Source organism: Yersinia pekkanenii, assembly GCF_001152565.1.
In the GTDB taxonomy this organism is placed as follows: domain Bacteria; phylum Pseudomonadota; class Gammaproteobacteria; order Enterobacterales; family Enterobacteriaceae; genus Yersinia; species Yersinia pekkanenii.
The window spans coordinates 1-50957 of sequence record NZ_CQAZ01000035.1 but is presented as its reverse complement, the minus strand read 5'-3'; the positions used below and the strand labels follow the sequence as shown (position 1 = coordinate 50957).

The following is a 50957-nucleotide window of genomic DNA, read 5'->3' as shown; positions in this document are numbered from 1 at the left end:
ACCGACTATGACGCCGGATATATGGTCGCAAACCGTATCGAACCAGTACTTGTAACACCCGGGGCGTCTATATATGGGTCAACTAAAATTGGCCACGGTAGTGACAGTTGTTAGCTGAAGTATTGCACATTCGGACTCAGTCATCCCCACTGGCACCCGGATACGCCAGAAAGCAAAACCCCACAAAAAGTGGGGTTCGTTATCCCCTGATATTAGACGATATTGACTTACTTTTTTTCTCTGTTAGCTACATTTTGGGCAGCTTATCAAACATGCTTTTCATCTCTTCCGGGAAGCCATTAGAAAGTGTATTGCGCAGGTCACTCATCGCTGTCTCAAAATCTTTCGGACGTTCTTCGCTCTGCATTTTTTGATGTGCATCGACATTATCCTGTAATCCAGCTAATACCTTATTCATATCATTCATCATGGTCTGACAGGATTGATTAACGGATTGCATAATCGTGCGTGCCGCATCAGCCCCTGACATTTCCATATTTTGCACGCCCTTTAGAAAGGGTTTTTGCAAATCAGATTGAGATTTCTGACCAAGATCAGCCGATGATTTCAATACATTTTGCATATTTTTAGGATCAAGCATGTGTATTTCCTTATTTAGCGGTTAGAGATTTTTAGGGCATGAGAACTGGGTCAATGCTTTTGACCACAGGGGGTAATCTTTCATGGTGGAACTCAGTTCAACGTTGAAAAAACCGCTGACATTATTCATTGCCATCGTCAATTCACGGCTATTCGGCCCCAATGGCACTGCGTTACTGGCGTCATACATGCGGAAAATAGCCCATGGACCATTGAAATTGACCGTTTCCACACTGCCATCGCGGGTTTTGAATGTCAGACGGATGTAGACGCCCCCTTTCGGCCCCGGCCATTCAAACCGCATTGGCTGGCTAGCGCCGTGGCTGTAGGTCAGTATCTGGCCATCGACATCAAGGACGACTTCCAGAATTGATGGCGTCAATGAAATTGGTCGTATAATCATCGACATCGCCATCTTGTCGGAGGTATCAAAGAAGGTGTCACGGATCCGGGCTGAGTTCTCAAACGCTCGCAACGTTTTTTCCGTCACTACCCCATCACTGTCTGGTTTAACCTTCCAACGACTGCCATTGGTATCGATATAAGGTGCAAGATTCTGATCGAAGAAACTTTGCATCGCACCGGTACGGCCAAACATCCGATTGAAATCGCCAATGCCTATTTCTTCTTTCGACGAGCGATTGAAGGGGTAGCGGCCATTAACCGTGGTGTTACATAAATCTGAAGCTATTGAAGAAACACCTTTACTGAGATTGGCCTTACTCTGCTGCAAGCTTTGTGTTTGGCCTACCGCCAACAGATCCATCATAACGCTACGTATCGGCTCTGGCTGACGGGCCATATCGATTTGTAAACGGTTAAAATCGTTGTTTTGTGGCAGGATCTGCCCTGCTCGTAGTGAAGCAGACAGCGTGATCAACTGGTTATAAATTTGCTCAAAGGTTTTGGCCAGTGGATCTGAATTGCTGGTGGAGGTACTTTGCAAGGCAAGACCCAAACGCCTTAACATCTCAAAGCGATCCTCTACCGCCTTTTCCGGGGTTAAACGAAAACGTGAACGCTCACCCGATATTTCGTCAATAATGCTACGGCGAGCATTAGTGATTTTATTGCGTTGAGTATCAAACCAGCCTGACGACATTCCTCCTTTGGTTGAACTTTCAATTCCCAAGGTTGTTTCACGTGACGCGAAACGCACCAGATTGGCCAAAGGAGATGATGGATCGGAGAACTGCCGTGCCAATAAGGCGGCATCATCAAGTCCATTGATCGGGCGAACCCGAATATCCTTAAGAAAAGCATCCCATTGGTTGGCATATTCCATCAGGTAATACTTACGGGCTTCATCAGACAATTTTTGGGCCGCAGCAAGTAAACTCACTTTACTGACCGATGATTTACCGTCACTCAGTACCCATTTTTCTTCATTGATCATCACTTCTGATGCTGCCTGAAGTTGTGAATTAACCACATCGTGATAGCTGGATCGAGTATAAAAAGCGGGGATCGCTATATCTGTCACTGTCTTGAGACTTTTACGCCTCAGCATGAGAGTGACACTGGATCCTGCTGCATCTGCCAGGGAGATATTCTCAATCCGTGGGGGTAGCGGTGCATCCTCAATACGATTAATCACCCGAATATGTATTGGGGTTTTCATCGCCTTAATACGAGACTCACGGATCAATTCGTCATTCAGCTTAGCGGCGGGGGCTGCTGTAGATGAGCCATTGAACAACTCACTCAAATGGTAACTGAACAGTTTCCGATCATCTTGTGTATAACCCTGCGGGGCAAAACCTTCCCAACGAGCCATAAACCATCGTACCAGAGCCTCCGGTGAGCGGTTATCACGCTGGCCTAGCATCAGGTAGACTTTTAACGTGTCATAGCTATCAACATCAAAAGACTGAGTATCTTTTTTAAGCTCGTTAGCCACGTAATTCTCGACAGCAGGCCAGAACACTTTATTCAGGTGACGGTGATAAGTTTCTAACATCGCCTGATTAAGTAAACGATGTTCAAAATAAGGTGTAAATAATGGAGGAGAGCTTTCCAGATAATGTGTGTTGATATATCCCAACTGTTCGTAAGCTGCGACTAAATTATCATTAACCTGGTTAGTGAGCGGAATATCGCGCACGATACGGCGAGTTTCATCAAAACGGGCAGTTGCGTAGCCAATATAGTCATATTCCCAAAAATAACGCATCGCTAATAACAGCAATATGATACCGAGCGCTAAAGTCACACCAACATATTTACCAAAAGCTAGCAGTCTATTGCGTAAAGGCATCGGCCCTGTCCCGTGTAAGACTCCCCGTTCGCTAATTGCCTGACTCAGTGCAGGAAAATACAGGGAGCCTGCAGGCCGATCTTCTACAGTATTCGTTGATGACGGGTAATATAAAGCCTCCCACGAGGTTAGATTCCGGGTGCTACCTAACCAGCATTGCCGCAGGCAACCGCTATAACCAATAGGTGTCGCCGGGAATATTTGTTCAAATAAGCCAAATAGCGGTTTTTGTATTGCCCCCAGACTTTCAGTAAACAGTAACAACTGATGGCGCATTTCCATATTGGGTGAGTCATGCATGATTTCCAACACATAGCGACTGATGCCTGACAGGAACTCACGGTAACGTTGCGCATCAGCGAGAAAATCATTCTGCCCCAGTTCGTTATGGACCATGCTGATCCCAAGTCCTTCAGCCAGGAGGTCATCGCTCATCAAAGAGAGGAAGGTTTCACCACCAGGTAACTTATCGATATTGTTGAGCAACATATACACGGCAATATCAGCCTGAAAGGTTGAGGCAACCTCCAGTACTCGCAGGCGCAATGTATCAGCCAGTGACTTACGTTCCGTCAGTGACGCCTGTAGTAATACGTCAACATCAAGACAAAGAATAATCCCATCAATCCCCGGATAGTGGCGATGCTTGCGGATCATCGAAAACAGTTTTTGCCGAGCGGTACCCGCCTCCTCACTCTGACCATGCAGTAAAATCCACTCCCCGGCCGTATCGATATAAACCGCCCGATCAGTCAGCCACCAATTACAGTCCTGGGTAGGGCCGATATCGGTGGTCTGTGCCAAGCCATATTGTTCTGACAGTAGGAATTTTTCACCGCTCTCATAAATGATCGACGTTTTACCGCATCCCTGTGGCCCCATCACCAAAAACCAGGGTTTCGCATCAATATATTGGCGTTTACGCTGTTGCCGCCAACGCTGCCAGCGGGTCTTATAATTAGATAAATCAGCATGTTTCAGCGTCAGCATCGCATCATGAAAACGCGCAGAAACACGATCAAGCTGAACCGTTTTTTTCTTGCGCCGAGGTATTGGTGCGCGGGCATAGCGGAAGATCCAACCAAAGAAAATGGCGACAAATGGCCACAATGCCCAGCATAAGATCAGAGCAATAATTGTCTGACGAACCCAAACATTCCCCAGAGGAAAATAAGGGCCAATCGCGATGAGCGGACCAACCCACCACACGACGTAGCACAATAACAGCGCAATAATTAAAATCAGCATTCTGCGTATCATAACAATTCCTATTGTTGAGTATCTGTTCCCTGAGCTTCTGTACGAGGCACTTCTAGGTATTGCTGCATAGCCTTATCGGCATCACGCTGACCAATCTTCCATAAGATATCCACACGACGGTTGCGACGGCGGCCTTCTTCCGTTGCATTGTCGGCCAGAGGCTCATTTTCACCTCGTCCGATAGCACTGATTTCCCGTTGATGGGTTTCATTAATTTGTGTGGATTCCCGCAGCTTTTCAGCGACGACTGTCGCTCTGGCGGCGGAGAGCTTGAGGTTATTGTTACCAGATGTACTGCGGAACGGCTTGTTATCCGTATGACCAATGACCTCCATATCCCCAGGCCACGGAGCCAATGCTTTTCCAAGACGCTCAATATTTTGTTTGTTGATAAACTCTTCAGAAAGCGTCGCTTCACCCGTGCGAAATGCCCCATCGGAGGTGAAAATCAACAGCCATCCACGCGGGTCCTTGCGCACCTCCAGCCAACCTTCATTCAGGATGTTGGACAATGGATTCGGCAAGGTTTCCATGATGTTTATTTTCCGGGGTTCAGGCAGCACCCATGTCAAAATATTGCTGCGAACTTGCTGAGATTGCTGATGTAAATACCACGCGGTAACACCATAGGCACACAAACAGAATGCGAAACCATAAATGAAGATTTTTCGTGCTTTAATATATTGGCGACGCGGAGAACCTTGAATCGCCTGCGCAATCGCCAGGGATTGGGTGTTTTCCTGACCATAAAGTTGTGTATGGAGACGGCTGCGTAAATCAATCAGCAATACCGAACCGTATTCTAGCATCTGATATTTACCTTCAAAACCCAGGCAGATAATCAAATCATAGAATTCCAACACTTCCCGGTACTCTTTGGGGGAATTCATATAGACACGTAAATGCTCGAAGCAGTCCTCGCCCCCCCAGGCATCACGGTGAAACTCAACCAACAAACTCTGGTTGTAGGATTCTGATGTCTGAAGCCCGTTGAAAATTCCATCAATATAAGTACAAAGTAAGTAAGAGAGATGACCTACATCCTCCTGCGGGCAATTCTTCTTTTGCAGGATCTGCTGGAAGAATTGCAATTCCCGAACAATCGGCGGCCTGACTTCGGCTGCGACACGACTCGGCCAACGGCGAATATTCTCCACCAGCAGTAATAAGGGCATTGCTGCTGCAATATAAGTGTTATCCCAAAGCCCTTGTAGTACCCCAGGACGCTCATAGAGTCCCCGAGAACTACCCTGAGATATTTGTGCTAGTTTTGCCGGATTAGTGTCATGAGCGAGTGGTAATGGCTGATTTGCCGCGAGCGCACTCTCATTTGCCTGATTAGCCAAGATATCGGCCACCGTCTTTTCCTGCTGCTCTGCCGAGGATGCATCTGATGGGCGGCCCCCTCTTGGGATAATGCCGCCCAAAGAGGCCACTGAGCTTTTGGCTTGCCACAAGGGATTGGTTAATGACTGTTCCGCATGTTTTGCGCCATTGCGTGCTGCAGAAATGGCTTCGCGGATCTGGCGTTCGAAATCGTTCATCCGAGTCTTCCTTGCCTCAGTCCCCAAACTTCAAAATGCAGTTCAGGGAAATCACCCACGATGCTGAGTGCGATAGCCGAACCTGACATCATTTCCTTATACATAGGGTCAGTATGGTCGACTTCAAAATAGACGCTGTTCGGGTAATAAGGGATATATCTTGGTGGTGAGGACATTGGGATCATCCTCGCCCCCGGTAATTGCAAGTCGATCAATTGTACAATTTTCTCCACGGGACCCAGTTTGGTTTGAGTCGGGAAGTACGAACGAATGGTTTCGGCAGGCAGCTTTGAACTGACCGTAAAAATCAGTTTTTCCAGACGCAGTTGTGCATCGTTCTGGCACAGGTAAATATTGTCGCCGCGTTCAACAAACTGCAAGGCGACCGCCGGCGCTTCAATCACCAGTGAAAGTGCGCGGCGTAGAGCAGCGAACAAGGCAAAATATCCCTTATGCGGTTCATGATGTGCATAGAGCAAATCCTGTCTTGCCCAAGGTTTATCACCGCCAGGGATCGTACTCAATTGCCCGAGCAGCCCCAGTAATAATTGAAAAAGCTGTTCAGGATGTACCTGTTTTTGCATCAGAACATGCGAGAGTTTGAGGTTGTACTCGCTGAGCGTTTGCAGTAATAACAGTTCCAATAACTCGGATAAACCACCAATTGAAAGGGGCACATCAGGCCGATAAACTGCCTCAAGTCGTTGAACGATTAAACCCAATAACTCGGTTACCGCATTGTCTAACCAGCCGATAGCGCGAAAATCCAACATCGGCGGCAAAAAATTATCATCCAAAATCAAACGCCCGTCACGGGTACGTTCTTTGATATAAGCAATAGGCAGCATTGATTCTGCATCACTGATACTGCCGCGCAAATTGAGCCTGGATTGTAATTGTCCCAACTGAAGCGTCGCGATCAACGGTGTTCCTTCTGCCGCAATACCATGATTGCGATCTTTCACTTCAGCATCCAGAGCAATGAAACGGCTACCGTGGCGGCTCTGTGTCAAATCAATATAGGTATTACCTGGAATATCCATCAGGATCGAGAGACACACGACACTCCCCTGACAATTTTCTCCTGGGTCAAAGGGCAAGGGTAAAGATTCGTTCTCACCCATGTTAAAAGGTGTGCCATCAGGAAAAATACCCCCAGCATGATTAAGAGCAATTTTGCCCTGATCCAGTAAGCCCTGATTAATGCCTAATGTGTGGAATCCCCATGCCAGCGCACTCAGACTCCGTGCACGCATCTCAGTAAGATGTTCTAAATAACGTTCCTGTTGTTGAAAATGCTGAGGTTCCATCAGCATCCCTTCTACCCAAGCAACTCGTTGTTTTGGCATCATATTATTTGTCCTTTAAAACTTTTTGCTCAGTTGTAGCTTCTAATGATAGATTCTTACCATCAACGAAAATCACTCGGCTGAAATCGCCACGGGCATCAGACTTGAAGGTTAGGAGGCCTTTACCGTTATTCATGTTCTGAAACTCAGCAGCGATTGCCCACCAACGCTCTTGTTCAAAAGGAACCTCTCGGAAATATCGACGTTCCTCTGACGGGGCAAGCATGTATTCCGTCACACTGACAACCTCTGCGCCGGTATTGATACCGCTGCAAAGTGCCCCTTGGTATAAACCAGGGGGAGACCACCCCTCGCTATTCAGTTCAACAATGCATAATTTTAAGGGCTGCGCTTGCCCGTTGGCCCCTGGATTGATATGGGGGGCAGTGACAATCCGCAGCTCAATTCGGCGTTGCTGTGGCGGTATTTCCGGAGCTGAAGAAAACCAGCTACAGCCACTTAGCAGTGCGCTACCCACCAGAATCAGCCAGGAAAAAAGTCTGAATATGCTACGCATTGATAAAATACTTCGTCTGACTAGGCGCAATTTGCGTCGAAGACGCATTGTTGTTATTGGTCATACTCATATCTCCTAAACGTGTTGCTGGACTTCCCTGAATGAAGTACTTACCTGACCCTTGCATCGGGTCCATCTTGGCCGAATGTGTGCCAGAAGCCGCTCCGGTGATCCCGCCGGCATCTATCGTGGACAGGCGGATAGTGTTGAGATTTTGTTCATTACCGCCGCAACAAAAGTAATTGCTAACATTAGGAATACCATTGGCGTTTGGCGCGATATTCGGGGCAGAGATTGGGACCATAGGGTCACAACCGGTAAAACTGATCCCACCTGCGCGGGTATTGGCTGCTGTCATCGTGATTACCCCATGTGAACCTGTCCGCCGTCGATTTTGAGGACGGAGGTGGCATTTAATGATCCAATCCGGCTATTAATAATTAAGCTTTGATCGGCCTGTTGATTAATATGACGAGCATGGATCTCGTCAGTATTCTCCACTTCTCTGCTCGCCTGTTTCGCTCTGACAAATAGCGAGTCAGCTACCTGATGCATGGTTGTCGCCACCCACAACGAGGTACGGGCCATCAATGAAAAATGTCCTGTATGGATCTCAATTCTCTCCGGGCTATGAATTTCCAGTGCGGTCGTAACAAGGTGCAAAGGAATATCACCACTGTTCATCACCAATGGAGAATCAGGAGTCGCGCGATATAAGATTGCGGTGATGTAAATCTTCTGCTGGTCGATAACAGCACTGACCTGATCACCTATTTCTGGCAGGAATAGGCAACTGGCCGCATTGGTTACCGGCAATGTTTCATATCCGTGCAGTAACACACTGCCGTTATCTATACTAGAAACCTTGGCAGTCATTATTTGCGGTTGACGTGATCCCACCGACAACGTTTTTTTCGATGAATGGACCTGATAGTCAGGTAAATAACGTTGAAATTTCAGTAAAGTGGCTAATTTAGACATAACGGCTAGCTCCTGAAGGTACAGAGGGAAATTGGGGGGTATCTTGTGGGCCTGGTTGATGACAGCGGTACCAGTTATCAATCTGGATCAGTAAGGGGTCTGGCATTTGTAAAAACGCGTCCAAAATCGGCACTTGTGCGCCGTGAAGACGTGTTTTATTGAGTTGACTGGCCTGTAATGACGAAGCATTCAGCACACAACTGCGCATATCAGCCTGAGCCAAATTGGCCTGAGTCAGGTTACATTGCGTCAAGTTTGCCCGTAACAAAGAGGCTTTGTGCAATTTGGCCGCTTCAAGGTTGCAGTCACTCAATGTGGCATCAGCAAACTGTGCTGCTGTGAGTTGTGCCATACTGAAATCGCAACCCTCTATATGCGCGTCATTGAACAGGACTGCCGTAAGATCGGCATTATTCAGCCAGCATTGTGTTAGCTGGGTTTTGTGGAAATTACTGTTTGCCAGCGGCTGGTATCGGAAATCAACCTGCTCAAGTTGACACTGACTCCATACCAAAATGTCACTGCGTATCGACTGATATTTGCAGTCTTTTAAAATACAACGGCTCATCACTTGCCGGATAAGCTCGCAGTCTTTCCATACCGACTGCTGAATAACACATCCATGCAAGTTGGCATCTTGCATTTTACTGTTGCTTATCGTCAGGCGGTTTATTGGGGTATCTTGTACGGTCCAATAATGTAATTGGATATTCTGTAAGTGAATATCATCGAGCTGACAGAGAGTTAATAACCAGCGTTCAATTAAGCAGTCCGTGAAATGGCCTCCCTGCCATTGAACTTCAATCCATGAAGCATTAATTAATGACACGCCCTGTATTGAAATATCATCGAACTTACAGTAGCGAAACGTACTGTTTTCTACCTTCCCGCCATTCAGGCACAGGTGGGTAAAATGGCAATGTTCAAAATGAATATTGCACACCTCTATATCCGTCAGCGTAATATCCGTGAAGGTGCATTGCATAAAGTGAACATCAGACAGTGCTAACGGCTGTAACTGACGCTGTGTAAAATGCTGCCCCACTATCTGACGTGGGCCGTCAGGGGGAAGCATTGGGCCATCGAAAGGTATCATTCCATATTCCTTTTAAACCGGGCGTTTATGCTGAAGCCTTGTAACGACGCGGTATCCAGTGGGTCTTTTCCGTCAGACAATGTTCAAAACAAGTGGTTAGATTTTGGTTGGTCATCGCTAAATTGGCACCTGCCAGATTGCAACGCACGAAACTGGCACCGCGCAGATCGGCGTTGTAAAGCAAGCTTTGCTGTAAACTGGTGCTCTGCCAGTGACTGTGCGCCAGTTTGGCGTCTTTCAAGCGCACAGAGGCAATATCACAGGCAATCAGTGTCGCCTGCGATAAATCTGCTTTATCGCAGCAACTCTCCAACATCGAACAATAAATAAAAGTACTGGATTGCAAATTAGCGCTGAGAAAGCCCATTTTATTCAGACTACAATGCTCAAAATGGGTATCGGGAAAATGGGTATTGAGCCCAGTCGTCACACTATTGAAATAACAGTAGCTAAAGCGTACAGAGGCCCAATGGCTAGTGATAATCGAGGTTTTCTCTATAGTGCTTTCAGTAAAGCGGGCCAAAGTTGCATCACATTTATCGAATACGCACGACAGGATGTTGACCTGATTAAATATCGTCTGCTCACACAGCGTCTCGGAGAGGAAACAACTCTGTAGGGTGCAATATTCGAATTGTGACAGACTAAAATCACAGTTATTAATCAAGCAGTTATCGAAAAAAATGTCCGTAAAATGGCTCTGGTTAAACAGAACATGTTCAAAGGTTATTTTTTCCCATTTGCAATGGATAAAATGGGTTTTCTGCCATTCCGTTTGCTTGAATAAACAGCCAGTGAAATGCACCTTGTTCCAGTGTGAATCTTCAAAACCACCTTGTATAAATTGGCAATGCTCAAAAGTGCAGTTATTAAGTGTGGTTTTATCGAAACGGCTGTCATTAAAGGTGCAATAGCGAAATTGTTTATTGTCCAGACTCATTCCGGATAGAGAGGTACCTGAAAATATAATATTTGTTGCCGTATCTTCCCCACTAGCTAACCACTGGGTACCCAGTTCATCCGAACTGGCCGGCGGGATCTTCAAATCACGTAAAGTATCTTGTTCTGCCGTTTTTTGACGTTCCTGTGACTCAATAGCTTTTTGAATATCTTGATAAAAAGATTCGGCATCAATCTCAGGCATTGCAGTGGCGTTATAGCGTAATGAATCGGGGTGGTCAGCCAGATCCCGGATAACATTCAATGGCATACCTACTGGCATCAACTCAGTATCTTTAAGAAATTCAAATGTTGGAGCGTCTGTTATGCTGCGTTTCTTATAGATCTGTTGGTAATACTCCAGGCTACGCAACTCGTTCGCGTGATCCATCCCCACCAATAAGGTCTCGACAGGCTCATCAAAAAGATGGGTCAGCGGCAAATTGCCGGTAAACACCATCAGGCCAATGTCATCATCTGGTAGCAGCCATAATGTTTTACGCTGTAATATCAATTCACTGGGAGACTGCGTGGCGTTATCCCAAATAAAGGCTCTGGCACTAATCGACGGAAATACCCCTGAGATAACCTCATTGTGTGGCCGAAATCCCGTGAGTTTAAAAGGCACATTATCTGGCCATTCCGCTTTTTTCAGCCATTGGTCTGGTGGCGCCATCTGGAAATAACGACGATTAATATTTGGTGGTAAACCGGGATAAAATGTCTCCAGATATTTGGGGTCAGTCATGCTTGAAGCGACATCATCAAGATGTGCTTTGCGTAACTGAAAACCATGAGGAACGGGGGTCGATGCCGCCAAGGGTGAACGAACCGTAGCAGAACCATCCGACCCAATCGACATCACTGTCGGTTTACGTTCATCGTCATAACCACGCCCCAAAGGATTTTCTTTGCAGCCTTTCCCTCCCCAGCTCTGCGTATGATCCATTGGGATACGCAAGAAAGGTTTGATGCCAAGCCCTGTTTTGCTGCCTTCCCCTTCAATACACCAACGCCGAGTAATCGCCCCCACTTCTACCTCTGGATACAACGATGTCACTTCTTCCCCAATACCGGCATGACCCGCCAGCAAGAACTCGGCGAAGGGCTTTGGTTCAGCACTGTCGAGCATTTGCAGCGAAAGCGGGGCTGATTTCCATGCCTGCCAAATTTGCGGTTCAGTCACCATATGCTCAGGCTTGGACAAGTAGCATCCCGCCACCACACTGATCCCCATATGACTTTCACGACCTATCTGATAACTATTTTTCAGCACCACAAGTTGTTGTGGACGAATAATGCGCATAATGCTTCCTTATCAGTTTTTGCTTTGCATACCGACGGTTTTTAGGTCGACACCAGTTTGCGAATAACCCACACCGGTATAAGAGAGGGAGAAGCCTGTATTGCTGATACTGCTACCGGTGGTGCTGATACTGCTACCGGTGGTGCTCATACTGCTGCCCGTGGTGCTCATACTGCTTCCCGTGGTACCAACAGAACTCCCGGTAGTGGACACACTGCTACCCGTAGTACTGATGCTGCTGCCCGTCATACTGACAGAACTACCCGTGGTGCTCATGCTGCTGCCGGTCATACTGGTACTGCTGCCGGTGGTGCTGTGACTCACGCCGGTAGTGCTGATGCTGCTACCCGTAAAACCGACACTGCTACCGGTAAAGGATTGGCTGCTGCCCGTCATGCTAAGACTCGATCCTGTCTGGCCCATGCTCTGGCCGGTAATACTGGAACTTAATCCGGTCATACTATGGCTACTGCCAGTCATGCTATTACTGGTGCCGGTAAAGGAAGAGCTGCATCCGGTCATACCGGTGCTCACACCGGTCATACTGGTACTGGCCCCGGTGAAGGAGGTGCTAGCGCCGGTAAATGAAGTACCAATACCAGTAAATGAGGTAGCGACCAGAGTGCACCCGACATTAACGCCGGTGGCACTGACAGCGATGCCAGTTAAAGATAAGCTGGCCCCAGTGCTCGAAATACCTAGCCCTTTGGCAGACACATCCATGCCCGTGACCGAGAAGTTAACGCTCTTATAAGAGACATGGTTACTTATCCATTCCGTGGCGGTTCGTTCTACCGTTTCATATTTATCCTGCCCCACCGCCGTAGAGCTGTTGCGTTCAATGGTTTTCTGCAAGTCACGCTCGGCATGCAGCATGATGCGTTCATTACCACGATTATCATCAAAGGTGAGCTGGCTGGCGTGCTGTGGCTGCCCGAAGCGCAGAGAACGGGAGACAAAACCCGAATAGTTAATATTCTCAGGTAAACGATAAGGCGGTGGGTTTTCACCGTTATAGACGATCCCTGTGACCATAGGGCGATCCAGATCACCATCAACGTAGTTGATCAAGACTTCCTGCCCGACGCGAGGCATCGCAAGGACTCCCCAACCTTTACCGGCCCATGCCTGCACGACGCGGATCCAGCAGGAGCTGTCATCTTCGGTGGTTTTATAGCGATCCCAATGAAAGTGAACACGAATGCGAGCAAACTTGTCGGTATGAACTTCTGACTCACGTGCGCCAACTACCGTCGCACTTTGCAAGCCTGAAACCTGTGGATGCGGCGTCAGGCATTGCGGGCGGTAAACAATGTCATCGTTTAATGCTTTAAAACGACAGAGAATATTGCGGCCCCGACTGTCGCTGTCCGGCCCATCTTGCACAAAACTGTAGTCACAGCTAATCAGCTTAAAGGCACGGTTACGATTACTATCAGGGTGCTGTACCAAAGAGAAAGAGCGACCTACTGCCAATCCTGTGGCATTACTTTCACCCGACAACATCTGTCCATGGCTCTGAATGGCCTCAAGACGTAAACGGGCAATATTTTCACCATGTTGGGTATCGGTGTAACCCGCCCCATAGCCATACCATTCCAGTGGCACGTCTTGCAGGTATTGGCGGCTTTCTTCTATATGAGTTTGCAAGGTATTGCGTGGATTACGGAAATCAAAATCACGTAATACGACTTCACTGGAGTGGATACGCTGTGAACGCTGAATGCGTTGTACCCCTTCACGAATCGCCCGCATCTCCTCACTATCAGGCAGAAAAGTCAGTTGTGCATAGGGGTCTTCCAGTGCGGGAAACTGCTGTTGGTCGGTAATAACCAATGTGTGTTTATCGTCGTGATGTTCGAAGTAGTACCAAACACCTTCATCCTCCATCAGACGATTAACAAAAGCGAAATCCGTTTCTTCAAACTGTACGCAGTACTCACGCGATGGATAGCTACTGGCAATGTCAAATCGATAATCAGCAAAGTTATAGCGGGAAAATATCTGCTCGATGATATCGATGATGCTCAGATTCTGGAAAATTCGGCAGTTACGGTTTTGTTGTAAAAACCACAGCCAGGTACTCAGTTCAAGGCGATAAATAAATTGATTTTGTCGTTGTCCTTCATCACTTCCCGCCACCACATAGGTAAAAAAGGTCCGGTAACCAACAGAATCCGGTAATTCAATTTTTACCTTGATGACTTCCCCTAATAAGCTAATCAGATCGATATCAGCATCTGCAGCCTGAAACTCCAGGTTATAAGCCGGATTACCCGAAACCCGCTCTTCCGTGGTGAAACTAAGAGGAAAGGCATCCAGACCTGATAACACATCATTCTCTATCTCAATTAATGGCATAACGACCCCGTTTAAAATTAATGTGCACTCACACCGGCCCTAATATCAGTTACGCGAATTCAATACTCAGTTCTGTTTCCTCAACGATCAAACGTATCTCTTTCAGCGGGTTAGCCTCGTGACGGCGCTTCAAAACTTCATTTCCAACAATGGGAAGTATGGTCTGGCGCAAAAGCTCTTCAACAGCACGTCCATGATTGGGATGACTGCAAACCCTAGTGGCAACCCATGCAGGAATATCCCCCTCGATGATCAAAGAGGCGCCGATTTCATCCCATAAACGCTGCTGTAAACGTAAAAGGTGATAAGAGGCTATTTGCGCCAGAGCGGATTGATCCAATGGGATATAAGGAATGATATTGACTCTGGCTAGCAGCGCGGGAGCAAAGCGGCGCAGCAAGGCGTCGTACACCAGAGGTTTGAGTACAGCGGGTTTAATATCGCTTTCAGCGAGGTAAGCCTGTTCGATCTCTTCAGCCCCCTGATTGCAGGTAAGCAGAATAAAACATTGGCGGAAACTGACCAAGCGCCCTTCGGCATCCTCCATCCATCCTTTGTCGAAGACTTGATAAAAAGCATCTTGAATATCAGAGTGAGCTTTATCAAATTCATCAAGCAGAATAACGGAATAGGGTTTGCGCCTTACCGCTTCCGTTAATTTCCCACCCTTGCCATAACCGACATAACCTGGAGGCGCACCTTTCAGCGTGGATAAGGTGTGTGCTTCCTGAAACTCACTCATATTGAAGGTAATCAGGTTGTGGGCCCCTCCGTAGAGGGTTTCGACCAATACATTGGCGGTTTCAGTTTTCCCCGTTCCCGTGGAGCCTGCCAGCAGGAAGATACCCAGCGGGCGGTCTTGCGACTGAATGCCTGCCCGAGCGATGCGTATCGCTTGTGAGATCTCTTTGATACCGTTCTGTTGCCCGAAGATACGCTCACCAAGCCGCTGTTCGAGATTCAACACACACTCGATATCGTCCTGCAACATTTTACCGGAAGGAATACCGGTCCAGTCGGAAAGCACAGCAGCAATGCTCTGCTCATCCACCCAGGGATAAACCAAAGGTGTGCCTTCTTGTAACGCGAGAAGTTCAGGCCAGCGAGCATGATCCGTCATCACGCCATGACTTTGCGTATCGGGAATAACCTCCCTAACTAACTGTTTTTCCGTATAATCACGACGTTGCAGAGCCGTCAGTTCGCTTGCAAACGTCTGAATTTGCGCCTCGACTTCAGCCAATCGCTGCTCGACTATAGCGCCTAACTGCTGTTCCCGAATCAGATAGTGATGTTCGGTTTTAAGCACATCCAGTTGAGCCGATAATTGCTCAATCGCTTGCGGCTCGGCGTGCTGACTCAGGGCGACACGTGCACAGGCCGTATCCAGCAGACTGATGGCTTTATCGGGCAATTGTCGGGAAGGCAAATTACGCAATGACAGACGGACAGCCGCAAAAATGGCACTGTCTCGGATAGTGACGTTATGATGTTGAGCAAAATGTGGCGCAATAGCCCGTAGCATATCTACGGCGGTAGACTCATTTGGCTCACCAATCAATACCCGCTGGAAACGGCGAGTTAAGGCCGCATCCGGTTCAATAAACTGTTTGTATTCTGACCAGGTCGTAGCGGCGATCATCCGCAGCGCCCCTCTTGCGAGCATGGGTTTAAGCAGATTTACAGCGTCCCCGGTACCCGCTTGCCCACCAGCACCGACCAGCGTATGGGCCTCATCACAAAACAGGATAATCGGAGTATCAGATTGACTAATGCCATCAATCAGGGATTTAAGACGCGATTCAAACTCACCACGCATACTGGCACCCGCCTGCATCCGCCCTAAATCCAGGGAAAGTAAACGCGCGCCCTGCAACAACGGAGGCACATCGCCGCTGGCCAACTTTCGGGCCAATGCCTCAACCACTGCCGTTTTACCGACTCCCGCTTCCCCAACCAAAATCGGGTTGTTCTGACGACGGCGCAGCAAAATATCGATAACCTGACGCAATTCAGCTTCTCGACCAATCACAGGATCGATATCACCGGCTTGCGCTTGCTGGGTCAGATCGTTACACCACTTGTTTAGTGCCGCCTGAGCCTCTGTTGATGAACTGCTCTGCGTTTCCGCAACCAGTGCATCGCCCTTCGGAACATCGTCTGCATACTCAATAGAGCTACGCAACAGATCCTCATATTCCTCTGCAATTTGGGGAATCGGTAGTTTTTTGAACTCATCACATAGACGATACAACCAACGCTGATGTTGCGTGTCTTGCAGTAATGCCAGCAAAATATGCGAGGTACGAATGGGGGAAAGTGACCCCATTAATTGGCTCATCACCAGCCCGCCTTCAACCGCGGCCTCTAATCGTGATGACAAATCTTGTACCGAGACTTTAGTGACCGGCATATGCTGAATAATGTGGTCAAGTTGAGTTGAGATAATTTCCTGATTAAGGCCGTAATGTGCCAATAGCATAGGGATATCACCACGCTGTTGGTCCAACAGGACTTTCAACCAATGTTCTAGCTCCACATACTCATGTCGATAACTGCGGCAAAGCCGAGTCGCTTCAACAAAAGTTTTATAGGCAAATGCACCCAATCGATTAAAAAGACGTTCACGTTGATACACCGTTATCGCTCCCATAAGCTAGGTAATGGTTCTATAAATTGGCTGTATGCGCAGTGCTGAATCTGGTTTTAACCAGCAATGGCGGCTAAGGGTTCCCCCTCCCAGGCGGCAGGCCATGTTGGGGGACGTTTTTATGATCAATTGCACATCCAGTACCATTCGGTAGCGGACAAAGTCATGACAGATCCGCACCAGCGTGTTGATACGTTCACTGTTACGCTGAAAATCCAGATATTGAGGGTCAGATACCGGGCCAATAGATAACACCAGGCTATGCTGCACATCGAAAAAACGACGGCCAACACGTGTGCTACCTAATCGGCCCATACGTTGATTTTGCTCATTACGAGAATCATCAATCCACAGCCCTTTACGAGCTTCAAGACGGATAGGAACAGCAAAGTATTGGCACAGAATTTCCTGTAGTTTGCGCAGTGAGCCTCTACCCGGCAGATATGCTCCAGGAAAACAGCGTCTAATCCGTTCTATATGTGGGTTCAATGCTTGCTGTGGAGTCAGACCCGCCAACTGACATAAATGATTCTTAAAGGGGTTCTCTGACGCTCGATCATGACCCACAGCCACATTCATTTGGGCCCAGGCTCGATAATGCAAAATCGCCATTCGTTGGCTGAGGATGCCGGCAAAATGCTCAAAGGCGGGGTTGCGTTTAGACAGCGCCTCATTGCGGGCATGCTCAGTAACATGTATCGGCAGTGGTCCGTAAGGAGCAAACAACCCAAAGTGGCGGCAGAAAATAGTAATTTCCGACAACCGGTGTCGAGTATTCAGTGTTTGTCGAACATCACTCACTTCACGCGGAGCAAATGACATATCAGCCGGTTGAATAATGTGTAGCCGCAAGTTACTTTTATCCCCCAGAGTGCCAAGACGTTTTTGCTCCGGCGTGGCGCGCTCAATCCGACGCATTAATTCAAAAAAATCTTGGCTGGCCGATAGGCCCGGCAGAAAAGCACTATCCTGAGGCTGGAGATTAGTCATAACGGACAGGGCCCCATTTAGCGAAGGTTTCACCATCAAGCTGCATATGCATTCTCAGGGTTTGCCCTAACTCACAATATTCTGACAAGGCATGATGCAAGATACGGGCGAACAGAAAAGCACCTTTGTCACTATGATGGCTGCCGCTGAAATTCAAGGTAGCTTCAACCCCTCGACCCCAAGCAATAGGCCCTGGCGCAGCATGGCGCTCAAAATTATGAGCCATGCTGGCGTGAATAAGACTGGTGATCCTTTTGTATTGGTTCGCCTCTTCAGGCAGACAAAACAGCGACAACCAATCTTTCAGCAGCGGTGAGCAATCTGTAATTTCCGGTAGTGCGTAGCGCAGTGGATTATTAGCAATCAGTTGTAATGCCTGCCAGGCTTGAGCAATATTGGGGACTCCCTGTGGTTTGGTCGGATGGCGCAGCATTTCTACCTGCCCCACCGGGAGGGCAACTTCCAACTGAAATTCCGGCTGTTGTAACTGACCGGGGACTAAATGGCGTTCACAGACCATCGCTTCGATGGACAAAGATTTTACGTGATCAATATCGACGCCACTGGCTCCGGGGGAAATGGTAATAAACACGCTGTCATGCAGTAACGGGGAGTTTTTTGCCCGGTTTTTATCAGTAAACTCCCGGCGGCGGCGAATACTGTAACCCGCGACTTTATCGTCATCATCAAAGCGAGCATGTCCATGAAGGGAAGAAAATGGCACGCTGCCACCTTCAGTCAGCAAGCCATTAACCCCCATGACATGATGAATTTCATACAAAGAAGGATTCAGTGGATCAACTACCACCGGATATTCTGTGTGTTCCCCATTAATAAGCACCGGGCTACAGCGGCGTTTAAACAGGTTAATAATTGGTGTAGCAAACAGACGGAAGTCGTTGCTGCTGACCCTTCCAATCAAATGCAACGGACGCTGGTCCAGAACAAACAGGATCTCGAAGCTATGGACGCCCTCTCCTCGTTGCAGAAAATCATTGATGCCCTGTAATTCGAGATCAAAGAAACGTGAAGGTGCAGCGAAATATTCCCGTAGCAAACGACTGCCCGGCAGCTCACTGATCCCCACCGGCAAGAGTGCTTCTTGCTCATTTAATCCCCCCTGGCAAAGATGTTCTTTTGTGAGAACCTTAACCAGAGGTTCACCCTCGGTACTGGCCCATAAAACAATACGCAGAGTGTTATTCAACAGTGTCGTGAGTAACTGATTTGCATGGATTGTCGCGCCAGCCAGTGTCAGGTTCATGGGAGAGAAATCCAGGTCTGACAGCGAAGCCACACCCTGTGTCGTTAAACTCAGGCGTAAATGAGCCTGTCCAGACTGTAATTGCTGGGCAACCGTTTGTGGTAAATAGGCCGGTGGCGTGCTGGCACACTCAGCACTTTCAATGATCAAAGGTTGTATATTCAGATTACGACCAGTCGAGAAATTTGCTTGCCGATTATTTAACGAACCGTCACTCAGCGTTACCCGACTGCCTTTAGGTAATACAACATGTGAATGCCATTGCGGTGAGGTGAGGTCTGGGCTTAACGCAATAGTGGCAATAGAAGGTAAAGGCGTATACCAAAGTGGTGCCAAACGCCCGAGCATTTGCAGAGCGAACTCAGGGTGTTCGTTGTTCAAGCGCTGTTGAATACGGGAACTGAGGAAGGCGGTGCCTTCCAGCAGCCGTTCTACGAAAGGATCGAGCACACCATCTGCGTGTAATCCAAGATGTTGAGCTACCTGCGGATGCATATGAGCGAAGCGCTGCCCATCCTCGCGCAAATATCGCAACTCTTCGTTATATAAGGCCAGAAAACTTTCGTTAAGCATGACGGCTGTCCCTGTTTTATTTCTACACGTTATTTAAAGAACGCGAACCATTCCGTAGGAGTAATCAAGTGCGATGCGTAAATTCACTAAATGGTCTTCACCAGGCAAATTACACCGGGCATGGATGTCAAAGAGAATGGCGAGCACCCAGGTTTGGTCTTTATTAATCAGCGGTACCACTTTGATAGATCGGGGATCCAAACGTGATTCAAAGGTGGCAATAATTCGCTGTATATGTCTGGCCAACGCCATCAAATCGGTGTGTACTGGGACTTGCTGACTGAGTGAAGGTAAGCCGTAATTCAGCACTGAAGTTTCACAATACGGATAGCGTTTCAACTTCAGCTCGGCACTGTGGGCCGAGTCATTCAATAAAGATTCGATATCGCGCAAAATAACATCACGCCAATGCGGCAAGCGCGCGTGTTCGTGACGAAGACTTAATTTGTCGAAAAGTATTGGCGCTGAAATATCCATAATTAGCCCTTACCCATCCTATCGTGAAGACTGCTCTCCTGAACCGAGAGCAGTCTTGATGCATTACTGACTTAAATACGGGCGTTCAATTTCAGGTCGTAGCCTGATTTAATTACAGCGCCCATAGAGCCATCATTTTTTTGCTCTTTGTATTCAACTTCGATACGGGCAAAGTTAAGGCTGATGGCATCGGTTGGCAGCACAGTAGCGGTTTCTTCCTGCTCGCCTTTGCCAAAAGGCATATTGCCGACAGTCTTGAAAGAAGAAACCAGACAGTTACTGAAGGTGACCGTCAGGAAGTCTTGCTGACCAGTGCCTGATTTACGACACACCAACTTAGCCTGAGGAACGTGATCACCCGTTGCACACATTAAGAACAGTTTTGGTGATGCCTTGTTACTGACCATGCGGAATTCGAAATCCTTCATTTCGACTTTTCCAGAACCACCGCCACTACCAAACCCCCAGCGTCCCGCGTTTTCCTCTGCCCATTGCCAAGCTTGTAACTGGATCCAGCCGGGATAATTCTGGTCAGGGGATTCGCCATCTACCCCCTCGATTTTGAGAAAATAATCGACTAAAGCTGCCATTTTTTCACTCCTGAATTAATGTCATTAATGTTGGGTTAAATAAGTTATTGGCAATCAAATATTGCCTTAATCAAAACCGTAGCATCCGTCTAATAGTGTCTTTACCTCCTTGATATTTATATTGATATTTCTATTGCTCTTATGAAGAACACTCATCCAAACAAAGAGTGGTGTTAAAAAATCTACTTCGTTTCACCTTCTTTACTGGATGGAAGTTTAGAAACCAGTCGTAGGGAAACGGTCATGCCTTCTAGCTGATAGTGAGGACGCAAATAGAAGTGAGCACGGTAAAAACCAGGGTCATCTTCAACATCTTCCACCTGCACTTCAGCCGCAGCCAAGGGGCGCTTAGCTTTGGTCGCTTCTGTTGAAATTGAAGGGTCGCCATCGACATAGTTCATCAACCAGTCGTTAAGCCAAACTTGCATATCATCCCGTGAACGGAATGAACCAATTTTGTCGCGCACAATACATTTGAGGTAATGAGCGAAACGACAGGTGGCAAATATATAAGGCAAACGGGCTGATAATTTGGCATTTGCTGTTGCATCCGGGTCGTTATAATTGGCAGGTGAATGCAAAGTACAAGAACCAATAAATGCAGCGAAATCAGAATTTTTCCGATAGACCAGCGGCAAGAAGCCAGCACTGGATAATTCGTTTTCACGACGGTCTGAAATGGCTAACTCTGTCGGACAAGTAAGCTCATATCCGCCCTCATCAGACGGAAAAGCATAAGCTGGGAGTTCTTCTACTGAACCACCAGATTCAATGCCACGGATCCGCGAGCACCAGCCATATTCATTAAAAGCACGGTTAATATTGACGCCCATGGCATAGGCTGCATTGGCCCAGGTAAAGTCTTCTGTTGCATAGGGACTGACCACTTCTTCAAAGGCGAAATCATCAATGGTGTCGCCTTTCGAACCATAGGGTAAGCGTGATAGAAAGCGTGGTAGCGTCAATACCAGATAACGGGAGTCATTACTTTCACGCAAACGACGCCACGGTGCATATTCTGGAGTCGTAAAAATCTTGCCAATATCCCGAGGATTACCCAGCTCTTTCCAACTGTTCATTTGCATGATGCTCGGAGATGAAGATGCAATGAAAGGGCAGTGAGCTGCTGCCGCGACCTTGGCTAATTCAGTCAATAGAGCCACACTCTGCGGACTGTGATCAAACTCATAATCGCCGATCATGCAGCCAAAGGGTTCCCCCCCAAACTGTCCATATTCATGTTCATATATCTGTTTAAATATCGGGCTTTGGTCCCAGGCAGAACCCCGATAACGGCGCAGTGTTTTTGCCAACTCATCCTGGCTAATATTAAGCACGCGGATTTTTAACGTTTCATTAACTTCTGTATTATCAACTAGATATCCAAGTCCCCGCCAAGCAGACTCCAGTTTTTGGAATTCTTTATGGTGCAAAATATGGTTCATTTGCTCGGATAGCTTTTCGTCAATTTCAGCGACTAAAGACTCAATAGTAAGCACGACATCACGGCTGACTTTAACCTGGCCTTTATTAACGTAAGCAGCAAGAGTACCGATGGCACGGCGCACAGTGGCGGTGGCTTCATCAGTCCGAGGGCGAAAAGAGCGTTTTAAAATATCGTCTAACTCGTTTTCGACAAAATCGACGGCGACATCGACATCGAGTGTGTTATTGAGCTGGGACTGCGGCATGTTCTCCACTATTCTTCTCCGTCTTCCACTAAAGCATCATTATCTTCACTGAGCTTTGAAACCGTTCCCTGTGCATCCGTCGCCAGGCTCTGTAAAAAGTCGGGTTGTTCAAGTAGCTGTTTAACCACCTCTTCTGCACTGGTTTTACCGTCCATATAGGTAATCAACTCAGCCAAATGAGTTCGCGCCTCAAGTAATTTTTCCATTTGGGGAATACGCCGAGCTAATGCCCCAGGCGAAAAATCATCCATTGACTCAAAATCCAGCTCAATATTGAGTAATTCCTTATCCTCACTTAAGGTGTTATCGACGTAGAATTTAAGACGCGGTTTAATTGCTCTCATCCGTGCATCGAAATTATCTTGGTCAAAGGTAAGAAATTTACGTTCTTCAACAGCAGAGAGCGGTTTTTCTCGATGACCAGAAAGATCAGCCATAACGCCAGTAACAAAAGGCAACTCTACTTTTTTGTTGGAGCCATAAATTTCGACGTCATATTCAATTTGCACCCGAGGTGCATTATTTCTTCCAATAAATTTTTGCGAGCTAGAATCTTTGGCCATTTAACTGTCCTTATCGAAACGGTGGGTTGTTTTTTCCGGCCAGCTGTTTTAATGCAATAACAGCTTCCGGTAGAATTTCTTCAACAATGGAATAGAAATCCATACCTATCATCTCCTTGGTGCGATAAATGAACATGGGTGCGGGATGACTTGGTTCATAACATTGGAAATACTCCAAAATACGGTCAAGCATCATAATTACCTCTTGCCTGGAGCTAATTTTTTTATCATTTGAATTTAAATACTCGCGTTCATGTCCTTCATCTATTCTTATCTTTTTATCAGAAAATTCTGAGTCATCACGTAATGGTTCGTTGAGCTGCGAAAGTTGAAAAATATTATTTTTAAAAAAAACATGTAATAAATCACAATTAAGTTGATAATCTTCGCTGCATTGATTTGCATAGCATGAAATTTCTTCTAGAAATCCATTAATTCCTGATAATTGTTCTTGTAAATCAGGCAATCCATTCTTCTTAAAATAATTATTAACCGTTATTAACAACGAAGAAGATGTAATAGAATGACGTTCCTGGCCACTTAATGTGAGTGCGGTAGTAATTATGTCTTGTAAAGTGTAAGAATGCTCTGCGGTGATGCGTGTCGCTTTAATCTCTGCAATGCATTGAGCAGTAGCTAACCAACCTAAAGCGGCAGCATGACCACTATTCAATGGTGCTTCGTCTGATAATGGGTATATAACAGCAGAATCATCCTTGACCAACTGGTTCAAATTCATTAATCCATCATAGAGAGCAAAAACACCTTTAATTTGAATATTTGCTCTTATAAACCAAACCATTACGCGCAAATCAGAACATTGCTCCAGTAATTTGGCTGCCAGTTCACTAATATGGTGCCAATTTATATATGGAGGTTCATCCGAGCGAAAAAGAGGGTCCGCGGACTCATCTAATTGAGATAGGATAGACTCAATTTCGCCATACGCCGGATCATATTCAACGCCAAGTAATGTCAGAGGAAATATATCGCTCATATTATTGCTCATCCGTTTTAAAAGTAAAAAATGGCATAATACCCCTTAAAAACCAGACCACCATTGCGATTAACTTAAAAGTCAAGCGTATCAGTTAAATAATTATTTTAAATCACAGCATTATCCTATGTTTTTTGTTTTACCCTTTCCTTTGCATTAAAAAAATAACCCAATTCAAAAAATGGTAATAGGGATAAAGTGATTGAAAGTTTTTTTCACCCTTTATGAACTCATAAAATTCACATAACTATTGTGTTAGTAAGAATGACTGGATGAATCGCCCCAATGGAAGGATACTGAGTATGGAAAAGAAGATATATAATGACTTCGCGTGGGAATGCTTGCGTAGAAACACGCAATATATCAGAGATTGGGAGTTATTCATGGGGAGTAACCATAGAGGAACAATTTTTATTGACGATAAATCTGAACTAATTCAATCAGAGTTAGATTTAAATGCAGAAGAAAAATGGGGGTTAATAAAATATATTTCTCCTTACGACTCTGATCCTACAAATGTTTTTTGGTCCCAAGAATTAAGTAAGCGTTCTGTCAGAGTCACACTGAGTAATACTGGAAAAATTAACGGGGGATATACTTGGGGGGATCTGTCCAACCGGACTGGCGTTAAACATCAAATCCTTCAAATGCATGATAAATCATTATGCGTAAAAATATTTAATCAGAATGCGTATTTTCAACTCTTTATAGAAAGCACAACGACGTTAATGGCGGACTCAAACCTCTATATTTATATTCCATTACACCTTGAATCTTATTCTTTTTCTAAAAATATTGAGATATTGCAGAGCATTGTTAACCATAAAATAGAAGTGGAAGCGAAAGAGGAACAATACCTAGGCCTATTAAAAACTATTGATGATAGAAAACAAGGCTTCTCACATCGAGATATAGCATCAAAAATATTTGGCAAGGAGTTAGTCAATAATGAATGGTCAGCAGATAGTTGGGTAAGAGCAAAAATTCGCTATCGCATAAAAAAAGCGAATGAACTGATTAACCACGGTTATCTTAATTTTCTCTAAATAGCTGTTCCAAATAGTAGAGCACCAAGAGGGAACTCAGTCCGATTTAAGCGATCTGATCAATCGCTGAGTATCCCAAACCACCAACCGGACTGAGTTATACCGATCATAGCACCCATATCCGATGCCGAAAGGTCTCTGATGCAAAAAACCATCCATAAAACAGACGGTAAGGACCAGGCTCGAAGACTCACTGCTATGCTGATGCTTCACCATGGTGACACGGTTAGTGACGTTGCCAAAACGCTTTGCTGCGCGCGGTCATCGTTGGGGCGCTGGGTTAATTGGTTCACGTTTTACGGTCTGGAAGGGTTGAAATCATTACCTCCAGGACGTGGACGCCGCTGGCCGTTTGAGCAGATTTGTGCGCTGTTACGTCAACTGATTAAGCATTCGCCAAGCGATTTCGGTTATCAGCGTTCTCACTGGAGCACAGAGTTGTTAGCAATAAAAATCAATGAGTGTAGTGATGTAATGGACGCCCCTTCCTAAGGTAGTCAGTGCCATACTTTACTGACTACATTAATCTGGGAGTAACATCATATGAACACGATCAGAGTTGTTGGTATCGATATTACCAAATCCGTTTTTCAAGTTTGTGTCTGGATGATTGATGGCTCTGTTGCCTGGAACAAAAAAGTAACGCGCCAGAAACTGCTGGTGTAGTGATAAGGAGACAGGGTTCGGATTACATCATGGCGCAGGTAAATTTACCGACTATTACGCCGGATATATGGTCGCAAACCGTATCGAACCAGTACTTGTAACACCTGGGGCGTCCATATAGGGTCAACTAAAATTGGCCACGGTAGTAGTACAGGAACCTTGAGGGCGATAATATCCCTGCCATCAGCGAAGACAACATACTCAGCACCTTTGAGCAACTCCACGCGGTATTTGAACGCGGGGTCATCAATTTATTCAAAGGGCTGTCCTGGCACTATAAAACCAATAGCCTGTGTCGGTTTGGTAAAAAGGTGATCATCAGCAATCTGGTCAGTTGCAACCAATGGGGCTTTACCCTGAACCACGGTTACCGGCGAGACCAGTTGGCAGACCTTGAGCGCATGTTGTCTTTGCTGGACGGTAAAACGATCCCGGATAACAGGGGGATGTGACAAGCCGGTTGTATGAGCATATTCGTGTCAATTCGCCGATGCCGAAGGACTATCAGGATGATTATTTGCACATTAAATACGTTATGGAAGGGTCGGCGCATCTGACGTTTAGGAAGCCGGAGTTGATTGATAAGATGAATGATATCGTGGCGAAGCACTATCCGCAGATGCTTTCGGCAAAAATCTAGCGGCATCTAAATTCAATACTCTCAGAACCGATTGGCCAGAGTTCTATCAAGCCGAATAGTGGGTACTTATCTTCATCGCAGACTGTATCTATCCTAATATCAATCAATTTAGTCTAATCATAGCGAATGGGATATGGCATACCAAATGGCATACTAGAAAAATCCACAAACAAAAAACCCCAGTCTTTTATAAGACTGGGGTTTAAATTTGGCGGAAGGATAGAGATTCGAACTCTAGGACCTGTTACAGTCGACGGTTTTCAAGACCGTTGCCTTAAACCACTCGGCCATCCTTCCAATGGGCAGCATTATCATCTATAGCGTGATGATATGTCTAGTGTTTCATTTAGAAAAAATAGAAATTTAATTTATTTGGTTAAACTTCATGCCAAAATTGGTCAAAAAAATTCTATTCGGTCAAAAATACAGCTGCTTTTGATAACGCTACAGCAGTGTTGTTTGCGCGCGGGCGCAGCCTCTGCGCCTGTTGACGGTACAGCTTCAGCCCGTACCAATCAGCAGGCACAAAAAAACGCGGCCAAGTGACCGCGTTATGTCTCAGAACCTATCCTGCTATCAGAATTAGAACTGGTAAACCAAACCAACTGCTACGATATCATCAGTGTTGATACCCGCGTTTTTGGTAAAGTTGTTTTCATCCAACAGGTTAATCTTGTAATCAACATAGGTGGACATATTTTTATTGAAGAAGTATGTTGCACCAACATCAACGTATTTCAGCAGATCCTGGTCACCATAGCCGTTGCCAAGGTCTTTACCTTTGGATTGCAAGTAAGCCACCGATGGACGCAGACCGAAATCAAATTGATACTGAGCCACTAACTCAACGTTTTGCGCTTTGTTAGCGAAACCGTAAGCAGCATCTGACGCGGTATTGCTGAAATCACCGAAGCGAGTCAAGTTGTAAGTCTGGGTGTAGGTCGCAGCTAAATAGACATTGTTGGCATCGTATTTCAAACCACCAGTGTAAGCATCAGCACGGTCACCATGACCATATTTCAGATTATTTTGATCAGTGGTACGCAAAGAACTGGCCATTGCCGCAGAAGCACTCACGCCCCAACCCAAATCATAAGATACGGACATACCGTAACCGTCGCCATTTTGGCCCTGTACATCACGGCCATTGTTAGTTTCAGTACCGCTGCCGTTTTTGCCCTGATATTGCAGAGCAAAGTTCAGACCATCAACCATGTCGAAGAAGTTGGTGTTACGGTAAGTCAGAATGCCGTTACCCCGTTGCGACAGGAAGTTATCCGCACCGTAAGTGTCACCACCAAACTCTGGCAGTACGTCAGTCCATGAGTTTACATCGTACAGCACACCGTAGTTACGGCCGTAATCCAACGAACCAAAGTCAGCAAATTTCAACCCGGCAAAACCAATACGGGTGAAGTTACCCTGATCCTGATCTTCAGCTTTATTCAGGTTTGCCTGATATTCCCACTGCCCGTACCCGGTCAGTTGGTCACTGATTTGTGTTTCGCCTTTCAGGCCAAAACGCATGTAGGATTGGTCGCCATCGTTACTCTTATTATCAGAGAAATAATGCAAACCATCAACTTTACCGTACAGATCCAGTTTGTTGCCGTCTTTATTGTAAATTTCAGCCGCGCCTGCACTACCTGCGACTAATAAGGCCGGAACAAGCAGGGAAAGAACTCGAATCTTCATCGTTATTATCCTCTATTATTAGATCTAACTATGCCACTGCCCTTTCGAGCATATAATCCCAATGGGGTTATTCTATTGTGGGAATAAGATTGGGATTAATCTATACAGAAAGTGCTACCAAGTCAGTAATCATGTTTCATATAGCCATAAAAGTATTTCCAAATGTAAATTCAAGCGAACTTTTACAAATATAAGAAACACTATAAATATAGCACCTATAATCAAGAATTAATATTATGTATATAAAACAATTACTTGAAGTAAAATAAAATAGCACAAATTGACAAGTATCATCTAACAATCAGGAACTATAATATATCCGCTATCATCATTATCGTTACTGTCATACTCATTATGGCCTATGTGGCCAGATAATTCGTTAGTGTTACGGCCGGTCTCTGACCGGCTTTTTTTATTACTTAGCATATTTATAGTAACCGTAATATTAACCTGATGAAATAGTAGCCTGGTAATATAGTTTCATTGTTTTATTTAAGCACGGACCGCTTAAAGCCTTAAGGATGATAATTAACCTGATCACTCCATCATCATCCAACCCTTTATTGAGATATTGTTCTACTTATTGAACCGTACCCATCACCTGACATCAATGAATAAATACTTCATATCGGTAGTATCAATTCTAAGAGCAACTCACGAGGTAAATTATACGTATCTACCTCATTGTCAGCATGTTTTTCATGCCACCATTCACCCTATAGCAAAAGACGGTGACGAGGTGAGCCAGGCATGAGTCGCTAAATATTCTGCTAATCCAGATAAATCCCTTCGACCCGCATTTCGCTTTGTGATAGAAACGTCGTCTATTATTGCTTATTCATATAAATCGCAGACTCTGACACCTCATGACCACCAAAATACTCCGACAAACATGGCTACCTGACGTTGCACAGCAAGTCTCGACTCGACTGGCTTTCTTTATTGCCGGATTAGGCATGGCCGCTTGGGCACCACTGGTCCCCTTTGCCAAAGAGCGTATTGGTCTTAGTGATGGGTCGTTGGGCTTGCTACTATTGTGTATTGGTGTCGGATCGATGCTGGCCATGCCCTTGACCGGGATGCTGACAGCGAAATGGGGATGTCGAGCCACGATTTTACTGGCCGGTGCAGTTCTATGCCTCGATCTTCCCCTACTGGTACTGATGAATACCCCCATTGCGATGGCAATGGCTCTGCTGGTATTCGGTGCAGCCATGGGGATAATAGATGTCGCGATGAATATTCAAGCAGTTATTGTTGAGAAAGCCAGTGGTCGGGCGATGATGTCTGGCTTCCACGGTTTGTTCAGTGTCGGCGGTATTGCCGGTGCCGGTGGCGTGAGTGCACTATTATGGCTGGGCCTCAGCCCACTGACAGCCATCATAGCTACGGTGATCCTGATGGCTATTCTGCTGCTGACGGCCAATAAAAACTTGTTACAGGGCAGTGGCGAGCCCCATGATGGGCCACTGTTTGTTTGGCCACGCGGTTGGGTGATGTTTATTGGCTTCCTCTGCTTTGTCATGTTTCTGGCCGAAGGCTCTATGCTTGACTGGAGCGCGGTATTCCTAACCACACTGCGTGGCATCGAGCCATCACAGGCCGGTATGGGCTATGCGGTATTTGCCATCGCCATGACTCTGGGCCGTCTAAATGGTGATAGGATCGTCAACAGGCTGGGCCGTTACAAGGTATTATTAGGTGGGAGTTTGTGCGCCTCCATCGGAATTATTACCGCAATAACGGTGGATAGCTCAATTGCCGCGTTTATGGGCTTTATGTTAGTCGGGCTGGGGGCATCAAACGTCGTCCCTATTTTGTTTACCGCCGCCGGTAACCAAACCGTGATGCCGACCAATCTGGCCGTTGCCTCGATTACCACTATAGGTTACGCCGGAATTTTAGCCGGCCCTGCGGCAATTGGCTTTATCGCACAATTAAGTAATTTATCGGTGGCATTTGGCGGCGTGGCATTCTTATTGCTGACCGTCGCTGCCAGCGCCAGAGCTGTCACGCGCTAACCAAGGAAACTGCATTATCGTTATGCGAAATAACTCGTTATCTACCAGTTCAGCCAATATCACCCGCTGTTTCTGGCTGTTTATCGCGCTGCTGCTCATGACTATTGGGTTGTATGGCTACAACTATACCAATGCTTACCTGACAGAAAAAAAATACGCATTAACCTACATTGCCAGCGGTTTACAGCAACGTATTGATGATTATCGTTATCATACTTATCAGATCTATGATTTAGCCAACAACCCGAACATCGCTGAAAAGAGTCTTCTTTCAGCGCAGGAAGTCCGCCTGCGCCCCGATATTTACTATATTGAAAAACCTCGCAGAAAAACTGACTCAGTCATTTTTGGCAGTCATGAACCCGCAACACTGTCCATGACCTTGCAGATATCTGACTATCTTGACAGCCATTGGGGAGCACAGAATGATACCTACTCAATGTATTATCTCAACGGCCAGGATAACAGCCTGGCACTCGTCACCACTCAGGCTTTAAAAGAAGTGACTTCGCGCTTTAAAGAGAGCTACCTGACTGCTGCCGCAGAGTCCCGACGCGCGGAAATGCTGCAACAGGCTAATACCTTAGATGAACGAGAGAGCTTTTCGCCGTTACGTAAATCACGTTTCCAAAATGCCTACTATTTCACCCTGAGAACCACCTTTAACCTCCCGGGGCATCTGGCAACCGTTATCGCTTTTGATCTGCCGATTAATGACTTAATTCCACCCAATATGGCGCGATCTAACTTCTTGCTACAACAGGACAAAAACCCTGTTAATGAAGGAATAGCACCCGAGGACATCGCTACAACCAGCGTGACACTTAATGGTTCCTGGCTTGAGTTCTCAGCACCATTAACCAATGCCACGCTGAAGATTGTTTATCGCGTCCCGATCAGTAGTTTGGCTATTGATTTGCTGAGAAACAACTTCTGGCTCATTTTGACCAATATATTACTGCTGTCACTGGCGGTCTTAGGTCTCTATTTTGTTCGCCGCCAATATATTCGACCAAGTACAGAGATGATCGAACAACTAGAAACGCAGAAATCGTTGAGCCAGGAAATTATTACCAACCTGCCGCAAGGATTATTGGTTTATAACTTCAGTAATAGTACCGTAATGGCCAGTAACCAGATCGCCGATAACCTAATGCCACACCTTAATCTGCAAAAAATTGCTCATATGGCAGAGCAGCACCACGGTGTGATTCAGGCTACGGTGAATAATGAAGTTTACGAGATTCGGATATTCCGCAGTCAGATTTCAGTGGAAACCTATCTTTTCCTGCTCCATGATCAGGATAAAGAAGTGCTGGTAAATAAAAAGCTGCAACAAGCGAGACGGGAATACGACAAAAACCTGCAAGCCCGTAAACTGATGTTGCACAACCTGGGGATTGAACTGAATCAACCGATCAATAATCTCAATCAGATTGCCCATGAATTACAAACCACCAACGACTTACAACAGCAACATTGCCTGAAAGCCAAATTGGTTGAACAATCTGAAACTGTCATTGAATTGATTGATAACATTACTCTGCTCACACGGCTGGAAACACAAGATTGGCAGCCTGAACAGCACACTTTCTCTCTATCGGCATTAATCGATACTCTGCTGCTGGAGATACTGCCTGCTATTAATCAGAAAGGCTTAACACTCTTTAATCATTATCATGTCAATTTTGATCAAAATCACATGGGTGATGAAAAAGTATTACGTAAAATACTTTCGCTGCTGCTGCATTATTCAGTCATCACGACAGCTTATGGTAAAATCACACTCAATGTTGGTCATGAACCGGGGCATCCCGAACAACTGCTTATCCAAATAACCGATACCGGTGTCGGTATTTCGGATGAAGAGATAAGCAACCTTAATTACCCTTTCCTCAGCCAAACATTGGTCGACAGATACAATCACGGCTCAGGTTTAACCTTCTTTTTATGTAACCAATTATGTAAAAAATTAAACGGCCAACTAGAGATCCGCAGTAAAGTTGATATAGGCACTCGTTATACTATCCGCGTAACCATGCCTATCCAAAATGAGCAGCAAGAAGAACAAGAAAAGTTATTGGATGGCGTGACCGCGCTACTCGATATAACTTCAGAAGAAGTACGTTCAATCATCACTACCTTATTGAATTCATTCGGCGCAAACTGTATTGTCGCCGATGACCGTTTGCCAGGGCGGAGCTACGACGTTACGTTGACGGATAACCCACAATACTATGATAACTTTACCTTATTGCTGGCCTCCGATGAGACCGGACTACAGCGATTGCAGGATAATTATATTCGGGTAAATTATAATTTAGGCAGTGCAGTCATTGATGCAATATTATTATTAATCGAACAGCGAATCTTATCAGAGGAATCGCCAGAAGAGCCTGAATCCATTGCAGATGATGATATAAGTACCTACGAGCAACAACTCAAATCCAGTGACTATTATTCCTTATTTGTTGAGACAGTACCGGTAGATCTGAAGAAACTGTATACTGAACATCAGCAACGTGATTTCATATCGCTTTCGCAGACCGCACATCGATTGAAAGGCGTATTTGCTATGTTGAACTTGGTACGCGGCAAACAGCTATGTGAAACATTAGAACAGCATATCGCAGATGGCGATCGGTTGAAGATCGAAAATAGCATCAGTCAAATTGATTCTTTCGTCACCAGACTGTTGCAGCAAGGTAACCCATAACCATGAACAACCTTAATGTAATTATTGCTGATGACCATCCAATTGTGTTGTTTGGCATCCGAAAATCGCTTGAGCAAATTGAATGGGTAAACGTTGTAGGGGAATTTGAAGACTCTACAGCGCTTATTAACAGTTTGTCTAAACTTGATGCCAATGTGCTAATTACCGACCTCTCCATGCCTGGAGATAAGTACGGTGATGGCATCACTCTGATAAAATATATAAAAAGGCATTATCCAGATTTAGCCATAATTGTTCTGACGATGAATAATAATCCCGCGATTCTCAGTTCAGTTCTGGACTTGGATATCGATGGGATTGTATTAAAACAAGGCGCACCCGCTGACCTACCTAAGGCGTTGGCAGCATTGCAGAAAGGTAAGAAATTCACCCCTGAGAGCGTTGCTAAACTGCTGGAAAAAATCAGCGCCAATGGCTACGGTGATAAGCGTTTATCACCAAAAGAAAGTGAAGTTTTACGGTTATTTGCTGAAGGTTTCTTGGTTACCGAGATCGCCAGAAAACTCAATCGCAGTATTAAAACCATCAGTAGCCAAAAGAAATCGGCCATGCTGAAACTGGGTGTTGATAATGATATCGCGCTGTTGAACTATCTTTCATCCGTAACCATCAGTCAGGTAGCAGATAAAGAACAATAGTCAGTGATAGAGATGAGGCCCATGGAGGGGCCGAGTAACAAATGCAACACCTACATGGCTGCAAGTACAACGGCCATAAATCAAAGTAATTGGCGTTGCAGGTAGGCAGCAAACGAACAAATCCCGATGAGCTTACTCAAGTAAGTGATTCGGGTGCGCGAGTGCAGCTAACACCCCTGCGACTGCAAGTACAAAGGCTTTAACGTGAGCGGCGGACTTTATCGCTGTAATAACGCAGCATCTGGCGCAATGTATCCAACGTCACTGGTTTAGATAAACAGTTATCCATACCCGCCTCAATACAACGTTGTTTACCTTCAGCTAAGGCATTCGCGGTTACGCCAATAACCGGGAAATGATGATTCAACTGCCGTAGCCGCTGAGTCAAACGATAACCATCCATATTCGGCATGTTCACGTCAGTCAGCACGATATCTACGTTATCGGCATTCAACACCGCCAGAGCATCCAACCCATCATTAGCGGTAATCACCTGATAGCCCAATGTGGTGAGCTGATCGGCCAATAACCGGCGATTAATGGGATGATCATCCACAACCAGAATTTGCAGATCTGCATTATCATCCTGATTTACCTTCGGTGCTGACAACGATAATGGCGTATTATCGACCAACGGCTGTTCCAGCAATATCCGGTCCAATAACGGGATACTTTCCAACAGAGTAGAAGTACTCAGTAACCAATAGCCCGGGCGTGTCTCTTGTGGCAAACCAATGTGCTCAATGGATAGCTGGATCCACGTCGATAATGGTGCGTTGATTTGCGGCAAGTAATCGCAAATCAACACTTGATCATGCAAGGTTTGCTCATTAGTGTAACGCTGGATGGTGGCACCAAAATGGCTTAGCAGAGCACGTAAATGACTCTCCAAACGCGTATTGCGAATATCCAGCCACAATGTTTTCCCTTGCCAACGATCGCTCTGTGGCAGTACCGTATTTGGGGCCTGAGACTGATTTTCGGTCAAATACAGTGGGAGACGGATAGCAAAAATACTGCCCATTCCCAGTTCAGAAATCACCTCAACGTCCCCGTCCATCAAGTTTACTAACTTTTCACAGATAGCCAGACCTAAACCAGTCCCCTGAAAATGCCGTTGTACCCCAGTCCCCACTTGGAAGAATGGGTCAAAAAGCTGGTTTATCTCACGTGAATTAATTCCCACCCCTGTATCCCGCACCCGGAATTCCAGATAGTGGCCACGAACCCGAACCTGCAAGATAATACAACCCGTATCAGTAAATTTTATAGCGTTATTCAATAAGTTAGAAATCACTTGTTGCAAGCGAACCGGATCTCCCTGCATCTGTTGTGGAACATCCGGCTCAATAAAGCAATACAGCCCTAATCGTTTTTTGACAACCAACGGTAAATAATTGGCCGTAATATGCGTGATCACCTCGACGATAGAGAACTCACTTGGCTCAATTTTCAGTTGTTCAGATTCTATTTTGGAAAAATCGAGTATATCGCTGATAATTTTGAGTAATAACCCAGACGAGTTGTTCATCGCTGTCACCAACCGCTCAACACCCTGGGATAACTCTTTGGTTTGCAATAAATCGAGGTTACCGATAATCCCATACAGTGGGGTGCGTAACTCATGGCTGACGGTGGCTAAAAACATCGATTTCGATTGGCTGGCCTGCTCTGCAGCCGCAGCCATCTCTTGCAGCGATTCTTCCATTTTCACCCGCGAGCTGACATCCACCAGCACGCATATAGCCACATCTTCATTGCGGTATCGGGAGTGAACAAAGCTAATTTGCAGGTTATTGTTATTACTGGTCATCACATCAACAAAGTTCGCCTGCTGCTCGCAGATAATGCGTGTAATACGTTCGCGATCCTCATTCGTAAGCAAATTAATATAGTTATGGGCTAATTCATTACTGAGGATATTGGTCCCATCACTGATACGTAGGATGGATATCCCTACCGGGGCCGAAGCCACAATTTTGCGGTTGAATTGCTCATGTTCCTCTAATCTCAACGCGTTATTTTCAGCCGGATGGAACATTTTTCGCTCAAACAGCCACGCCAAAATAAAGATCACCACAGCAGAGAGTACATTCAGCAGTAATACATTAAAAATCAATAAATTGAATGTCTTAATTATCGTTTTAACCGGCAAGGAATAGACAATGCTGAGGGTGGATGGCAGTAAATTCTTTTTGAGAATAAGGGAATCGTAGTCATCAACATAGCCAAAATAAGACGGGGAGTCCGGATAGTTGTCCAACATCGAGGCATTACGCTCACCTGTCGCCAGGCGCAGTACCGACTCATTATCCTGATCCAGCAAGGTCACGCCGATGGGCAATGGGCCAGAAGAGATAAAATCCTCCAAACGGATAGTTTGCTCAGTACCTACCATCGCCTCGAGCTTGTTACCCACATAGAGGGGACTCAGAACATATAAGGTACCCACATCAGGACGCACACCCGGTACAACCCAATACAGGGTGCTGTCTTTGTCCAGGTTTTTTGCATTGCGATATTTTAAGATATGTTCGTTCAGTGACTTAAGCAGATTCTCCTGCTCCATGGGTGTGTTGCGAATATCGAAATCCACCATGCACAAAGTATCGCTGCCAACAAAGAAGATCCGGTTAAGATCATAAGCAGCCGCGAAATTCTCTTTCCAGTACAGAATAAGGTTACTGAGAGAATCTAATGAAGAGTGACGAGACGAATTAAGCGTGGCGCAGTCAGCGTCCGAACTGAGCGGATAATATTGCGGCGGCGTCTTATTCTTAATCAAAGCGCCAGCAGCGATATCACTGCTCTCAGAATTGTGGTTTAACCTGTTTTCCGCCATATATTTGATATCGCGGATGATATCGGCAGAATGCCGAAGGTAACTCTGAGCCTGTTCAAAGTTAGTATTATATTCCTGACGAATATCAGATTTTTTCTCGTTAAGGATGTTCAGGATATAAAAAGTGGTCAGTAATGCACCAAGGGACCATAGCATAATGGCCAATACCCGAAACAGGTAGCGAGATATTTTCAGTGTTGTGCGAAATGAAGAAAGATATTTCAATCTGTTACCATGGTGAAAGCATCGCCGGACAGGCTGCATAGTCTACAGAATACACTACCCATAACCCATAAAAAAGCCAGCTCGTAAGCTGGCTCTTGGTTTTAATGATGAATTGTTTTTAACAATGAATTAGTTCAACAACGCATTATAAGTTGTCGTCTTCGCCTTCAGCATCGCCTTCTTCTGCTTCATCAGCAGCATCATCTTCAGGTGCATTCAGTGCCGCGTTTTCTTCGCCGCCCTTTTCACCTTCCAACGATTCACCATCAAGGATGTCGTCATCCTCTTCCGGCTCAGCAACACGTTGCAGACCGACCACATGCTCATCTTCGGCAGTACGGATCAAGGTCACACCCTGGGTATTACGGCCCACGACGCTCACTTCTGATACGCGGGTACGTACCAGTGTACCGGCATCGGTGATCATCATGATTTGGTCAGTCGGCGCCACTTGAACAGCACCAACAACTTTACCATTACGCTCACTGACTTTAATGGAAATAACCCCCTGAGTCGCACGGGACTTGGTTGGATATTCTTCCACTGCGGTACGCTTACCATAACCGTTTTCAGTCACGGTCAGGATTTCACCATCACCACGCGGGATGATCAGTGAAATAACCCGATCGTCACCATTGAGATTGATGCCACGCACACCTGTCGCGGTACGGCCCATAGAACGGACCTGCGACTCAGGGAAGCGAACCACTTTACCCAATGCCGAGAACAACATGACTTCATTGCTGCCATCGGTCAGATCGACACCAATCAGCTCATCGCCTTCATTCAGATTGACGGCAATAATACCGGCACTGCGGGGACGACTGAACTCGGTCAAGGCGGTTTTCTTCACGGTACCGCTGGCGGTCGCCATAAAGATGTGACGACCTTCTTCATATTCCCGCACTGGCAGAATGGCGGTAATACGCTCATTTGGCTCAAGCGGCAACAAGTTGACGATCGGACGACCGCGCGCCCCACGGCTGGCTTCCGGCAACTGATAGACCTTCATCCAATAGAGACGGCCACGGCTGGAGAAGCACAAAATGGTGTCGTGGGTATTCGCAACCAGCAGGCGATCAATGAAGTCTTCCTCTTTGATACGCGCAGCCGACTTACCTTTACCACCACGGCGCTGAGCTTCGTAATCAGTCAGCGGCTGATATTTGACGTAGCCCTGATGGGACAGCGTCACAACCACATCTTCCTGATTAATCAGATCTTCGATATTGATATCAGAAGTATTCGCGGTGATCTCAGTACGACGTTTGTCGTTATACTGATCTTTGATCGCGACCAATTCTTCGCGGATAACCTCCATCAGGCGATCCGGGGTTTCCAGAATAAAGATCAACTCACCAATTAAGGTCAGCAGTTCTTTATACTCATCCAACAGTTTTTCATGCTCCAGACCGGTCAGTTTCTGCAAACGCAGATCCAAAATAGCCTGAGCTTGTTGCTCGGTGAGGTAATACTTGCCATCACGGATCCCGAACTCAGCTTCCAGCCATTCAGGGCGGGCAGCATCATCACCGGCACGTTCCAGCATTGTCGCAACGTTACCTAATTCCCATGGGCTGGCAATCAAGCCTGCTTTCGCTTCCGCAGGCGTCGCCGCATGGCGGATCAATTCGATAATCGGATCGATGTTGGCCAATGCAATGGCTAATGCTTCAAGGATGTGCGCGCGGTCACGGGCCTTACGCAGCTCAAAAATAGTACGACGCGTCACCACTTCACGGCGGTGGCGAACAAAGGCAACCAGGATGTCTTTCAGGTTAAGTAATTTAGGCTGCCCTTGCGACAGAGCCACCATATTGATACCAAAAGTCACCTGCAATTGGGTCAGAGAGTAGAGGTTGTTCAGCACTACTTCCCCAACCGCATCACGTTTGATCTCAATAACGATACGCATACCGTCTTTATCAGATTCATCGCGTAACGCACTGATACCTTCTACCCGTTTTTCTTTTACCAGTTCGGCGATTTTTTCAATTAATCGCGCTTTGTTCACCTGATACGGGATCTCGTGAACAATAATGGTCTCACGGCCGGTTTTGGCATCAGCTTCGACTTCAGCACGGGCGCGAACATAAATCTTGCCACGGCCGGTACGATAAGCCTCATCAATACCACGGCGACCATTAATAATGGCGGCTGTTGGGAAATCGGGCCCTGGGATAAACTCCATCAGCCCTTCAATGGTGATGTTTTCATCTTCGATCAGGGCCAGACAGCCATCAATAACCTCAGAAAGGTTATGTGGCGGAATATTGGTTGCCATCCCGACGGCAATACCTGACGAACCGTTAACCAGCAGGTTAGGGATCCGGGTCGGCATCACGGCAGGAATGTGTTCCGTACCATCATAGTTAGGCACGAAGTCAACGGTGTCTTTTTCTAAATCCGCTAACAATTCGTGAGCAATTTTAGACATACGGATTTCGGTATAACGCATCGCCGCAGCGGAGTCGCCATCAACGGAACCGAAGTTACCCTGCCCATCCACCAGCATATAGCGCAGTGAGAACGGCTGAGCCATACGCACTATTGTGTCGTAGACTGCGCTGTCACCATGCGGGTGATATTTACCGATAACGTCCCCAACTACACGGGCCGATTTTTTGTATGGTTTATTCCAGTCATTACCCAGCACGTTCATCGCAAACAGTACGCGACGGTGAACGGGTTTCAGTCCATCCCGGACATCTGGTAAAGCACGCCCGACAATAACGGACATCGCATAATCCAGATAGGAGCTTTTCAGCTCTTCCTCGATGTTGACCGGTGTTATTTCTCTGGCAAGGTCGCTCATTGAGCCGCTATCCCTCTACTAATTACCGGATTTAAAGGTACGAAACTATACCACAAAACCCAGATTTTGGCGAAACTGCATGATGTTTGTCGAAACGAATTATGCATATACCCTAAATAATCCGAGTTGCAGGAAGACGACAAGCGAATGAGCCCCGATAAGCTTACTCAAGTAAGTGATTCGGGTGACAGTTTATATTGACACCTAGCGCCGGGAGCCGAAAGGATGGGCCGAGTAATGAGTGTGGCCAACGCATATGCAGCTTGCTGTATGACGGGTATAATGCGCGCAAAGAAACAAAACAGTGAGAACGCTATTCATGCGACCAGATACCACAGCCTCCCACCCTAACGTCGATGAGCAAGAAATTGCTAAATTTGAGGCGGTTGCCTCCCGCTGGTGGGATTTAGACGGCGAGTTTAAGCCACTCCACCGCATTAACCCTCTGCGCCTTGATTATATCTTGCAGCGCTCAGGCGGCATTTTTGATAAAAAAGTGCTGGATGTCGGTTGCGGTGGCGGAATTCTGGCCGAAAGCATGGCATGGGAAGGCGCACAAGTGACCGGGCTGGATATGGGCTATGAGCCGTTACAAGTTGCCCGCCTGCATGCGCTGGAAACCGGCGTCAAATTGGATTATGTGCAGGAAACAGTTGAAAGCCACGCACAGAAGCACCCACAACAATACGATGTGGTGACGTGCATGGAGATGCTGGAGCACGTTCCCTCCCCAGCCTCTGTGATTCACGCTTGCGCGCAATTGGTCAAACCGGGTGGGCATGTCTTCTTCTCAACCATTAACCGCAATACCAAATCCTGGCTGATGGCGGTGGTGGCCGCAGAATACGTGTTGAAAATGGTACCAAAGGGCACCCATGACGCGAAAAAGTTTATCCGGCCCTCAGAGCTTATCGGCTGGGTCTCTCAAACGCCACTGCGTGAACGCCATATTATCGGGCTACACTACAATCCGATAACAGATCATTTCAAGCTTGGCCGCAATGTTGATGTGAATTATATGGTGCATAGCCAACGGGATGATGGCTAACGCATTTATCACACACGCCAAGGAGCAGGCGTTTGCTCCCTGGCGTGCTGATTGCACTTGATATGAACATTTTTTGTGTCTTGCTGCACCAGTTTGTTGCTTTATCCGCCATCAATCGCAAAATCAGGCAAAAGCGGTTTTTTCAAACCCTAAAAGCGATAAGTTATGCCATTTTTTTCTAATGTTTAATAAACCGGCAAACGATCAAATTTTTAAGATTTTCAGTAAAATCTTATCCCCTAGACTGAGATGAGGTAAGCCCCAGTAATGGCGCAGCTTGTGAGCCTTTGGTAACATTTCACCCCCAAGTTATCCACACAATTGCCCGATCTTGTTCACTTGCCAAAAGCCTCAATACTCACTATCTTGTTATCTATCCAACACCCACCCCCTATATATTGTGTTTACATACTGGACAATAGCACTACTCGCTGTGTAAAAATGCAGCCGGGTGCTTGCCTGTTTTATAAAGTATGAACACACGGAAGGTAAGAGAACACATGAACCAAAGCCTACTTGTTACTAAACGCGATGGCAGCAAAGAACGTATCAATCTGGATAAAATCCACCGGGTCATCGACTGGGCCGCAGAAGGTTTACATAACGTCTCGGTATCTCAAGTAGAATTGCGTTCACATATTCAGTTTTATGATGGCATTAAAACTGCCGATATTCATGAAACTATCATTAAAGCCGCTGCTGACTTGATCTCGCGCGATGCCCCTGATTATCAGTATCTGGCTGCCCGTCTGGCCATTTTCCACCTGCGTAAAAAAGCCTACGGCCAGTTTGAACCACCCAAACTCTTTGCCCATGTCGCGAAGATGGTGGAAATGGGTAAATACGATAAACATCTGCTGGAAGATTACACCGCAGAAGAGTTCGAACAGATGGACACTTTCATCGACCATTGGCGCGATATGAACTTCTCCTATGCTGCGGTTAAGCAGTTGGAAGGCAAGTATCTGGTGCAGAACCGCGTTAGCGGCGAGATCTATGAAAGTGCCCAATTCCTGTACATTCTGGTTTCCGCCTGCCTGTTCTCTAACTACCCGCGTGAAACCCGGATGGATTACATCAAGCGTTTCTATGATGCAATTTCTACCTTTAAGATCTCGCTGCCAACGCCAATCATGGCGGGTGTCCGTACCCCAACCCGCCAGTTTAGTTCTTGCGTATTGATTGAGTGCGGTGACAGCCTGGATTCTATTAATGCCACCTCTAGTGCCATTGTGAAATATGTGTCACAACGTGCTGGTATCGGTATCAATGCAGGCCGCATCCGTGCGTTGGGCAGCCCAATTCGTGGTGGCGAAGCCTTCCACACCGGTTGTATTCCGTTCTACAAACATTTCCAGACTGCAGTAAAATCCTGTTCTCAGGGCGGTGTGCGTGGCGGTGCAGCCACCTTGTTCTACCCAATGTGGCATTTGGAAGTTGAAAGCCTGCTGGTACTGAAAAATAACCGCGGCGTTGAAGGCAACCGCGTGCGTCATATGGATTACGGCGTACAAATCAACAAACTGATGTATCAGCGCCTGTTGAAAGGGGGTGATATCACCCTGTTCAGCCCATCAGATGTACCGGGGCTATATGACGCTTTCTTCGCCGATCAGGAAGAATTTGAGCGTCTTTATACCCAATACGAGCAAGACAACAGTATCCGTAAACAACGGGTAAAAGCGGTTGAGTTATTCTCTCTGATGATGCAAGAACGTGCCTCTACAGGCCGTATCTATATCCAGAACGTGGATCATTGCAATACCCACAGCCCGTTTGATCCGAAAGTTGCACCAGTACGTCAATCCAACCTGTGCCTGGAAATTGCCTTGCCAACCAAGCCGTTGAATGACATCAACGACGAAAACGGCGAAATCGCGCTCTGTACCTTGTCGGCGTTCAACCTCGGTGCCATTGATAGCCTTGATGATTTAGAAGACCTGGCGGTGCTGGCGGTACGTGCATTAGATGCCTTGCTCGATTATCAGGATTACCCGATTGCCGCCGCACAACGTGGTGCAATGGGTCGTCGTACTTTGGGTATCGGTGTGATTAACTTTGCTTATTATCTGGCGAAGAATGGGGTGCGCTACTCCGATGGCAGTGCCAACAACCTGACTCACCGTACTTTTGAAGCTATCCAGTACTACTTGCTGAAAGCCTCGAATGCATTAGCCCGTGAGCAAGGTGCCTGCCAGTGGTTCAACGAAACCACCTACTCACAGGGTATTCTGCCGATTGATACCTATAAAAAAGATTTAGATGCCATCAGCGATGAGCCTTTGCATTACGACTGGGAAACGCTGCGTAACGATATTCAGACCCACGGCCTGCGTAACTCCACGCTGTCTGCACTGATGCCTTCCGAGACATCATCGCAAATCTCCAATGCCACCAATGGTATCGAACCACCGCGTGGTTACGTCAGTATCAAAGCCTCGAAAGACGGCATTCTGCGTCAGGTGGTACCTGAGTATGAGCGCCTGAAAGGGGCTTATGAGTTGCTGTGGGAAATGCCAAATAACGACGGTTACCTGCAACTGGTCGGTTTAATGCAGAAATTCGTTGATCAGGCAATTTCGGCTAACACCAATTATGACCCAACCCGCTTCCCATCCGGCAAAGTGCCGATGAAGCAGTTGCTGAAAGATTTGTTGACCACCTACAAATTTGGTGTGAAGACCCTTTACTATCAAAACACCCGTGACGGTGCTGATGATGTACAGGAAGATATTCAAAGTCAGCCGGGTGATGATGACTGTGAAGGCGGTGCATGTAAGATCTGATTTTGAGTTCAGGCCCTCCGCGATAATCTCAAATACGGTTATCGCGGGGCCCTTCTTCATTTGCCCTTACGTTGTTATCCCCTGAGGAAATCATGGCCTATACCACTTTTTCACAAAACAAAAACAATCAGTTACTCGAACCTATGTTCTTTGGTCAATGCGTCAATGTGGCGCGTTTCGATCAGCAAAAACACGCTATTTTCGAAAAACTGATTGAGAAGCAGTTGTCGTTCTTCTGGCGTCCGGAAGAGATCGACGTCTCACGCGATCGTATCGACTACAATGCCCTGCCAGATCACGAAAAACACATTTTTATCAGCAATCTGAAATACCAAACCTTGCTGGACTCCATTCAGGGTCGCAGCCCTAACGTCGCCTTGTTGCCGCTGATTTCGATCCCTGAGCTGGAAACCTGGGTAGAAACCTGGTCGTTCTCTGAAACCATCCACTCACGTTCTTACACGCATATCATCCGTAATATCGTTAATGATCCTTCGATTGTTTTCGATGATATCGTGACCAACGAAGAGATCCTCAAACGCGCAAAAGATATCTCGGGGTATTACGACGATTTAATTGAGATGACTAGCTACTACCATCTGCTGGGAGAAGGTACCCATCAAGTCAACGGTAAAACCGTGGTCGTTAATCTGCGGGAGCTGAAAAAGCAGCTTTATTTGTGCCTAATGAGCGTGAATGCGTTGGAAGCCATCCGTTTCTATGTCAGTTTCGCCTGCTCCTTTGCTTTTGCTGAGCGTGAATTGATGGAAGGTAATGCCAAAATCATCAAAATGATTGCCCGCGATGAAGCCCTGCATTTGACCGGCACCCAGCATATTCTTAATCTGATGCGTTCCGGTGAAGATGATCCGGAAATGGCTAAAATTGCTGAAGAGTGCCAACAACAGTGCTATGACCTGTTTGTCCTGGCGGCGCAACAAGAGAAAGAGTGGGCCGAATATCTGTTCCGTGACGGCTCAATGATCGGCTTGAACAAAGAGATCCTCTGTCAGTACGTGGAATACATAACCAATATTCGCATGCAGGCAGTGGGTCTGGGTGTACCGTTCAATACCCGCACCAACCCGATCCCATGGATCAACTCTTGGCTGGTCTCCGATAACGTGCAGGTGGCCCCGCAAGAAGTTGAAGTCAGCTCATATCTGGTCGGTCAGATTGATTCAGAGATCAGTGCTGATGATCTGAGTGATTTCGAGCTGTAATTTATGAAGTCTACTGTGACGTTGAGCACCACCGGTGTTCAACTTAACCGCCCTGCTGATAGCCGCAATTTACTGGAAACTCTCGAACACCATCAGGTATCGATTGAATACCAATGCCGATCCGGCTATTGCGGTTCTTGCCGCCTGCGATTGCTCAAAGGTGAAGTCTGCTATTCACAGCAACCATTGGCTTTTATTCAGGCTGGTGAGATCCTGCCCTGCTGTTGCCAACCGCAGGGGGATATTGAAATCGAGCTTTAACACAAAAGTCCTCACGGACTTTTTTTGTAGGCACCTATAAGTCTTTTTATAGGCCACTTCTCTGCTCTTCAGCTTGCCGATTACGCACTCAAAACATAAGCTTGGTTGATTCCTCATGGGGATACTTCAGATTTCACATATAATCAAACTTCGGGTTGTATGATAACTTACCCGCAGCATTACCTGAAAAATAATAGGGATAAAAGATGAACAAAAACTCAATCAGGTTAGCCGCTTTGTTAATGGCTGCATCGGCTAGCACTATGGCAGCGACGCCACAGCCACTTAATCAACAACAGCCGTTAGAAAAGATTGCGCCTTATCCAGCGGCAGAAAAAGGCATGAGCCGGCAGGTCATTTTCCTTGAGCCACAAAAAGATGAAACACGTTTCAAAGTAGAATTACTGATTGGTAAAACCCTGGAGGTTGACTGTAACCGCCATATGCTCAGTGGCAATCTGGAAACCAGAACCTTATCGGGCTGGGGTTTTGATTACCTGGTGATGGATAAAATCTCACAACCTGCCTCTACTATGATGGCGTGCTCAGATAACACTCGTCGCCCGCAATTTATCGCCGCCAATCTGGGTGATGCCGCCATGCAGCGTTACAACAGCCGCCTGCCAATCGTGGTTTATGTACCACAGGGCGTGGATGTGAAATACCGCATTTGGCAAGCAGGAAAAGAGGTACGCAGTGCGCAGGTGAAATAATCGCCAACAAAATTATTAAGCACTGAGGTTAAAAATACCCATTCACTGAGTGGGTATTTAACAGCGCTGATTATTCTCCATGGCAAATACACGGCTAATAATGACTTGTTGCCAGTGTCGCCGCAAGGAACTGCGGTATTTGAAGTGGCGGATAGAGGCCTTCGAATTCACGGGTAGCACCATCAAAATCAGATATTTTATCAATCAGTTGTGAAACATCGTCATAGGCTAATGGGGCATCAGCCTGCATTGATTCGGCGTCTGCGAAGATAAAATCCTCTGCGCTAATTTGCGCTACCTCCAAGGTATCCAAATACAACAGATCAAGCGTTTCTCCCTGCGGATTAAAGTGCGGGTTAACCATCTTTGATTTGATCTCAACCCCCTGAATTATTGCTATCCCCTGGAGCTTCACCCAATCCCTTTTGGTTACCGCTAACTCACTGAAATGCCGAATGCCCAACGCACTTAAATCAATTTTATCAACCCCCTGCCGGAACCCCCTGAGCAGATTTTTATAATGTGAGGTATTCTCTTGCGGCACCACCACAAAGACACTGGGCTGCGCGCCATCTGGCTGATAGACTTTACCCACTAATAATACCTGTATCTTGTTTCTGGCATTGATACTCGCATCGACCCCTTCACCCTCACCACTGAGCAAAATACTCGCCTGTTGCGGGGTTGTCGGAGCGGCGATATCCATTGAAATACCGCTATTGAAATAACCCTCAGGGGCGGTAAATCTATCCTGAAAGACAAAATTCTGTGCCTTTATCGCATTAACCTGTTGGTTTTTGATAATAATAGTTTGATTTTTAGTCAGTTTGATTTTGGTATCGTCTTGCCGTTGCCTTAACGATAACTGATTAAATGTTAAACCAGAAAATCCCACCAGATGAATGGTTTCTCCTTTGCGGGCATCAAAATTGATAATCTCATCACTGCCTTTGGCGCGTTTACGCACCACAAAGACATCTTTACCCACGCCGCCAGTTAACCAGTTTTGGCCCCGACCACCGTCAAGTAAGCTATTCTTTCGCCCTGCTGTTAAACGGTCATTCCCCTCACCACTGATCAGATTATGCAGAGTCTCTGGTGAACGAATAGTCAGAGTGGTCCCCCCCAATTTCGCCCGCCCGTCAGCTAAATTAATCTCCACATTTCCTGATATTGCCACCGCATTTAGCGTATTACGGCCACCTACCGTGCCATTTACTGCATCATCCAGTACCGCACGTGGTGGCTGCTCCGCGACTTGAGCGGCAAATTCATCCGTATAAAAATAGGTGTCATCAGGACTCTGCTTGCTGCCAAACAGCCGCAACGACCCGCTATTGAGGGTGATCGGTAAACCATGATCAGCATTAGTTACTTCCAGGCGCCATTGACCGGCTGAATGTTCACCCCGGTGATGGGTGGACATAAAGGTGTAATTAAAATCGCCAGAAAGAGTACTACCGCTATCGGTCACCTGAGCCGCGCTTGCGGTATTTTTCCTGCCGACACGATCAAGCAGCATACTTTCACTGCCACTCGGTGAGACCAATTTCACCGTCAAATCACCCAAACGGCCGATATTGGCGCTAACATCAACTTCAACCTGCTCGACATTAAGGCCGCTGCCGAGGGTGAAAAATGAAGGTTCGGTTTCCCCGGCTGGAAGTGACGTCGACGCCCAGGGCGTATGATGCTGCGCCAATACCTGTTGATTAGCCACGGTTTGTTGGCTAACCCAGTTTTCAGCCAGCCGCACTGCCGCCCGCGCATCCACCGCACCAAAACCATAATCATGGCTGACATGCAGGCCGCCACCATTCCAATTTTTTGCGCCATTAATCCGCCATTGGGTCGCAGGGTCATTCACCCGACGGGCTGATAAAGCGAGGATCTGCTGCACATCGCGGTAACCAAGATTAGGATTGGCCTCAAGCATTAACGCGGTAATACCTGAAACAATCGGTGCCGCGAAACTGGTTCCTTGTTCGGTGCGGTATTGACAGCCAAATACCGCCCCCCGTTCAGCCTCCAACTCAATGCTACTGGAGAGTACATGGCTACCGGGGGCTGAGACTAACAAACTAGCACCGGGGTTGGAGAAGGGTAAGACGCGGGTTGTTAGAGTGGACAGATCAGCCGCCCCATTGATTGCACCAACCTGAATAGCAAAACGGCTATTATTGAGCCGCGTACCTTGCGCACTCCCCCCTTGCTCACGTTGATTGCCGCCCGAGGTAACAATAATGGTGCCTAAGCCCCCCCGGCCATAGGCGGCGGCATACTGTAATACTACTTCCAGCATTGATGGCAAGTTCAGTGGATGCGGCTCAATAACACCCATGCCAAATTCGGGACTAATGCTCCAGCTATGATTAACCACATCATAGTTAGACATTTTGCCCAGCGGGGCCAGATCGGTGCTATCGTTTTTGAGATAATGACCGCCCAGGGTTGCATCATAAGCCACGCCTATCCCACCGACATTGTTTCTTGCCGCCACCATCACCCCCGCGACCATAGTGGCATGATTGGAGACATCGGCTGGTAGTGTTCCAGTACTCTTCTGTGTTACCAGCCAGGCAGGGTCTACATTCGCCGCTAAATCAGGATGTTGAATATCGAAAATTTCCGCACCAGTAGCAAATTGGCCGCCTGGCTCAAACTGGCCAATGCGCACGCCCTTACCGGTGTAATCTTGCCAGACCGCTATCACATTGATGTCATTTAAATATGTCTGTTTGGCGACCAGAGGATCGTGGGAAATGTCTGGCGTTAACAGTGTCACCGTGGCTCTCATCACTGCCGACTCGCCATGGGTTAAATCAACCACAAAAAATGCAGGGTCACCTCTGGCACTTTTTACCTCATATTTAAAACTCATTACCCCAGTGAATTTATTATCGGGTCTGATTTCCACATCGCCATTATTCGCCAGCCAGACCCGACACCCGATAGCATCCGTTAGCGCAGTAATACGCAATGGGCTGTCATCATTAAAACGGAGATCATTGGCCAGCAAATCAGCGGGATGAATACGTTGCTTTTGGTAGCGATTAATCGCCCGACCAAATTTATTCACCCGCAACACATCATCGACCGGCATAATATTGCGGGTATTCAGCGCTACCGCCGAAATATCGGCAAAATTCAACTTTTGGATATTTTTTAGCGTCAGGGTGCCATCACGCCCCGCCACCTTATCCTCCACCTCAAAGCCACTGTCAGTTTGGCTAATAGCATAATCTGCATAACTGCCATGCAGTGCCACGATATTAATGCCCCCGCCGCCATCAATCAGGGCATTACCCTGACCGGCCTCAATCACATCATTACCTTGATTGCCGTAAATACGATCGGCCCCGCCACCGGCGTAGATAATACTGCCCTGTTCGGCGGCATAAATAATGTCCCCCTGTGATCCCGCATAGATAACCGCTTTACCACTACCGCCGACGATTTTATTCTTGCCGCTACCGCCAGCCAGTACATCATTACCGCCGCCACCGACCAGTGTCGTGTTACCCTTTCCGGCTTTAATAAACACACTGTTATTGCCGCCACTGACAATAATATCGTCGCCATCGCCGCCCTGAGCAACCGTGATGCCACTGCGCGCCATATTCAGCGCTACCCCTTTCTTACCGACAATCAGTACCGTATCGCGCCCGCCATTGCCTTTAATATTTTTCGTGTCATCACTGGCGCTGATAACAAATACATCGTTGCCGCTGTTGCCAATATAGGTATTACTGCCACCGCGCCCGACTAACCAACTGCCTTTAGGGCTGGCGGTTAAGATGTCATCCCTGCTGCCGCCATAGATATTATTTGTTTTCAGAATATTGGCCGATAACGCAGCGCCTTTATCAGCAAAATGCACATAAGCGGTGGTGGTCGTTTCATCGGTGACAGAACGAATAATTGCCCCCTCATTACCACGCTTAGTGACGGTGTTACTCACCGGTGAACTGGCAAAATTCACCGCCAGCACTTCTTGCAGTTTGCCGTTAATCACAAAAACGCCACGCGTCAGCACCCTATTGCCTTGACGATTATCCTCAACCGCGTTAGCGTCAACTTTGATTTGCGTAATCCGCCAGTCATCCAGCGTTTTCAACTCACCGGGATCGACCCTGCCGTTATGGGAGCTATCCTGCCAAATACGCAATTTGTGCCAGATTGGATCATGTTTATCAATCGCGCCATTGCTATCGCTATCTTCACTGGCCAGTGCGGCAAAACCGTCCTGATAACGTTTTTCCCCCGGCTGACCCTTCACACCGGCCGTGCCACCGTAATATTCCGAATACATTTGGCTGATATTGTCAATTTTTCCGCTGCCATTATCGAGCACCAACATACCGGTATCCGGCCCTGCCCAGCCGGTGCGTTTCAGCGTGCCACTGTTATCGGTATCAAACAGCACCCCATCTTCAATGCCGGTCATGGAGACCCCCTTGCCACTTAAATCCAGCAGCAGCGGGTCAACATAAGTGTTTACCGTGGTTTGTGCTGATAAGCCATTAAGCGTGGCAGCATCAAACAGCCCGGTTTCCGGCAGCATATAACCGGGTCGTTCCAGATAGTAATCAGATAAATAACGGCTGGGCTGGATATTGGGATCAAGCTGAACTTCACCGGGGCGAATACCGCCCGCTGCCATACCGCCCATCTGCACCGAGGTAAAATCGGTTTTATCCAAGCTGCCGTCAGTAAAGGAGAAACTGTGAGTGGGTTTATTCACCAGATAGCCGTTGGTGACATCGCGCTGGGCCTGATCTTCATCGGCAATGCGCTGAACCGCTTGTGGGGTTGGGGTGATATTGATGTCGATAGGGCACATCTCGGTTGAGACTGGTGCGACTTCTTCGTCGGAGCTAAAGAGTTGGCTGCCTATAGCACCGGCTGCGGCACCAAGATTGTCGGCATCCATAACTATATTCAGCCAGTTATGTATCATCGGTTGGTCTGAAGCTGGTGAGGTTGATAATGCGTCAACCATAATTTTTACTGAATTAAAAGAGAGCAATATTTCATCGGCTGAATTGCCCGCCGAATTTAAAGTACTCTGCCAGTGTCCTCCGTGCTGGTTTTTCGGCAACACTTTATAAACCGGATATAACGTCCAGGCCTCTGGCGGTAATCCATGCGTCTTAAAAACACTATTGTGAAACTGTGCAGCTTGCTCATGGTCAATATCACCATAGATAATTCCTGTTGGACTTTTGTCCAGCCTGTCTTGCTGGGTATCAAAATAGCCGCGCGCCATATCATAACCAATATGCTTAATATCCGTTTCAGTGACGGGCTTATTATGGCTGACACCAACATCTCTCATATAGTTAATAGCTATTCGCCCGGCGATAGAATTCTCTTTGACCACACCATTAGCCAAGATGGCATAGCGATCGCCTTTGCTGGCTAAAAAATCATACATCGGGCCGGGATCTTTACTCTCCTTATGGGCTTCTAATAATTGCCGGGCGCAGGCCAGATCGGCGGCATTAAGTTGTAACTTACCTGCATTGCTATTTTGCTGTAGCATAATTACCTTCCTTAACGTTTAATATGCGATAAAAGAAACTGCTGAGTACTG

Annotated in this window: 32 protein-coding genes, 1 tRNA gene and 2 pseudogenes; 12 read left to right on the top strand and 23 right to left on the bottom strand. The window is 46.8% G+C overall.

The window, feature by feature from the left end; translation table 11 throughout:
• Positions 1 to 247: 247 nt before the first annotated feature.
• The 18 genes from AEP37_RS16570 to AEP37_RS16485 all read right to left on the bottom strand — a co-directional run bounded on the left by AEP37_RS16570 (position 248) and on the right by AEP37_RS16485 (position 24005).
• Positions 248 to 601 carry a DUF6277 family protein gene (locus AEP37_RS16570; RefSeq protein WP_049614389.1) on the bottom strand — a complete coding sequence of 118 codons (354 nt, stop codon included), beginning with the start codon at positions 599 to 601 and terminating at the stop codon, positions 248 to 250.
• Between the two features lie 21 nt (positions 602 to 622).
• The gene (gene tssM / locus AEP37_RS16565) at positions 623 to 4117 is read right to left on the bottom strand and encodes a type VI secretion system membrane subunit TssM (RefSeq protein WP_049614388.1); all 3495 of its coding nucleotides are present in this window, start codon (positions 4115 to 4117) and stop codon (positions 623 to 625) included.
• A gap of 8 nt (positions 4118 to 4125) precedes the next feature.
• A complete protein-coding gene (gene icmH / locus AEP37_RS16560) occupies positions 4126 to 5661 on the bottom strand; it encodes a type IVB secretion system protein IcmH/DotU (protein WP_049614387.1) in 1536 nt (511 codons plus the stop codon).
• Positions 5658 to 7013, bottom strand: coding sequence for a type VI secretion system baseplate subunit TssK (gene tssK, locus AEP37_RS16555; RefSeq protein ID WP_049614386.1), 1356 nt, complete (start codon positions 7011 to 7013; stop codon positions 5658 to 5660). The genes icmH and tssK overlap by 4 nt, the downstream gene beginning before the upstream one ends.
• 1 nt (position 7014) lies before the next feature.
• Entirely contained in the window at positions 7015 to 7527 is a 513-nt protein-coding gene (gene tssJ / locus AEP37_RS16550) for a type VI secretion system lipoprotein TssJ (RefSeq protein ID WP_049614385.1), read from the bottom strand.
• Positions 7520 to 7885 carry a PAAR-like domain-containing protein gene (locus AEP37_RS16545; RefSeq protein ID WP_049614384.1) on the bottom strand — a complete coding sequence of 122 codons (366 nt, stop codon included), beginning with the start codon at positions 7883 to 7885 and terminating at the stop codon, positions 7520 to 7522. The genes tssJ and AEP37_RS16545 overlap by 8 nt, the downstream gene beginning before the upstream one ends.
• A gap of 5 nt (positions 7886 to 7890) precedes the next feature.
• On the bottom strand, positions 7891 to 8508 hold the full coding sequence (locus AEP37_RS16540; protein WP_049614383.1) for a DUF3540 domain-containing protein: 618 nt from the start codon (positions 8506 to 8508) through the stop codon (positions 7891 to 7893).
• Positions 8501 to 9604: a pentapeptide repeat-containing protein gene (locus tag AEP37_RS16535; RefSeq protein ID WP_049614382.1), complete on the bottom strand. Its 1104-nt coding sequence runs from the start codon at positions 9602 to 9604 to the stop codon at positions 8501 to 8503. The genes AEP37_RS16540 and AEP37_RS16535 overlap by 8 nt, the downstream gene beginning before the upstream one ends.
• A gap of 25 nt (positions 9605 to 9629) precedes the next feature.
• Entirely contained in the window at positions 9630 to 11849 is a 2220-nt protein-coding gene (locus AEP37_RS16530) for a DUF2169 family type VI secretion system accessory protein (RefSeq protein ID WP_049614381.1), read from the bottom strand.
• 12 nt (positions 11850 to 11861) lie between these two features.
• Complete coding sequence (gene vgrG / locus AEP37_RS16525) at positions 11862 to 14210, bottom strand: type VI secretion system tip protein VgrG (RefSeq protein ID WP_049614380.1); 2349 nt, start codon at positions 14208 to 14210, stop codon at positions 11862 to 11864.
• A gap of 49 nt (positions 14211 to 14259) precedes the next feature.
• Positions 14260 to 16848 (bottom strand): type VI secretion system ATPase TssH, encoded by a 2589-nt coding sequence (gene tssH / locus AEP37_RS16520; RefSeq protein ID WP_049614379.1) that lies wholly within the window; start codon positions 16846 to 16848, stop codon positions 14260 to 14262.
• A gap of 18 nt (positions 16849 to 16866) precedes the next feature.
• Positions 16867 to 17850: a type VI secretion system baseplate subunit TssG gene (gene tssG, locus AEP37_RS16515; protein ID WP_049614378.1), complete on the bottom strand. Its 984-nt coding sequence runs from the start codon at positions 17848 to 17850 to the stop codon at positions 16867 to 16869.
• Entirely contained in the window at positions 17843 to 19687 is a 1845-nt protein-coding gene (gene tssF / locus AEP37_RS16510) for a type VI secretion system baseplate subunit TssF (protein WP_049614377.1), read from the bottom strand. The genes tssG and tssF overlap by 8 nt, the downstream gene beginning before the upstream one ends.
• Positions 19688 to 19720: 33 nt before the next feature.
• Positions 19721 to 20164 carry a type VI secretion system baseplate subunit TssE gene (gene tssE / locus AEP37_RS16505; protein ID WP_049614376.1) on the bottom strand — a complete coding sequence of 148 codons (444 nt, stop codon included), beginning with the start codon at positions 20162 to 20164 and terminating at the stop codon, positions 19721 to 19723.
• A 71-nt stretch (positions 20165 to 20235) separates the two neighbouring features.
• Entirely contained in the window at positions 20236 to 20754 is a 519-nt protein-coding gene (locus tag AEP37_RS16500; protein WP_049614375.1) for an Hcp family type VI secretion system effector, read from the bottom strand.
• 182 nt (positions 20755 to 20936) lie between these two features.
• Positions 20937 to 22445 carry a type VI secretion system contractile sheath large subunit gene (gene tssC / locus AEP37_RS16495; RefSeq protein ID WP_049614391.1) on the bottom strand — a complete coding sequence of 503 codons (1509 nt, stop codon included), beginning with the start codon at positions 22443 to 22445 and terminating at the stop codon, positions 20937 to 20939.
• A gap of 8 nt (positions 22446 to 22453) precedes the next feature.
• Positions 22454 to 23008: a type VI secretion system contractile sheath small subunit gene (gene tssB, locus AEP37_RS16490; protein ID WP_049614374.1), complete on the bottom strand. Its 555-nt coding sequence runs from the start codon at positions 23006 to 23008 to the stop codon at positions 22454 to 22456.
• 10 nt (positions 23009 to 23018) lie between these two features.
• Positions 23019 to 24005 carry a type VI secretion system protein TssA gene (locus tag AEP37_RS16485; RefSeq protein WP_049614390.1) on the bottom strand — a complete coding sequence of 329 codons (987 nt, stop codon included), beginning with the start codon at positions 24003 to 24005 and terminating at the stop codon, positions 23019 to 23021.
• Positions 24006 to 24307: 302 nt separating this feature from the next.
• Between AEP37_RS16485 and AEP37_RS16480 the strand changes: the two genes are divergently transcribed.
• The 4 genes and pseudogenes from AEP37_RS16480 to AEP37_RS16470 all read left to right on the top strand — a co-directional run.
• Positions 24308 to 25051 (top strand): DUF2285 domain-containing protein, encoded by a 744-nt coding sequence (locus AEP37_RS16480; protein ID WP_049614373.1) that lies wholly within the window; start codon positions 24308 to 24310, stop codon positions 25049 to 25051.
• Between the two features lie 99 nt (positions 25052 to 25150).
• Positions 25151 to 25513: pseudogene (locus AEP37_RS16475) on the top strand (helix-turn-helix domain-containing protein); the annotation flags it as partial.
• 81 nt (positions 25514 to 25594) lie between these two features.
• Positions 25595 to 25717: a hypothetical protein gene (locus AEP37_RS26160; protein ID WP_408068342.1), complete on the top strand. Its 123-nt coding sequence runs from the start codon at positions 25595 to 25597 to the stop codon at positions 25715 to 25717.
• A 149-nt stretch (positions 25718 to 25866) separates the two neighbouring features.
• Positions 25867 to 26357, top strand: a pseudogene (locus AEP37_RS16470) (DUF4942 domain-containing protein); the annotation flags it as partial.
• A 209-nt stretch (positions 26358 to 26566) separates the two neighbouring features.
• Here the strand turns inward: AEP37_RS16470 and AEP37_RS16465 are convergent.
• Both AEP37_RS16465 and ompC read right to left on the bottom strand, forming a co-directional pair.
• Positions 26567 to 26654, bottom strand: a tRNA-Ser gene (locus AEP37_RS16465).
• 285 nt (positions 26655 to 26939) lie between these two features.
• Entirely contained in the window at positions 26940 to 28052 is a 1113-nt protein-coding gene (gene ompC, locus AEP37_RS16455) for a porin OmpC (RefSeq protein ID WP_049614370.1), read from the bottom strand.
• A gap of 866 nt (positions 28053 to 28918) precedes the next feature.
• Here ompC and AEP37_RS16450 point away from each other — a divergent pair.
• The 3 genes from AEP37_RS16450 to rcsB are packed head-to-tail and all read left to right on the top strand — an operon-like array spanning position 28919 to position 33448.
• Positions 28919 to 30073, top strand: coding sequence for an MFS transporter (locus AEP37_RS16450; RefSeq protein WP_049614369.1), 1155 nt, complete (start codon positions 28919 to 28921; stop codon positions 30071 to 30073).
• 22 nt (positions 30074 to 30095) lie between these two features.
• A complete protein-coding gene (rcsD, locus tag AEP37_RS16445; RefSeq protein ID WP_049614368.1) occupies positions 30096 to 32789 on the top strand; it encodes a phosphotransferase RcsD in 2694 nt (897 codons plus the stop codon).
• 2 nt (positions 32790 to 32791) lie between these two features.
• Positions 32792 to 33448, top strand: coding sequence for a response regulator transcription factor RcsB (rcsB, locus tag AEP37_RS16440; RefSeq protein ID WP_049614367.1), 657 nt, complete (start codon positions 32792 to 32794; stop codon positions 33446 to 33448).
• A 199-nt stretch (positions 33449 to 33647) separates the two neighbouring features.
• Here the strand turns inward: rcsB and rcsC are convergent, their stop codons facing one another.
• Positions 33648 to 36515 carry a two-component system sensor histidine kinase RcsC gene (rcsC, locus tag AEP37_RS16435; protein WP_049614366.1) on the bottom strand — a complete coding sequence of 956 codons (2868 nt, stop codon included), beginning with the start codon at positions 36513 to 36515 and terminating at the stop codon, positions 33648 to 33650.
• A gap of 145 nt (positions 36516 to 36660) precedes the next feature.
• Positions 36661 to 39330 carry a DNA topoisomerase (ATP-hydrolyzing) subunit A gene (gene gyrA, locus AEP37_RS16430; protein WP_049614365.1) on the bottom strand — a complete coding sequence of 890 codons (2670 nt, stop codon included), beginning with the start codon at positions 39328 to 39330 and terminating at the stop codon, positions 36661 to 36663.
• 319 nt (positions 39331 to 39649) lie between these two features.
• Between gyrA and ubiG the strand changes: the two genes are divergently transcribed.
• From ubiG to eco, 5 genes are all read left to right on the top strand, one after another.
• On the top strand, positions 39650 to 40378 hold the full coding sequence (gene ubiG / locus AEP37_RS16425) for a bifunctional 2-polyprenyl-6-hydroxyphenol methylase/3-demethylubiquinol 3-O-methyltransferase UbiG (RefSeq protein WP_049614364.1): 729 nt from the start codon (positions 39650 to 39652) through the stop codon (positions 40376 to 40378).
• Between the two features lie 500 nt (positions 40379 to 40878).
• Positions 40879 to 43164: a class 1a ribonucleoside-diphosphate reductase subunit alpha gene (gene nrdA / locus AEP37_RS16420; RefSeq protein WP_049614363.1), complete on the top strand. Its 2286-nt coding sequence runs from the start codon at positions 40879 to 40881 to the stop codon at positions 43162 to 43164.
• Positions 43165 to 43256: 92 nt separating this feature from the next.
• Positions 43257 to 44387 carry a class Ia ribonucleoside-diphosphate reductase subunit beta gene (gene nrdB / locus AEP37_RS16415; protein WP_049614362.1) on the top strand — a complete coding sequence of 377 codons (1131 nt, stop codon included), beginning with the start codon at positions 43257 to 43259 and terminating at the stop codon, positions 44385 to 44387.
• 3 nt (positions 44388 to 44390) lie between these two features.
• Entirely contained in the window at positions 44391 to 44648 is a 258-nt protein-coding gene (gene yfaE, locus AEP37_RS16410) for a class I ribonucleotide reductase maintenance protein YfaE (protein WP_049614361.1), read from the top strand.
• Between the two features lie 206 nt (positions 44649 to 44854).
• Positions 44855 to 45361 carry a serine protease inhibitor ecotin gene (gene eco / locus AEP37_RS16405; protein WP_049614360.1) on the top strand — a complete coding sequence of 169 codons (507 nt, stop codon included), beginning with the start codon at positions 44855 to 44857 and terminating at the stop codon, positions 45359 to 45361.
• Positions 45362 to 45455: 94 nt separating this feature from the next.
• Here the strand turns inward: eco and AEP37_RS16400 are convergent, their stop codons facing one another.
• Positions 45456 to 50906, bottom strand: coding sequence for a S8 family serine peptidase (locus tag AEP37_RS16400; protein ID WP_049614359.1), 5451 nt, complete (start codon positions 50904 to 50906; stop codon positions 45456 to 45458).
• Positions 50907 to 50957 lie beyond the last annotated feature (51 nt).

Coding starts and splice junctions, on each gene's coding strand:
- AEP37_RS16535 (WP_049614382.1), bottom strand. CDS start 9,604: ATGATACCTTTCGATGGCCCAATGCTTCCCCCTGACGGCCCACGTCAG.
- eco (WP_049614360.1), top strand. CDS start 44,855: ATGAACAAAAACTCAATCAGGTTAGCCGCTTTGTTAATGGCTGCATCG.
- tssB (WP_049614374.1), bottom strand. CDS start 23,008: ATGGCCAAAGATTCTAGCTCGCAAAAATTTATTGGAAGAAATAATGCA.
- tssF (WP_049614377.1), bottom strand. CDS start 19,687: ATGCTTAACGAAAGTTTTCTGGCCTTATATAACGAAGAGTTGCGATAT.
- tssC (WP_049614391.1), bottom strand. CDS start 22,445: ATGCCGCAGTCCCAGCTCAATAACACACTCGATGTCGATGTCGCCGTC.
- rcsB (WP_049614367.1), top strand. CDS start 32,792: ATGAACAACCTTAATGTAATTATTGCTGATGACCATCCAATTGTGTTG.
- gyrA (WP_049614365.1), bottom strand. CDS start 39,330: ATGAGCGACCTTGCCAGAGAAATAACACCGGTCAACATCGAGGAAGAG.
- AEP37_RS16500 (WP_049614375.1), bottom strand. CDS start 20,754: ATGGCAGCTTTAGTCGATTATTTTCTCAAAATCGAGGGGGTAGATGGC.
- rcsD (WP_049614368.1), top strand. CDS start 30,096: ATGCGAAATAACTCGTTATCTACCAGTTCAGCCAATATCACCCGCTGT.
- AEP37_RS16480 (WP_049614373.1), top strand. CDS start 24,308: ATGGAAAAGAAGATATATAATGACTTCGCGTGGGAATGCTTGCGTAGA.
- AEP37_RS16545 (WP_049614384.1), bottom strand. CDS start 7,885: ATGACAGCAGCCAATACCCGCGCAGGTGGGATCAGTTTTACCGGTTGT.
- tssK (WP_049614386.1), bottom strand. CDS start 7,013: ATGATGCCAAAACAACGAGTTGCTTGGGTAGAAGGGATGCTGATGGAA.
- AEP37_RS16400 (WP_049614359.1), bottom strand. CDS start 50,906: ATGCTACAGCAAAATAGCAATGCAGGTAAGTTACAACTTAATGCCGCC.
- ubiG (WP_049614364.1), top strand. CDS start 39,650: ATGCGACCAGATACCACAGCCTCCCACCCTAACGTCGATGAGCAAGAA.
- AEP37_RS16570 (WP_049614389.1), bottom strand. CDS start 601: ATGCTTGATCCTAAAAATATGCAAAATGTATTGAAATCATCGGCTGAT.
- tssJ (WP_049614385.1), bottom strand. CDS start 7,527: ATGCGTAGCATATTCAGACTTTTTTCCTGGCTGATTCTGGTGGGTAGC.
- AEP37_RS16540 (WP_049614383.1), bottom strand. CDS start 8,508: ATGTCTAAATTAGCCACTTTACTGAAATTTCAACGTTATTTACCTGAC.
- icmH (WP_049614387.1), bottom strand. CDS start 5,661: ATGAACGATTTCGAACGCCAGATCCGCGAAGCCATTTCTGCAGCACGC.
- AEP37_RS26160 (WP_408068342.1), top strand. CDS start 25,595: ATGAACACGATCAGAGTTGTTGGTATCGATATTACCAAATCCGTTTTT.
- nrdB (WP_049614362.1), top strand. CDS start 43,257: ATGGCCTATACCACTTTTTCACAAAACAAAAACAATCAGTTACTCGAA.
- tssG (WP_049614378.1), bottom strand. CDS start 17,850: ATGACTAATCTCCAGCCTCAGGATAGTGCTTTTCTGCCGGGCCTATCG.
- ompC (WP_049614370.1), bottom strand. CDS start 28,052: ATGAAGATTCGAGTTCTTTCCCTGCTTGTTCCGGCCTTATTAGTCGCA.
- AEP37_RS16485 (WP_049614390.1), bottom strand. CDS start 24,005: ATGAGCGATATATTTCCTCTGACATTACTTGGCGTTGAATATGATCCG.
- tssE (WP_049614376.1), bottom strand. CDS start 20,164: ATGGATATTTCAGCGCCAATACTTTTCGACAAATTAAGTCTTCGTCAC.
- AEP37_RS16450 (WP_049614369.1), top strand. CDS start 28,919: ATGACCACCAAAATACTCCGACAAACATGGCTACCTGACGTTGCACAG.
- nrdA (WP_049614363.1), top strand. CDS start 40,879: ATGAACCAAAGCCTACTTGTTACTAAACGCGATGGCAGCAAAGAACGT.
- yfaE (WP_049614361.1), top strand. CDS start 44,391: ATGAAGTCTACTGTGACGTTGAGCACCACCGGTGTTCAACTTAACCGC.
- tssM (WP_049614388.1), bottom strand. CDS start 4,117: ATGATACGCAGAATGCTGATTTTAATTATTGCGCTGTTATTGTGCTAC.
- vgrG (WP_049614380.1), bottom strand. CDS start 14,210: ATGCCATTAATTGAGATAGAGAATGATGTGTTATCAGGTCTGGATGCC.
- AEP37_RS16530 (WP_049614381.1), bottom strand. CDS start 11,849: ATGCGCATTATTCGTCCACAACAACTTGTGGTGCTGAAAAATAGTTAT.